The sequence below is a fragment of the Bacteroides sp. 1_1_30 genome (assembly GCF_020982715.1).
In the GTDB taxonomy this organism is placed as follows: Bacteria; Bacteroidota; Bacteroidia; order Bacteroidales; family Bacteroidaceae; genus Bacteroides; species Bacteroides xylanisolvens.
The window spans coordinates 1-41,920 of record NZ_JAJKHN010000059.1; the positions used below are offsets into that span (position 1 = coordinate 1).

At 41.9% G+C, this 41,920-nt stretch carries 42 protein-coding genes, 1 other RNA gene and 1 pseudogene; 23 read left to right on the forward strand and 21 right to left on the reverse strand.

Annotated features, from left to right (window positions below; all coding sequences use genetic code 11):
* Window positions 1-60: 60 nt before the first annotated feature.
* From LPH68_RS17030 to LPH68_RS17085, 12 genes and pseudogenes are all read left to right on the forward strand, one after another.
* The gene (locus LPH68_RS17030; protein WP_255344453.1) at window positions 61-504 is read left to right on the forward strand and encodes a conjugal transfer protein TraG; all 444 of its coding nucleotides are present in this window, start codon (window positions 61-63) and stop codon (window positions 502-504) included.
* Window positions 505-524: 20 nt separating this feature from the next.
* Window positions 525-1,157, forward strand: a complete 633-nt coding sequence (locus LPH68_RS17035; RefSeq protein ID WP_005680097.1) for a DUF4141 domain-containing protein — start codon at window positions 525-527, stop codon at window positions 1,155-1,157.
* 24 nt (window positions 1,158-1,181) lie between these two features.
* A complete protein-coding gene (traJ, locus tag LPH68_RS17040; protein ID WP_008644756.1) occupies window positions 1,182-2,201 on the forward strand; it encodes a conjugative transposon protein TraJ in 1,020 nt (339 codons plus the stop codon).
* A 21-nt stretch (window positions 2,202-2,222) separates the two neighbouring features.
* Window positions 2,223-2,846, forward strand: a pseudogene (gene traK, locus LPH68_RS17045) (conjugative transposon protein TraK).
* Between the two features lie 12 nt (window positions 2,847-2,858).
* On the forward strand, window positions 2,859-3,119 hold the full coding sequence (locus LPH68_RS17050; protein ID WP_005680094.1) for a hypothetical protein: 261 nt from the start codon (window positions 2,859-2,861) through the stop codon (window positions 3,117-3,119).
* Entirely contained in the window at window positions 3,119-3,307 is a 189-nt protein-coding gene (locus tag LPH68_RS17055; protein ID WP_005680093.1) for a hypothetical protein, read from the forward strand. Before LPH68_RS17050 ends, LPH68_RS17055 begins: the two co-directional genes overlap by 1 nt.
* Entirely contained in the window at window positions 3,308-4,423 is a 1,116-nt protein-coding gene (traM, locus tag LPH68_RS17060; RefSeq protein WP_083823420.1) for a conjugative transposon protein TraM, read from the forward strand. It begins immediately after the preceding gene.
* Between the two features lie 33 nt (window positions 4,424-4,456).
* Entirely contained in the window at window positions 4,457-5,356 is a 900-nt protein-coding gene (gene traN / locus LPH68_RS17065) for a conjugative transposon protein TraN (RefSeq protein ID WP_005680091.1), read from the forward strand.
* A 2-nt stretch (window positions 5,357-5,358) separates the two neighbouring features.
* Window positions 5,359-5,943 (forward strand): conjugal transfer protein TraO, encoded by a 585-nt coding sequence (locus tag LPH68_RS17070; RefSeq protein WP_008644754.1) that lies wholly within the window; start codon window positions 5,359-5,361, stop codon window positions 5,941-5,943.
* Between the two features lie 10 nt (window positions 5,944-5,953).
* Complete coding sequence (locus tag LPH68_RS17075; protein WP_151923739.1) at window positions 5,954-6,442, forward strand: hypothetical protein; 489 nt, start codon at window positions 5,954-5,956, stop codon at window positions 6,440-6,442.
* Between the two features lie 51 nt (window positions 6,443-6,493).
* Window positions 6,494-6,958: a TraQ conjugal transfer family protein gene (locus LPH68_RS17080; RefSeq protein ID WP_005680087.1), complete on the forward strand. Its 465-nt coding sequence runs from the start codon at window positions 6,494-6,496 to the stop codon at window positions 6,956-6,958.
* Between the two features lie 11 nt (window positions 6,959-6,969).
* The gene (locus tag LPH68_RS17085) at window positions 6,970-7,455 is read left to right on the forward strand and encodes a hypothetical protein (RefSeq protein ID WP_005680086.1); all 486 of its coding nucleotides are present in this window, start codon (window positions 6,970-6,972) and stop codon (window positions 7,453-7,455) included.
* A gap of 78 nt (window positions 7,456-7,533) precedes the next feature.
* Here LPH68_RS17085 and LPH68_RS17090 read toward each other — a convergent pair whose 3' ends face one another.
* From LPH68_RS17090 to LPH68_RS17110, 5 genes are all read right to left on the reverse strand, one after another.
* Window positions 7,534-8,307: a phage antirepressor KilAC domain-containing protein gene (locus LPH68_RS17090; protein ID WP_004308051.1), complete on the reverse strand. Its 774-nt coding sequence runs from the start codon at window positions 8,305-8,307 to the stop codon at window positions 7,534-7,536.
* Between the two features lie 97 nt (window positions 8,308-8,404).
* Window positions 8,405-8,845, reverse strand: coding sequence for a hypothetical protein (locus LPH68_RS17095; protein ID WP_225739787.1), 441 nt, complete (start codon window positions 8,843-8,845; stop codon window positions 8,405-8,407).
* Window positions 8,846-8,902: 57 nt separating this feature from the next.
* Window positions 8,903-9,475 carry a DNA cytosine methyltransferase gene (locus tag LPH68_RS17100; protein ID WP_225739788.1) on the reverse strand — a complete coding sequence of 191 codons (573 nt, stop codon included), beginning with the start codon at window positions 9,473-9,475 and terminating at the stop codon, window positions 8,903-8,905.
* A 99-nt stretch (window positions 9,476-9,574) separates the two neighbouring features.
* Complete coding sequence (locus LPH68_RS17105) at window positions 9,575-9,922, reverse strand: hypothetical protein (RefSeq protein WP_005680084.1); 348 nt, start codon at window positions 9,920-9,922, stop codon at window positions 9,575-9,577.
* A 12-nt stretch (window positions 9,923-9,934) separates the two neighbouring features.
* Window positions 9,935-10,255, reverse strand: coding sequence for a helix-turn-helix domain-containing protein (locus tag LPH68_RS17110; RefSeq protein WP_005680083.1), 321 nt, complete (start codon window positions 10,253-10,255; stop codon window positions 9,935-9,937).
* Between the two features lie 511 nt (window positions 10,256-10,766).
* Between LPH68_RS17110 and LPH68_RS17115 the strand changes: the two genes are divergently transcribed.
* The 6 genes from LPH68_RS17115 (at window position 10,767) to LPH68_RS17140 (ending at window position 18,746) form a co-directional block, all read left to right on the forward strand.
* Window positions 10,767-11,594, forward strand: coding sequence for a Hachiman antiphage defense system protein HamA (locus tag LPH68_RS17115; protein WP_008644752.1), 828 nt, complete (start codon window positions 10,767-10,769; stop codon window positions 11,592-11,594).
* On the forward strand, window positions 11,591-14,941 hold the full coding sequence (locus LPH68_RS17120; RefSeq protein WP_005680081.1) for a DEAD/DEAH box helicase: 3,351 nt from the start codon (window positions 11,591-11,593) through the stop codon (window positions 14,939-14,941). The genes LPH68_RS17115 and LPH68_RS17120 overlap by 4 nt, the downstream gene beginning before the upstream one ends.
* A gap of 712 nt (window positions 14,942-15,653) precedes the next feature.
* Window positions 15,654-15,968: a hypothetical protein gene (locus LPH68_RS17125; protein WP_004304743.1), complete on the forward strand. Its 315-nt coding sequence runs from the start codon at window positions 15,654-15,656 to the stop codon at window positions 15,966-15,968.
* A gap of 11 nt (window positions 15,969-15,979) precedes the next feature.
* Window positions 15,980-16,270 carry a cell division protein ZapA gene (locus LPH68_RS17130; RefSeq protein ID WP_004304741.1) on the forward strand — a complete coding sequence of 97 codons (291 nt, stop codon included), beginning with the start codon at window positions 15,980-15,982 and terminating at the stop codon, window positions 16,268-16,270.
* 123 nt (window positions 16,271-16,393) lie between these two features.
* On the forward strand, window positions 16,394-17,929 hold the full coding sequence (gene rny / locus LPH68_RS17135; protein WP_004313412.1) for a ribonuclease Y: 1,536 nt from the start codon (window positions 16,394-16,396) through the stop codon (window positions 17,927-17,929).
* A 64-nt stretch (window positions 17,930-17,993) separates the two neighbouring features.
* Window positions 17,994-18,746: a copper homeostasis protein CutC gene (locus LPH68_RS17140; protein WP_151923740.1), complete on the forward strand. Its 753-nt coding sequence runs from the start codon at window positions 17,994-17,996 to the stop codon at window positions 18,744-18,746.
* Window positions 18,747-18,892: 146 nt separating this feature from the next.
* Here the strand turns inward: LPH68_RS17140 and LPH68_RS17145 are convergent, their stop codons facing one another.
* The 4 genes from LPH68_RS17145 to LPH68_RS17160 form a co-directional block, all read right to left on the reverse strand.
* On the reverse strand, window positions 18,893-20,107 hold the full coding sequence (locus LPH68_RS17145) for a sodium ion-translocating decarboxylase subunit beta (protein WP_149939538.1): 1,215 nt from the start codon (window positions 20,105-20,107) through the stop codon (window positions 18,893-18,895).
* A 14-nt stretch (window positions 20,108-20,121) separates the two neighbouring features.
* Entirely contained in the window at window positions 20,122-20,553 is a 432-nt protein-coding gene (locus tag LPH68_RS17150) for a hypothetical protein (protein ID WP_008021027.1), read from the reverse strand.
* 263 nt (window positions 20,554-20,816) lie between these two features.
* Window positions 20,817-21,254 carry a hypothetical protein gene (locus tag LPH68_RS17155; RefSeq protein ID WP_008645296.1) on the reverse strand — a complete coding sequence of 146 codons (438 nt, stop codon included), beginning with the start codon at window positions 21,252-21,254 and terminating at the stop codon, window positions 20,817-20,819.
* Window positions 21,255-21,336: 82 nt separating this feature from the next.
* A complete protein-coding gene (locus LPH68_RS17160) occupies window positions 21,337-24,063 on the reverse strand; it encodes a transglutaminase domain-containing protein (protein WP_151923741.1) in 2,727 nt (908 codons plus the stop codon).
* A gap of 324 nt (window positions 24,064-24,387) precedes the next feature.
* Here LPH68_RS17160 and LPH68_RS17165 point away from each other — a divergent pair, with 324 nt between their 5' ends.
* Together LPH68_RS17165 and LPH68_RS17170 are read left to right on the forward strand one after the other, a co-directional pair.
* Window positions 24,388-24,525: a hypothetical protein gene (locus LPH68_RS17165; RefSeq protein ID WP_004301914.1), complete on the forward strand. Its 138-nt coding sequence runs from the start codon at window positions 24,388-24,390 to the stop codon at window positions 24,523-24,525.
* Window positions 24,526-24,618: 93 nt separating this feature from the next.
* On the forward strand, window positions 24,619-25,797 hold the full coding sequence (locus tag LPH68_RS17170; RefSeq protein WP_004301913.1) for a C1 family peptidase: 1,179 nt from the start codon (window positions 24,619-24,621) through the stop codon (window positions 25,795-25,797).
* Window positions 25,798-25,957: 160 nt separating this feature from the next.
* On the opposite strand, the gene LPH68_RS17175 is transcribed toward LPH68_RS17170, so the two are convergent.
* From LPH68_RS17175 to dinB, 3 genes are all read right to left on the reverse strand, one after another.
* The gene (locus tag LPH68_RS17175; protein ID WP_004301912.1) at window positions 25,958-26,659 is read right to left on the reverse strand and encodes a DUF4627 domain-containing protein; all 702 of its coding nucleotides are present in this window, start codon (window positions 26,657-26,659) and stop codon (window positions 25,958-25,960) included.
* A gap of 59 nt (window positions 26,660-26,718) precedes the next feature.
* Window positions 26,719-28,653 carry a heparinase II/III family protein gene (locus LPH68_RS17180; RefSeq protein ID WP_151923742.1) on the reverse strand — a complete coding sequence of 645 codons (1,935 nt, stop codon included), beginning with the start codon at window positions 28,651-28,653 and terminating at the stop codon, window positions 26,719-26,721.
* A 477-nt stretch (window positions 28,654-29,130) separates the two neighbouring features.
* Complete coding sequence (dinB, locus tag LPH68_RS17185) at window positions 29,131-30,222, reverse strand: DNA polymerase IV (RefSeq protein WP_004301910.1); 1,092 nt, start codon at window positions 30,220-30,222, stop codon at window positions 29,131-29,133.
* Between the two features lie 216 nt (window positions 30,223-30,438).
* Here dinB and LPH68_RS17190 point away from each other — a divergent pair, with 216 nt between their 5' ends.
* Window positions 30,439-31,866, forward strand: a complete 1,428-nt coding sequence (locus LPH68_RS17190; protein WP_004301909.1) for a DUF4419 domain-containing protein — start codon at window positions 30,439-30,441, stop codon at window positions 31,864-31,866.
* The gene (locus tag LPH68_RS17195; RefSeq protein ID WP_074726650.1) at window positions 31,851-32,993 is read left to right on the forward strand and encodes a YhcG family protein; all 1,143 of its coding nucleotides are present in this window, start codon (window positions 31,851-31,853) and stop codon (window positions 32,991-32,993) included. The genes LPH68_RS17190 and LPH68_RS17195 overlap by 16 nt, the downstream gene beginning before the upstream one ends.
* 198 nt (window positions 32,994-33,191) lie before the next feature.
* Here LPH68_RS17195 and ssrA read toward each other — a convergent pair.
* Window positions 33,192-33,588: a transfer-messenger RNA gene (gene ssrA / locus LPH68_RS17200) on the reverse strand.
* A gap of 183 nt (window positions 33,589-33,771) precedes the next feature.
* Between ssrA and LPH68_RS17205 the strand changes: the two genes are divergently transcribed.
* Entirely contained in the window at window positions 33,772-34,953 is a 1,182-nt protein-coding gene (locus tag LPH68_RS17205) for a lactonase family protein (RefSeq protein ID WP_052588018.1), read from the forward strand.
* A 43-nt stretch (window positions 34,954-34,996) separates the two neighbouring features.
* Here LPH68_RS17205 and LPH68_RS17210 read toward each other — a convergent pair whose 3' ends face one another.
* The 8 genes from LPH68_RS17210 to LPH68_RS17245 all read right to left on the reverse strand — a co-directional run bounded on the left by LPH68_RS17210 (window position 34,997) and on the right by LPH68_RS17245 (window position 41,623).
* Window positions 34,997-35,635, reverse strand: coding sequence for a M23 family metallopeptidase (locus LPH68_RS17210; protein WP_004301906.1), 639 nt, complete (start codon window positions 35,633-35,635; stop codon window positions 34,997-34,999).
* Between the two features lie 28 nt (window positions 35,636-35,663).
* The gene (locus LPH68_RS17215) at window positions 35,664-36,329 is read right to left on the reverse strand and encodes a B3/4 domain-containing protein (protein ID WP_049703270.1); all 666 of its coding nucleotides are present in this window, start codon (window positions 36,327-36,329) and stop codon (window positions 35,664-35,666) included.
* A gap of 50 nt (window positions 36,330-36,379) precedes the next feature.
* A complete protein-coding gene (gene pgeF, locus LPH68_RS17220) occupies window positions 36,380-37,192 on the reverse strand; it encodes a peptidoglycan editing factor PgeF (RefSeq protein WP_151923743.1) in 813 nt (270 codons plus the stop codon).
* A complete protein-coding gene (gene obgE, locus LPH68_RS17225; RefSeq protein WP_004315272.1) occupies window positions 37,189-38,352 on the reverse strand; it encodes a GTPase ObgE in 1,164 nt (387 codons plus the stop codon). The genes pgeF and obgE overlap by 4 nt, the downstream gene beginning before the upstream one ends.
* 89 nt (window positions 38,353-38,441) lie before the next feature.
* Complete coding sequence (locus LPH68_RS17230; RefSeq protein WP_004301902.1) at window positions 38,442-39,011, reverse strand: adenylate kinase; 570 nt, start codon at window positions 39,009-39,011, stop codon at window positions 38,442-38,444.
* Between the two features lie 59 nt (window positions 39,012-39,070).
* Entirely contained in the window at window positions 39,071-39,607 is a 537-nt protein-coding gene (hpt, locus tag LPH68_RS17235; protein ID WP_004308350.1) for a hypoxanthine phosphoribosyltransferase, read from the reverse strand.
* Window positions 39,608-39,647: 40 nt separating this feature from the next.
* Window positions 39,648-41,192: a peptide MFS transporter gene (locus LPH68_RS17240; RefSeq protein WP_004325025.1), complete on the reverse strand. Its 1,545-nt coding sequence runs from the start codon at window positions 41,190-41,192 to the stop codon at window positions 39,648-39,650.
* Between the two features lie 206 nt (window positions 41,193-41,398).
* Window positions 41,399-41,623, reverse strand: a complete 225-nt coding sequence (locus LPH68_RS17245) for a winged helix-turn-helix domain-containing protein (protein WP_004301899.1) — start codon at window positions 41,621-41,623, stop codon at window positions 41,399-41,401.
* Window positions 41,624-41,920: the final 297 nt, after the last annotated feature.

Sequence of the window (41,920 nt, forward strand, 5' to 3'; positions counted from 1 at the left end):
TAAGTCCGGTTCGGGGGCGAGCATTTGGAAACCTACCATAGAAATATGATAAGGCGCTGGGTGCTTAGCCTACACAAAACGGTTAGAAAGTACTTCGGTGAGGCTGTGGTTGTCACTCAAGAGTTGGATGATATCGTGTCAAGTCCCATTATCAAGGACACCATCATCAACAATGCCGATTGCAAGATTCTATTGGATCAGCGAAAGTATATCAACAAGTTTGACTCCGTACAGTCCCTGCTCGGACTGACCGACAAAGAAAAAGGACAAATCCTGTCTATCAATCAGGCTAACGATCCGGCAAGGAAGTATAAGGAAGTTTGGATTGGTCTGGGTGGTGTCCAGTCTGCTGTCTATGCAACAGAGACCTCTGTCGAGGAGTATCTCACCTATACCACAGAAGAAACCGAAAAGTTGGAAGTCACACAAATGACCGAGAAGCTGGGCGGTAATATGGAGCAGGCGATCCGCGTGTTGGCTAAAGAGAAGAAAAAGAAAAAATAAACGATTAAAATCAAGAAGCAATGAAAAAGAGAATTTTAAGCATGTTGTTTGTCCTGTCGCCCTTTATGGTACCGGCAAGCGTGCAGGCACAATGGGTGGTCAGCGATCCGGGCAACCTCGTCCAGGGTATCGTGAACAGTGTCAATGAAATGGTGGAAACATCTGAAACGGCTCAAAATGCACTTTCCACATGGAAAGAGACCTCAAAGATTTTCGAACAGGGGCGTGAGTATTATGATAAACTGCGTAAGGTGAATGACTTGATCAGCGGCAGTGAGAAAGTAAAAGAGTCCGTCCTGATGCTCAGTGACATTTCTGAAATTTATGTAAACAATTTCGGCAAGATGCTGACCGACAAGAATTTCAGCCAGCGGGAACTGAATGCGATAGCTGCCGGTTATAACACCATCATGAAGAAGAGCAGCCGCAGCATTGCAGAGCTGAAGAATATCATCAACCCCACCGGCATGTCCATGAACGACAAGGAACGCATCGACCTGGTGAACCGGGTATACAGGGAAATGACACATTACAAGGAATTGGCCAACTACTACACCCGCAAGAACCTGCATGTATCCTACCTGCGTGCCAAGGAGAAGAACGAGCAGCAACAGGTATTCGACCTGTACGGCAAGGATGAGCGTTATTGGTAGTCTACAATTTTAAAAGAATCAATTATGGTATTATTATCCATTTCATTTGAAAATATGCACCAGATTCTTCGGAATCTCTATGATACGATGACCAAACTCTGCCACCCGATGATGGACATGGCGATGGCACTCGCTGCATTAGGGGCTTTGTTCTATATCGCTTACCGTGTCTGGCAGTCTCTCTCCCGTGCGGAGCCCATCGATGTCTTTTCGATGTTACGGCCTTTTGTCCTGGGCATGTGTATCCTTTTCTTTGACGTGATGGTGCTGGGAACTCTCAACGGTATCTTTAGCCCCATCGTTCAGGGAACCGGAATGCTGCTCCGTGACCAGACCTTCGACTTGCAGAAGTACCAGCAGGAGAAGGACAAGCTCCGTGCGGACATGATGGCTAAGACGATGATGACCGGACGTGTCTTTGCTTACAATGAGGAGCTGGATGCGGAACTGGATAACATGGGCTGGAGTGAGGAGGAACATACGGCCTTGCAGACCATGTATGAGGTTTCGTATGCCTTCTCCCTGCAAGGTATTGTCCAGATGGTCATGCGCAAATTGCTGGAGATTCTCTTCCAGTCTGCCTCGCTGGTCATCGACACGATCCGTACCTTCTTTTTGATAGTCTTGAGCATTTTGGGGCCGATAGCCTTTGCCCTGAGTGTTTTTGACGGGCTGCAGAACACGCTCATCCAATGGCTGGCACGCTATATCAGTGTCTATCTCTGGCTGCCGGTATCAGACCTATTCGGGGCGATGCTTGCCAAGATACAGACGCTCATCCTGCAGGAAGAGATGAACCTGATGGCCGATCCGATGAGTATCATCGACGTAGACGGTTCCTCGGCCATCTATCTGATATTCATGGTCATCGGCATTATCGGATATTTTTGTGTGCCGACTGTTTCGAACTGGATTGTCCAGGCGGGAGGTATGAGTTCCTATAACCGGAATGTCAACAATACGGCATCCAAGGTGACCAATGTAGCCGGTGCTGCGGCGGGTGCTTCAACGGGAAACGTCGGTGCCGTATTATTGAAAAAGTAGAAATTGAAAAAACATAAAATTATGGAATTTAAAAGTTTAAAAAACATCGAATCCTCGTTCAGGCAGATCCGTCTGTTCACGTTGGTCTTTCTGGGCATTTGCGCCTCGCTGACTACGTATGCCATTTGAAGGTCCTATCTCTTTGCCAACCAGCAACGGGAGAAGGTATATGTATTGGATCAGGGCAAGTCACTCATAGTGGCGTTATCCCAGGATGCGGCATTGAACCGTCCGGTGGAGGCCCGCGAGCATGTGCGCCGCATGCATGAACTGTTCTTTACGCTGGCTCCCGATAAGGCCGCTATCGAATCCAATATCAACCGGGCCATGTATCTGGCGGACAAGAGTCTTTATAGTTATTACCGGGATTGGAACGAGAAAGGCTATTATAACCGTCTGATCAGCGGCAATATCAACCAGACTGTCCTGGTGGACAGCATGCAGTGTGATTTCGATAACTATCCGTACCGGATCACCACCTTTGCCCGGCAGATGATTATCCGAAACAGCAATATCACCGAGCGTTCCCTGGTCACCCGTTGCTTCCTGCAGAGTACGGTCAGGTCGGATAATAATCCGCAAGGCTTCATGGCGGAACGCTTTGAGATTTTGGAAAACAGGGATATAAGGACCGTTGAACGCTAATATAATAAGGTAATGAAAAGCAGGAAGATAAAGACAGAGATCAGCGAAAAGCTAAAGAACGTTTGCGAGGAGCTGTCCGAAAAAGAGCGTAAGGGAGTGCTTGTGGGCATGCTGGCTATCAGTACCGTTCTATGTGCTATCACCGTAACACGCGCTTTCGGGCGTTTTCTCTCCCACGGCACACAAAAGGAGTTGCCGTTTGTCCATCCGGCGGACTCCATCCACCGGGCGGATAAAGACAGTATAATGTATCACCCTAAAACCCACGAGTAATGGAAGATAAAGATTTGGAAAAGCCCGAAGCGGCAGAAGAAACGGCGGTACAGCCGGAAAACGTCAGAGCCTTGAAGGAAGAACCGGAAAAAGAGAAGAAGGTGCTCACACCGGAAGAGATGGAAAAAAGAAGGAAGTTCATTGTGATTCCGGCCTTTGTGCTGGTCTTCCTGGGAGTCATGTACTGAATATTTGCCCCCACCGGCAAGGAAAACGGGACGGAAGCTCCCGGAAATTCAGGATTCAATGTGAACGTGCCGGAGCCTACCACGGCCAAACTGGTTGATAAGAAGACCGCCGCCTATGAGAAGCAGCAGGCGGAAGTGGAGGAAGAAAGCCGGATGAAGTCGCTGGAGCAGCTTGTCGGGACATTGATGAATAATGGAAAATCATCCGATACCGGTGAAAAAGAAAAGGACGGAGACCGGTTGCAACAGTCTGTTAATACCTACGAGCAAATCTCCGGGCAGTTGGATGATTTCTATGAAACTCCCAAAGAGACGGCAAGCGGCGATCTGGAAAGAAAAGTGGACGAACTGAATAAAAAACTGGAAGAGGCGGAAAAGGAAAAGAGCAAGGCGGCTACCCGTGAAGAACTGATGGAGCGTTCCTACAGGATGGCGGCAAAGTATCTGAACCCTGACAAGGATACGGTTCGGGAGAAAGCTGTCGGAGAAGAACCCACGGAAGTTGTTCCGGTTCAGCGGGCGGAGTATCAGACGACTTCCGGCCTTTCACGACCTGTTACGGATTCCGCTTTTATCGCTTCGCTCACTGTCGAGAGGAATTACGGTTTTAATACTGCTGTCGGGAGCAGCTACCAAATGGGGACGAATACCATCGCCGCCTGCATTTCGGAGAACCAGACCATTGAGCAGGGAGGCAGGGTAAGACTCCGGTTGCTGCAACCTCTGCAGGCAGGAAGTATTACCGTTCCGGAGAACAGTCTGGTAACGGGTGCGGCGGTCATACAGGGAGAGCGTCTGGATATCCTGATCAGCAGCATCGAGTATGCCGGAAATATCATCCCCGTGCAGTTGGCGACTTACGATATAGACGGGCAAAAAGGGATTTTCGTTCCCGGATCGGAAACCCGCAATGCGGCAAAGGATGCGGCTGGGACGGTCAGCGAGAGCATGGGAAACAGCGTATCATTCGCACGTTCTGCCGGACAGCAGGTGGTCATGGACCTGACGCGCGGAGTCATGCAGGGCGGCACGCGGTTGATTGCCGGGCGGGTCCGTGCGGTCAAGGTGACGCTGAAAGCCGGATATAAGGTGCTGCTGGTCACAAAGAAACAATAACGGATTATTCACTTTAATAAAAAAGATAAGACAATGAAAATAGTAATAGCATTATTGATGGCTGTACTGGCCTCGGTATCCGGTTTCGCACAGGAAGAAAGACCGGCAAATCCCGTCAGGATTCTGACGGCGGGCCAGCATATCACTCCTTATAAGATAGAGGTCACTTTCGGAAAGACGGTGCATATCCTCTTTCCCACTGAAGTTCGTTACGTGGACCTGGGAAGTAACAATATCATCGCAGGTAAAGCTGACGGGGTCGAGAATGTGGTGCGTGTCAAGGCGGCGGTGAAGGAGTTTCCGGGCGAGACGAACTTCTCCGTGATTACGGGAGACGGTTCTTTCTTTTCTTTCAATGTGGTTTATAAGGAGGAGCCTTCCACGCTGAATATCAATATGGACCAGTGGATGAACCCGGACGAGGGAGAAAAGAAGGGAGGCAGTTCCATCCGTGTCACGGAACTGGGCGAGGAAGATCCGACGGTCATTGCCAGCGTGATGTACACCATCCACCGGCTGGACCGCAGGGACGTGAAGCATATCGGGTGCAGGCAGTTCGGGATGCAGGCTCTTTTGAAGGGCATTTATGTGCATAAGGACCTGATATTCTTCCATGTTTCCCTGACGAACAATTCCAATGTGCCTTTCGATGTGGATTTCGTGCGGTTTAAGATAGTGGATAAGAAGATAGCCAAAAGGACGGCCCGGCAGGAAACTTATATTGAACCGGTACGCACGCTCAATGCCCTGACACGCATCGTGGGAAAGAGCACGGGACGTATCGTGTATGCCTTCCCGAAGATTGTCATTCCTGACGACAAGTTGCTGGAAGTGGAAATTTACGAGAAAGGGGGAGGCCGTCACCAGCGGTTCTATATGGAGAACAGTGATCTGGTGGATGCGCGTATTGTGAATGAATTAATCGGTGAGTAATCATGAAAAGAGTTTTATTTATTATGTTATGCATTTGTCTGCCCTTTGCGGCAGGCGAATGCTTTGCCCAGCGTTACCTGCCGGGACAGAAAGGTATCCAGCTCATGTTAGGCGGTGTGGACGACTTCGGTTCGAATGTGAAGCATCTGCGTGGTAACTTTCAGCTCGGAGTGGCTCTGAGCCGGTATAACCGGAACCATTCCCGCTGGCTGTTCGGGGCGGATTATGTGAAGAAGCACTATTCCTACAAGGACATTGCGATTCCCAAAGCGCAGTTTACCGGAGAGGTAGGCTATTTCGTGCCGTTCTTCTCGGACCGTGGCAGGAACGTGTTCTTCTCTGCCGGTCTTTCCGCTCTGGCGGGTTATGAGACGACCAACTGGAACTGCAAGCTGCTCTATGACGGGGCGACTTTAAAGAATGACGGATGCTTCATTTATGGTTTTGCCCCGGCTTTCGAGATGGAGGCGTTCCTTTCCGACAGGCTGGTTTTTCTTTTCAATGTCCGCCAGAGGATATTCTTCGGATCATCCGTGGGGAATTTCCACACGGCGGTAGTTGTCGGTGTCAAGTACATTTTTAATTAGCGGCAATAGTATGGAACAAGGCAATTGGAACGTGGATGAGATGCTTCATTGGCTGGATATGAAAATAAACCGGGAAGACCGGGACATACGTGAACAAAGCAAGAAGATGAATGGGAATTTCCTGCACTTTTTCGAATGGAATGCGGAGAGCCTGTATAAGTCTCATTTTATGTCCGGGTGTTATAAGATACTCCGGCAGGCGGTGGACGGGGCAAAGGACATGGATACGGTTCGGAATATTGTTGAGGACAACATTGCTTACTGTGAGAGCAAACTGTTGAACGGTCAGGTGGATTGTAACAGTTCCAGCCGGACAACGAATGTTGCCTATTTCCTGAAGTTGGAGTGTATGCAGCAGTTGGTTAGGGATTACCGGGAATTCGCGAATATCCTTGCGCAAACGCCTCCCGAAGAGAATTTGCAACAGACGGCTAATAAAACAGAAAAGAAGAGAGAAGAGCCGCCTGAAAGAAAGATAAAAACGGGCATCAGGCGTTAGCCGACAACGGACTCAATCAAGTAAATTATTCATTTAGTAATACGTAAAATCATGAAGATGAAATTAATAATAAGTGGTATCATGCTCACATTGCTTTGCCTGCTGGGTGGCTGTGATGATAAATTGGAAGTACAGCAGGCTTATGATTTCTCGCTAACGTCCTGGTATCTCCAGAAGACCATTTCCCCGGATGAAACCGTGGAGATTCGTCTGACACTCAATCGTAGCGGAAACTATGAGGAAGCCGGCTATCAAATCGGTTATATACAGATGGAGGGCAGCGGCGAGGTGTACGACAAGAAGAAGGTCTATCTGGTGAACCGGGAGATGCAACCGTTGGATTCGATAGCGGAGTTGGATGACAGCGATCCCTGCCGCCAGGTATTCACGCTCTTCTATCATAACCGAAGCAGCAAGAATGCGGAGATTAAATTCGTGATAGCGGATAATTTCCATCAGGAAAGAGAACTGGATATATCCTTTCAGAGCAAAACTGAAACGGACATGGAACTATAAATCGGACAACAATGGATAAAAGTGATTTAAGGATCGAACAATTGCAGCAATATCTTGACAAGAAGAAAGGGGTTGTGGAAAGCGATATAAAAGAGTATAACCAGCAACTGGGAAAAAACTATCTTCATTTCTTTGACTGGCATGCCGATGACTTATATAAGGCCTGTTATATGGATAAGAATTATAAGGCCATTCAGGAGGCGATTGATGCCGCTGAAACGCCGAAGGATATTGAAGGGATTTTGAAGCGTTATACCCTGTATATAGAAGATGATCTCCTGAACGGTCCGCTTGTCAAGAAAAGTACCAGCCCGATGTCGAATATGGCCCATTCCCTGGAGATAGAATGCAAACAGAAATTGCTGAAGGACCTCCGGTATTTAAACAGGCTTCTTCAGAGTGAGACTGTAAGTGAAAGGATAAGGCCGCAAGAAGCACCCCGACAAGAGATTGTGCCTGTGAAAGAAAAGAAGAAAACGGGACCACGGTTGAGATAGTATCAATTGAAAGCAATAAAAAAGCTACTGAATTTTTGTTTCAGTAGCTTTTTTATTTATCCCAGTCTTATATTCCGGCTATACCAGATAAGCCTCAAAAAGATAATGTATGAATAACCGGCCCTTTTCCGTCCAGACCGTCAACATGGCCGTGCCTGTTTCTCCTGTGCGGCTTTCCCATACATGGGTCCGGGTTGCCGTATAGCCTTGATTCTGGTAAGGAGCTTTGAGTAGCCACTGACCGGATTGACGGAACTGGATGCCTGCCCATCGGAGCCGCTTGTTCAACATTCCGGCAGTCATTCCCAATTCTTTCGCTATCTGTGTGGTCGTGTAGGTGCTTTGGGATTGCAGGACTTTGTCGTAATACTGAACTTTTGGGGCCTGTAGCTTGAGTTTCAGGATAGCATAGTTGTTCTCCTTCTCCAATGCTGAAATACGGCTGTCTCGCTCTTTTATACGGTTCTGTGCGAGCAATATGGCACGCGCAAGCAGTTCATTATCCGTTTCGCCATTCTTCTTAAGAAGATAGCCACCGTTCTTTAGTGTTTCGGGAACCAGTTCATCAAATATCCAGCTTTCGAATTTCTCAGCGGAAGGCAGCTTGCTACCGGCAATCAGCCGGTATACGTTTCCTTCGCTGATGTACTTGATTTTCTGGACGGCACTGCGTGTAGGGGTGTCGTAAACCACGACACCCATTGGTTTACAATGTCTTACGACGGCATCTCTCGGATTGGAGTAGCCAAGTGCGGCGGCAACATCCGAGGCGCAGAACCATATTTTCCCGTCAATTTCCAGTGTCCGGATGCGTCCGAACTCGGGATGTTCAAATATCGATACTTTATTCATGACTGTTTAATTTATAGGTTTCTTCTATTGCTTTAAATATCTCGTAGACTACCTGGGGGACGATAGCGTTCCCGTATCCTTTAATGGATGCCTGTCTTCACCGAGAAAAGGAGATACCGTCCAGTCGGGGGGGAAGCCCATCATCTCGGCTACAAACAGGGGATTCAGCTGGAAACTCTTTCCAGTCCGGGCGAAGAAATCGGGCAGGCTGTTCTTTTCCGGTATCCGGCCTCTCTTCTCCAGACTTTCCGGGCTTGCCGCGCCCTTCCAGTCCCTCGCTGTCGGAGTGGGCAGAAGCTCCGCCATCCTCCCAAGCCCTACACTCCAGACATGGCCTTTCTGATTGATCTTTCTCACCTTTCCTTTCGGTGTCACTATGATCTTGTCGTTTTTCCCCATTACCGCACCCACACCGGCATCGCTGGCTACCGGGGTGGGCAGCAGCATCCCGTAAAAGTCCAGAAAGTCGCTCAATCCGTTGGGTTTCTTCTCCCCTTTGAGCTGGCTGTGCAGGGATGGAGCATGGGCCTGTTTCCATTTGTGAACCCTTTCCGGATGGTGTATCTCCGTAGCCAATGGAGTGGGAAGGAGTATTTCATGGATCATCTCCGGCAATCCCTGCTGGCGGCTGTTCGGTCCCCTGCGCTTGTAATCCTGGGCTGTCACGGTGGGCAATAAACCATACCCGGTCCCGGCGGTGGGGAGCTCCGACGGCACAAGCCGGTATAAGTACCGGCTGGACGGAATATCCTTCACGTTCAAGATCACGGCAAATGGTTTCAACAACATATTGCTGCCGTCTTTTAAATACAGGCTCACTCTCTCCGAATAGAGTGGACTGACTTCCCACTTCAGTCTCCTGGCCGGGCTGTACCATCGTGAGGATGCCAGCAACGTTCTCACCAATGACCCAATCGGGCCTGATCTCATGTATGGCCCTGAGCATATGAGGCCAGAGGTAACGGTTATCATCCGCTCCTTTTCTTTGGCCTGCGACAGAGAATGGTTGACAAGGAAAACCTCCTGTAAGGACATTGATTTTTCCTCTCCATTCTCTGAAATCTGTCGTTGCGACATCTGTATAACTTTTTGCATCTTTAAACCAGTAATTTAAAATGGTATTACAAAAATCGTCTATCTCACAATGGAAGGCATTCTGCCATCCCATTCATTCGGCAGCCAGGTCTGGGGCGCCGAATCCACTAAACAGAGAAGCGTGTACCAGACGCTTCCGCTGTTTCTTGTCTTGCTCTTCTTCTTTCATTGTTTATTCATTATTTAGAGGTTCGAGATTCATTACTTTTTTGTCGATCTTACGATAGACACTCCCCATCTCCAGCATATTCTCCAATCGGAGCAGGTCCGTGATTTCATAGACGGTCATCCCTTTCTGTGTCGTGAAGCGGATATATCCTTTCTGTCGCTGTATCTCCACTTCCTCGGGAGTCATGTGCAGGACTTCACAGATTTCCTGCAAGGTCAGGGTCAGGCTTACTTCCTTAACTGTGTAGATGTAGGTCAGGATGTTCAGCATCTGAAGACATTTGCGGTGTGATTTGACAAGTGATGCGAATTTGTTTCGTTCTATGACGATTACTTTAGCTTGATTTTCCATGTGAATTTTTATTTATGAGTTAATAGAATCGGATATGAAATCTTCGTTTAGACATTCTTCTCTCAGGAATTTATATACGTCAGAAGCCCAGAAGTAAATCTTGCCGCTGAGTTTGAAAAATGGGAGTTTGCCGGAATTACGCCAGCGGATCAGTGTCCGGTCGCATACTTTCAGCATCAGGCGCATATCCCGGCTGTCCAGCATTTGCTTGCCGTTGAAACTGGTTACTGCTTCCAGAGCCGTTTCCAGCTTGGCAATCAGTTTTCGTTGTTCCTCAAAGTTTTCCTTTATCATTGCTTTGAGTATCTCAATATCATTTCTGTTCTCTTCCATAAAATATTCCTTTGTTCCAATGGGTTATTTTTCTTTCTTCGGTTGCAAAGTTTTCAAAATTGGGCATGAAAAAATAGGGCTGACGGTAACCGCCAGCCCCATATTTTCTTTGTAACTTACTTAGTATCAATGTCGATTTACAGAATGCTTTTTTTCTTCCTTTAAGGTAGAAAGAAAAATAGCAGTAGTTACCATTCTTTTCAAAAAGATATTTATAGGTAAACAATATAATGAAGGGCACCCCAAAAATCAGATTTTATTCTTCTCAGAACTATCAGTAGAGGGGTAATTTTCTATAAAAAGTTTTTTAGTACCCTCCAATTAATACCAAGCCTTCTAATAAATTCAGATTAACTTGTAACCGTCAAAAACATTAATTACATTTGTGTTAGAGTAATACTTGAAATTGTACAGAGCAACAGAATATGTAGCTGGATTGCGCTACTACAATACTGTTTCTGCCAGTTTTAAAGCAGTAAAATGATTTTTCCTTTGTTTTAAACTAAAAATTATGACGAAACAAGAACTGTTAATTGGGAAGCATCCAGATAATTCACATCCTTATGGGAAATGGCTTGCTGCAAATGATTTGCCAGATTCCTATATGAAATGCCACAGGGAACTTACTGAAATTACAGCTGTAGATGATGAGTTAATAGAATGGATGGCAAAAAAAATAATTAATCACCATTATACTCAGTTTAGAATATCTAGGTTAAAAGAAAAATATAAAAGTTTAGGCTTTGCTAAATATGCAGAGCAGCATAGAAAATTACCTATTACGGATAAGGTGAAAAAAGGTAATGCTACGGAAATATTACTTACTGATTATATTCAAGCATCACAAAAAAAAGAATTTATCAAGGTATATAAATTGAAATATAATCCAAATGTTGATCAAGCCATTAAAGGAGATGACACTTTGATGGTTGATTTATTTGAAGAAAATGGTAATGAGAAAATCAAAATTTATTTGGGAGAATCGAAATTTCGCACTACTCCTCAAAAGAATGTAGTTGAAGATATTACCAAATCTTTAAACAAAGATACTTTGCCTTTATCGTACACTTTCTTAGTAGAAGAAATAGCAAAATCAGATGAATTACTTGCTCGAAAGCTGGATGATTATATAGTGCAAGATATAAAAGATAGAGGCGACCTTATTTATGTTGGTTTGTTACTAAGTAATACCAAGACTTCAGAAACAGTTGAAAAACATTTGAATAGTGATAATTCAAATTTGGTTTTCATTTCTATTGGAATTGGTCAGCCAGAAGAGTTTATTAAATCCATATTTGAAAAAGCAGAAGAACTAATATCTAACCCTGATTTATTATGAATATAGAGCATGTTGAAAAAAGCTACCAAGAATTAGAATCAGATTCTACTTTGCAAAACTTAATAGCTCAAGCTAACGCTAGATATATCCTATATAATACGGAAGAATCTAAAGAAAATTTTCCTCGATATACAATTAAAGATGAGCAGCTAAATATCTTAGCTTTCAAATATCTAAATATTGGATGTAATTATTTTAGTGAACATAATTATCTAAAAGCATCTCATTCTCTAGAAAAAGGAGCTTTAATACTTGAGTATATACACGGTTCTATTCATATTCAGACAAAAAATAAGAAACTATTTTGTCTAATCTCCGCTCTTTCTTATTACGTTTGTTTTCAATACTCTAAGGCATTTATACTTATAGGCAAACTTGAGAGTGATACAATGATTTCAAGTTTAGTATCTCTATTTCTTAATAGAAAATTTGATCAGTTATTAAGTGAAATCGATAAACTTATTACAAACTCCAGTTATGGGGATGAATATCTGGCTGAACATTTTGAAGAAGATAATGCTACAAAAATTTATGAGATAATTATAGCAAAATCATTAAATTATTATGTGCAATTTTATCAGACAGGAAACAAAGATTTTTTAGAAATTGCAAAAAAGGATCTTGTAAATCTTCAAGAAGTAGCCGCAATGAGAGGTGAACCTGATGTTTGGTGGGTTATTCGATTATTACTTCTCATTATAGATGGATTTAAAGAATCCTCATTATGGTATGTATTAGGAAATTATTTTAATACGGAAGATAAACTTCCGTTAAAGTATATACAATCATTAGTTTATAAAAATGGCAGTATAACAGAATTGTTTCTTACTCAAAGAAACTCTTTACCAAAGGTTTTGAATAATAAGCAGGGGAGTATTGTTAGCATTCCTACAAGTAGTGGAAAAACAAGAATTGGTGAAATTGCGATTTTAAACTGTCTATTAAATGAACCTAAAGCGAAAATTCTTTTTATAGCCCCTTATAGATCACTAGCTTACGAAATAGAAAATTCGTTTGATGAGATTTTTAGCAATCTTGATGTTTCAGTCTCACATCTATATGGTGGAAGTTTATTTAGTAAGCTTGATGAAAGAATTATAGACGAATCATCCGTAATTGTAGCAACACCAGAAAAGGCCAAAGCACTCTTTAGAAGCAATGAGGATATTTTATCATGTATCAAACTTGTAATTATAGATGAAGGACATTTATTGGGAACTGATAAAAGACTCATAGTTAATGAAATGTTTTATGAGGAATTAAAGTATCATGTAAAAGCTAATGGTGGAAGATTCTTGTTATTATCTGCCGTTTTACCCAATGCAGAAGATCTATCTGAATGGCTAACGGATTCTACTGATAATGTTTACAAAGAGAATTGGCGACCTTCTGATGAAAGAATCGGAATAATGGAATGGAATGGAGTTTCTGTGAATTTAAATTGGAAAAGCACTGATGCAGAAAGAAATTCATTTAATCCTAATTTTATTATGCGACAAAAGTTGCCTAAGAAGCCTAAAGAAAGGATAATGCATTACTTTCCTGAAAATAAGAACCAAGCCATAGCTTCTACTGCATATAAACTAAGGAAGTTTGGTCCTGTTTTAATATTCGTTGGAATCAAGAAATCTGTTTTTGCCATTGCAAGAGAGTATGAAAAATGTATTCAGCCTGAAGAACAGAAGTTTAGATTTAGAAACAAGGCCAATTGGAGAGCCTTTAAACTGGCTTGCATAGAATCTTATGGTGAAGATACGGAATGGGTTAAGTTTGCTAAACAAGGAATTTTCTGTCATAATGCAGATTTGATCTCAGATGTGCGAATTCCCTTAGAAAGATTAATGAGAAGTGAGAAGCCAAGAGTTATTATAGCGACTTCAACATTAGGACAAGGAGTTAATCTTGGAGTTTCTACTGTAATTTTCTCAACTTTGTATCAATCAGGTAATCCTATTACGAAAAGAGATTTTTGGAATATTGCTGGTAGAGCGGGGCGTGCTTTTGTAGATCATGAAGGCAAAATTTTAGTTGCTCATGATATAACCAAAAAAGACGAGAATAAAATAAATTGGGAAAGAAAAATGATTTCTGCATATCTTAATAAGAGTAATATAGATAGAGCAGAGAGTGGTTGTTTGGAACTAATAAGGACACTTAAAACAGTGGCTCAACTTAACGGAATAGCATTTGATAACTTAATTAATTTACTTGCTGAAAATCGTATTAATGAAATTGATGAGTCTTTAGATGAAGTTAATGATCTTCTTGATTTGATTGATGACGGATTATTATCATTGCATAATTCGAATAATTTTGAAGGAAACACATTGGAATGGATTGATAGTTATTTTACTAAATCCTTAGCCTATATACAAGCTCAATATTATGAAGATATTACTGGCGATGAAGTTCTCGATTTTATAAAGGCTAGAATTAAAGGTATAACAAAAAAGGTAGGGATAGAAAAAAGTATTTGGGAAAGTATTGTATCTTCTGGTATTCCAATCAATTCAGATTTGCAAATAGATGAGAAGCTTAGCGAGATTATTAGTATTGTTCAAAGCTATATAGTAAGTGATAAAACATTAGAAGAACGCATTTCACTTCTTGAAAATATAGAAGACGTCATTAGAGATGTGAATATATATAAAGAAAAATTTGAAGATAGTGTTGATATAAAAGAGATACGAAAAAAGTGGTTAAGTGGAATATCCATGTCAGATATCGTTCAACATGAAAATGCAGTTAATATAGTAACTCAACATTATTCTTTCAATATGCCTTGGGTTCTCAATGGTATTTCAAAGAAAATGAAGAAACAGAATTTAATTGAAGAAGCGGATACTATCGAAGAATTGGCTATTCTTGTAGAATTAGGATTACCTAACATAAAATCAGTTAAAATCTATCAAGCAGGAATTCGCTCAAGGATTTCTGCCTATGAAATTGCCAACTTATATGATGATGATCTTTGGGAAAAAAGCATTAGAACATATAAACAAGATTTAATAGACCATGCTGATTACTATAAAAACCAAGTATCAGAAAATGCAGCATTATGGATCGATTTATTAGTAAGATTTTCGAAGAGAAAATTTATAAAAATTAAAAAAGTTCCTAACTTCAGATATGGAAAAGTACATAAAAGAACAAAAAGGTTAATGGCAAGAATAATTAATGATAAGCAATATTTAGTTAGTCCGAATTTTAGTGTTATAAATGAAATAGGTGAATCAGATATTGACTTTTCTAAAGTCAGTAATATTAATGGAATTTACTTTGATTATGACGAAGATGATAAACTTTGGAAAATAACTTGCATGAATCCTTATGTGGTATTTACGTAATTACTATATACTTTTGGGAAGAGATGAGAATAAGTATTTAGACATTATTAGTTGTTAATTTATCGCTATAAGGCTTATTCTTGAAGCATTAAACAACCAATTACAAACTAAAATAAGTTTTGATTAACTTGTAACTATTAACAACATTGACTATCTTTGTCGTAGAGAGATATTTGAAATTATGCAGAGCAATGCAATGTGTAGCTGGACTTCCACTACTATATCGTTACTTGCATCTTTATAAAAACACTTTTAATCGCTGATTTATAAAAGATTAAAACGAACTACACTCTTTTAAGTAGCGAAACGAAGTGTTTCTCGGTGTGAAACAGATTGTTTCAAGCCTTGAAACTATTTTTGAAACTACTCGCTACAGGTGAAGAGATGGTGAAATTGTTACTCTTCACCCGCAAACTCCTTATTCATCGAAGAGACAGAGAAAAGGTGAAAGAAGAAATAGAAAGATTGAAAATAAATACCCAGTAGAAAAATTTAATCGATTTTGTAATGATTCAGAATCGTACAAAAATGAATGACAATTCATTTTCAATTACTAATTCGCATTAATTTAAAATATACCATAATATTATAAGCAGGCTGTATTTGCTTCCTATGCAATACTCTACTTTCCCCTCCGTTCATAGCTAATTTAGGCTAAAAAGAACATTTTCTCCCGAAAAGTTTTTGTAATATCAGAGTTAATCGTATTTTTGTGTACAATTTTGGTGTAGTGATGACAGAAGAAGAAAAAAAGTTATTGAATTCCTTTGAAACGCAACTACGGCATTTGATTTATTTGCACGATGAACTTAAGCGTGAAAATGCCGAGTTGAAGAAGCTTCTCGAAAATGAAAAGCTGAAAAACGAGAAGGTACAAGCTCAATACGATGAATTGGAAGTCAGCTATACAAACCTAAAAACAGCTACGGCAATCAGCCTTAACGGCAGCGACGTAAAAGAGACGAAGCTGCGATTGTCAAAATTAGTGCGTGAAGTCGATAAATGCATCGCTTTGTTGAATGAATAAGAAGAAGATGTATGAACGATAAAATAAAGATAAACCTGCAGATAGCAGACTCAAACTACCCGTTAACCATCAACCGCGAGGAAGAACAAATGGTACGGGAAGCCGCCAAGCAGGTAAATATCAGGCTTAATAAGTATCGGGAAGTCTATAAAAATCTGGAACCCGAAAAAATTATTGCCATGGTAGCCTATCAGTTCTCGTTAGAGAGACTGCAATTGATGCAACGTAATGATACCAGCCCCTATGTGGAGAAGGTAAAAGAACTGACAGAATTGCTGGAGGATTATTTTAAGGAAGAATAAATCCCGACTGGCTATTCGCTGATAAGAGATAAAACAACCACGCACTGCACAATATCCAAGCAAAAATAATTGCTTTGATATTTGGCGGTGCGTTTTTATTTATATACTTAAATTAAATGTAGAATGATAGCAATAATAGCAACAGCAATTGCTTGCTTCATCGTAGGAGGAGTCCTTTCATATATACTATTCCGGTATGTACTGAAATCCAAATACGATAATGTCCTGAAAGAAGCGGAGACGGAAGCGGAAGTAATTAAGAAAAACAAGCTGCTGGAAGTGAAGGAGAAATTCCTGAATAAAAAAGCAGACCTTGAAAAGGAGGTAGCATTGCGGAATCAGAAGATTCAGCAAGCGGAAAACAAGTTGAAGCAACGTGAAATGGTACTTAGCCAGCGTCAGGAAGAAATCCAACGTAAAAAGATGGAAGCCGAAGCGGTAAAAGAGAATCTGGAAGCGCAACTTGTGATTGTTGACAAGAAAAAAGAAGAACTCGATAAACTGCAACAGCAGGAAATCGATAAACTGGAAGCAATCTCCGGATTGTCTGCCGAAGAGGCCAAAGAACGCCTGGTAGAATCACTGAAAGAAGAAGCTAAAACGCAGGCACAATCATTCATCAACGACATTATGGATGATGCTAAATTAACTGCCAGCAAAGAAGCCAAACGTATCGTTATCCAGTCTATCCAACGGGTGGCTACGGAAACTGCCATTGAAAACTCTGTTACAGTATTCCATATCGAATCGGATGAAATCAAGGGACGTATTATCGGACGTGAAGGACGTAATATCCGTGCTCTGGAAGCTGCTACCGGTGTTGAAATCGTTGTAGACGATACTCCGGAAGCAATCGTTCTTTCTGCCTTCGACCCGGTTCGCCGTGAAATTGCCCGTTTGGCCCTGCATCAGCTTGTGACTGACGGACGTATCCATCCGGCCCGTATCGAAGAGGTGGTAGCTAAAGTACGCAAACAGGTGGAAGAAGAAATTATCGAAACGGGTAAACGTACGACCATCGACTTGGGTATCCACGGTCTGCATCCTGAATTGATCCGTATCATCGGTAAGATGAAATATCGTTCTTCATACGGTCAGAACTTGTTGCAGCATGCACGCGAAACAGCCAATCTTTGTGCTGTGATGGCATCAGAACTGGGACTGAACCCGAAGAAAGCAAAACGTGCAGGTTTGCTGCATGATATTGGTAAAGTGCCTGATGAAGAACCAGAATTGCCACACGCATTGCTGGGTATGAAACTTGCCGAGAAATACAAAGAAAAACCGGATATCTGCAACGCTATCGGTGCTCACCATGACGAAACAGAAATGACCAGTCTGCTGGCTCCTATCGTACAAGTATGTGATGCCATCTCCGGTGCACGTCCGGGGGCACGCCGCGAAATCGTAGAGGCTTATATCAAGCGTCTGAACGATCTCGAACAGCTAGCAATGGCTTATCCGGGTGTAACAAAGACGTATGCTATCCAGGCAGGACGCGAACTCCGCGTTATCGTTGGTGCAGATAAGATTGACGACAAGCAGACAGAAAGCCTGTCAGGTGAAATCGCCAAGAAGATCCAGGATGAAATGACTTACCCGGGACAAGTGAAGATTACCGTCATCCGTGAAACACGTGCGGTAAGTTTCGCTAAATAACGTAACGATTCAAAAGAAGATTCATATAAGGGCGAAGAAATTCGCCCTTTTTTAATACACGACTATGGGAAAGTATCAATTTGAGATTTGTACCAATTCAGTGGAAAGTTGCCTGGCCGCACAGAAAGGTGGTGCAGACCGTGTGGAACTGTGTGCCGGAATACCGGAAGGTGGAACAACGCCCTCCTATGGTGAGATCGCCATCGCAAGGGAAGTACTGACTCATACCCGCCTGCACGTTATTATCCGGCCTCGTGGAGGAGATTTTCTGTATTCGGATATCGAAATCCGGACAATGCTGAAAGATATTGAAATTGCACGGAAATTAGGGGCAGACGGAGTGGTATTCGGTTGCCTGACAGCAGAGGGTGAAGTAGACTTGCCAGCAATGCAGAAACTAATGGAAGCTGCTCAAGGGCTATCTGTGACTTTTCACCGGGCATTTGATGTATGCCGTAACCCGCAGAGAGCATTGGAACAGATCATCAAACTGGGATGTAACCGTATTCTGACTTCCGGCCAGCAATCTACGGCTGAACTGGGAATCCCCCTTTTAGAAGAGTTACAGAAACAGGCTGCCGGAAGAATCACATTACTCGCCGGATGCGGAGTAAATGAAAATAATATCGCACGCATTGCCGCAGAAACCGGAATCAACGAGTTTCATTTCTCGGCACGTGAAAGTATTCAGAGCGAAATGATATTCAAAAATGAAGCCGTCTCCATGGGAGGCACGGTACACATCAACGAATACGAACGAAACGTAACTTCCATACGAAGAGTAAAAGAAACGATTGATGCCGCTTTACATGGATAAATATGGCAGCAAGGGATGAGATATCGTCTCATAATAGTACTAATACAAGACAGAAATGGTGAACATACAGCCTTCAAGCCTTTTGTTCACCATTTCTTTTTTTACATCATTACCAACAGTATCTCAAGAAACTGTTATACTTTTATTTATAAATATGGAATTATCGTAATATAAATACCAGTAATAATAGCCGAAGTAATTACTCCCGAGATATTAGCTCCCAAAGCATCTCCCAGAACAAATGAGTCCGGATTATCTTTGCTTACAATCTTTTGTGCAACCTTCGCGGTAGTGGGTACACAGCTAACAGCTGCAATACCGATTACCGGATTGTAATTACCCCGTTTAATAATATACATGATATATCCTCCGATTATTCCTCCGATACCGGAAAGTAATAATGCTACAATACCTAATACTAGTAGTTTCAAGATCTTCGGATCGAGTAACAGATGTGCATCACAAAGTACACCGAGCAGTACGCCCAACATAAAAGTGGAACCATAAAGCAACGGACCACTCACAAAATCATAGATATGTTTCATACCCGACTCACGAACAGCAACACCCAGGAACAAAGAGAAAAACAAAGGAGAAGCTACCGGGAACAAGAAACAGAGAATAGTACAAAGAACAGCAGAGAAAGCCAGTTTCACTTTAGCATCGTAATTCTTCGGAGCTTTCTTTGTCACCATCTTAATAGCGCGGAAGCGTTTGGGAACCAAAAGTTTTACCAAGTAAGGATAGCCTCCATACGTTAAGCCCAAATAAAGATAAGCAACCACCGTAATAGGAACAAAGAGATGCTTTGCCAATGCCAACGAAGTAAACAACACCATTGGTCCGTCGGCTCCACCCACCATAGCCACAGATGCACTTTCTTTCAGAGTCAGACCAAGAGCAGAAGCAATAGGTACTGTCAGAAAAGTGCCCAGCTCTGCGCACAAAGCCAGGAATATACTTGCAAATGGTTTCTGAAGCAGGAAGCCGACATCTAGAAGCGTCCCGATACCCATAAAGACAAAACAAGCTATCAGCCCGTTACTAAACGTCAGGGTATAAACAGGTTGCAGGAAATCTATCTGCATAGTATTCATTAATTGATCTGTATCTGAAAGCATCGGATCGAGAAAGAGATTACCCAGTGTACCGTCAGGCATAATGAGGGTTCCGCAGTTGATAGCTACCATTCCCAGTCCCATCGGAATCATTACCATCGGTTCGAGTATACCTTTCCAGCCTAAATAGATCAGTAACAAACCGAGAAGTACTAAAAAAACTCTTGCAGAAGCAAGCACCCATCCGCTTGCCATCATTGTACCAATACCTTGAAACAAGGTAGCAAAATCTATATTTTCCATAAATTAGTTTTCTTTTATTGTTTGTTGTTAGTAAGTTTCTTTGAGTTCTTCTTATTGACATGTGCCTGCTCTTCTTCCCGAAGAAAGAATTCGCGGGTATCCTGTGAATAATAATAATTCATCAGATTATTTTCAGAAGCTCCCGGACTCACGCCATGATAATAGCCGGAATAGCCAGTAAAGTTTCTGTCGATCCCCTTACTGTAATCTTCACGGAAATCTCCCAAAGCATCTTCATCTGCAATGGGAATCTGTCGGACTAATCTCTCCACCTTTTGCCGATGCTGACGCCAGCGTCGCAAACGGAGTAGCTCCAAACGGTGGGAACTATAAAAATCAAATGAATCGGCCGCATAGGCAATCAACTTAATGACCGCAGCGACAAAAAAACCGATGAGGAACGTAAGCCCCATCATCGCAAGAGTAGATAGTAATAAATGAATCATAGTAATATAAAAAATTAGGTTGTATAATCTTATTCAAATATCCTTGCTTTTATACGACGTAACTCCCGTTTCACAACGGGAACACAATATTTTAATCCTTAAAGACAGGCACATCAATATCCGTCCTTTGTTCCAAGTCATAGGAAATACATTCTTTGTTTTCCATGTTAACATGAATAAAACTAAGATAATAAATAAAGGAAATGATGGTAGATGGAGGATCTGAATAGGCACCTCACCTTACCCAAAGATAAGAATATAGTCTAAATGAGAATATGCGCCAATGTATAGACGTAATACTTACACGAATATTTAGTGTAATTGACATCAAGGCCGGTATGCCCCAAACGATTCTCCGGAAGCATAACATTCAGAGAGCTCAATATCTGTATAATGACAGTATTGGTATTGAACTTCAGGTTCTTGAAAGGAACAATGCTTCTCGGAAAAGAGATATTATCAAAAATGCAGTCACTAACATTACAAGTGGATGTCTCGTCAACAAACTGCGAATGAGAATCTTTACCTGGCTTGTCGAAGCCGGCAGAAGAAACGCAACAGCATGACACTGCTTCATATCGCATGTCATTAGACGAGGTTTCAGTTTTTTTCTGAAATCCCTGCAATTCTTTATTGGAAACATTACTAAATCCCAATACCAGAAATGCACATGCTAATATGCAAAAAATGTACTTAGTCATAATTTGCTGCAAACGTAATCATTCTTTTCCGAAAAAACGCATTAAGGGCAAGAATTAACGATTATTGTATACCTCCTCTTTTCTATAACCCATGTACAACTTTCATCAATTGCTCACCCAAACCGATTGTATATCCTTGAGAAACAAAGACTACCCTATTAAATGTATCTGCAATGATAAATACCGGCAGAATAGAATTGTTCAAATTCATAGCCTGCACTATTTCTTTGCGGATGCTGTCATCGACATCAATACCGTAGGTGATGGTAGACGGAAGTCCTTTAAATTCGTCGGCATTAAATTTCTTGTATTGTTCTTCCGAAGGGAAAAGAAAGACCATCTTACGCCCCCATTGTTCGAAGTCATTGCCCAAAGCGGCTATATCTCTTAGCGCATGATTGGTAGGTTCCTGCCCTACTCCAAGCACAGCTACTACAAAATAACCACGTCCACAGGTTTGCAGAATACTCCGCTGTTCAGTGCTGTCAACCGGACGATAGGTCGCTTCCGAATTAAAATTGCCGATCACTTGCACCTGATCTTTGCTTTCACGCATCACAAGGTCAACGGTGGTTGTCTTACCGGGTTCTATAGTAAAAAATGTACTGTTGGAAAGCACCGCGCCACTTGCCAACCGAGTTCCGGTCACCATCATATAATAGCCTTCATCAAGCTCTCTCCCATATTTTAATAAATTACGCCAGGTAGTTCCATCCCCCATATCCGTCTCTCCCTCGTCATAATTAAGTAACTGGAATGTGCCGTTTTTAAACTTGGAAAGAGTGAAATGCGAATAATATTTAGGATCTTCCACAGAACGGATAGGCGTGTAAGTCGCTTGTAACACTCCCTTTCGAGACTGTGCAGCTTCTGCCGTATCGAAGTTGACATCTTCCTTTGCAAATTCTTCATTTAGAATCTGCACCTTTCCGGTCACTTCATCAATCCAGGCAGCGGACGCCCATCCCATGCTCCGGTAAGCTGCCACAAAAAATATATCACGCGACTTTTCATCAGCCACCCGTGCTTTCCATACTCCCATCGGAGAGATAGGAATCTGTTGAGAATTCAGTTCATTATTGATTTTAATCTCTTTTCTGCACCATTCTATTAATACTTTGGGATCACGTTTCATGCTATCGGGCACAGACTGGTACACTGTTTTTTCAATGGCTTCACGAAGTACCTTTTTATAAGGAGTCAACATTTCATTGGCTATACGAGGAGGATTGAGGTACATTCTTTTAAATAAATCAGTCTCTATCTTCTCCCAATCCGAGATATTAGTCAGCAGATGATCATTCAATACATCCAGAGTTACATCGCGGAGATCTTTAGCCGAAAGACTCTCTAATATCCATATAGCCCGTATTTCTTCCCATGAAACAGCGTCTTTCTCTTTTCGGATAGGCGAAAGGAAGTCTTTCAAGGTTTGGTGGTTTCCTCGCGAAGCAACCAGGAAGTTTACTAATTTTTCTTTCTTTTCCGATTGTAAGGTATTTCCATATAGTTTATCTATCCACTCTTTGGCCTGTTTTTCCGTCATCATTGTTGCTACATACGCATTGCGGATTGAATCTTCCTGCGCCATCCGCCGATCATTTTCCGCCCGTTGTTCGGGAGTGACTTCGGGAATATTCGCTCCTTCCACCGGAGGTACAAGATCCATTGGCAAGGAATAGGCTTCACCTTCTTTCCTATTTAAAGAGAGTTGCAATGCATCATCTTTTCCAAATGAGATTTTGGCATAACCAAATTGTCCGTTGCGGGATGCCCAAACCAACATATCTCCTTTACCGGCAGTCAGGCTGGCTTTCCCCTCTGCATCTGTATATTTCGTGGCTACTGTATAGAACTCCGCATAATTGTATATCTTAAATTCGACTTTGGCATCTGCTACCGGTTGACCGTCGGCATCCGTCACCGTTACGATAGCTTTGGCAGTAGGGGCATAATTATCAATCACATTGATTTCCGTATAATTCGGTGTTTCAAGCATAATCTCTTCCGGACCATTGTAACGTCCGAAAACCTTAGTATGCATCAACATTCCCCGACTGGCAGGGGAATTAAACCATCCTAGGTTCAAAACCGGTTCCGGTTCACAAGCTCCAAAGAAGTACCAATGTCCATCCGCCCATGCTTCCACCCAAGCATGATTGTCATCCGTATGCGCCCAGCGGGGCGTATACACTTGCCGTGCCGGAATACCGACTGCCCGGAGCGCAGCCACCGTAAATGTAGACTCTTCGCCACAACGTCCATACGCTGTTTTGACAGATGCCAATGGTGAGCTAGTGCGCGCATCACTCGGACGATAGACCACTTTCTCGTGACACCAGTGGTTCACTTCCAATATCGCGTCTTTCATCGGCAGTCCCTTCACCCTGTCTTTTAGTTCACCATAAAACACACGACGGGAATCATCCAGATTCTCGTTATTCACTCGGATCGGCAGAACAAAATGACGGAACACTTCATCGGGAATCTCTTTGCCCCAAGGCATCTCGTCACGTGTCTGCTTCGACAGCCGGACATTCTCCAAGTAATAATCTCCCGGATAATCCGTCACATCCCCTATCGGCATATAAGCGTAGAGAAACATCAATGCTTCGCGCTCGTAGACTGACAAAATAGAATCGGCAAAGATCGCAAATAAATCTCCATGAGGAAGTGCCTGTTTTTTCTGCTCAAAGTCTTGAGCTACTTGATTCCGATAGGATTCTTCTTTGAGGAAGTGAGCATTGTTACAAGCAAACAGTACAATCGACAAAATCAGGACGCACAAAAGATGGATGAATGTTTTCATATAAGTGTTTGGTTTATTCTATTAATAAGGTTGCTGACTGACAAAAATAAAAGAATATTTTCTGAATACCTAGATAAGTACATAAAAATGTGATAGATAAGAATAATATTGTCATTGATGGGAAAATCCGGGAATTTTGTAACAGGTTTGTAATATAGACCGTGTTCGAACCCTTATAAAAAGAAAATTCAAAAGAAAAAGAAGATTTTTATGTTTTACAGCATATAATTCGAAAACAATTTGTATCTTTGCAGTGTTATTAGAGAAAACAAGATGTAAAACCGCTCTTCAAAACGTGGAGGGCAAAAAAAGAGGAAACAAATTATGAAAAAGAATGCAAATGAAAAAATTATGATGTTACAGTACCGTATTAAACGCTATCAAGCAATGGGAAATGGTGCCATGTGCCAAACATTAAACGGTAAACTTCAAAAACTGCTGTCACAGCAGGTTGCCATGTAAATAAACACACTAATTATAATAAATAGAGCGAGGAACTTTCGAGTATCTTCGCTTTTTTTATACATTTGCAGAAGAAAGATAATAAAACACATTATGAAAAAGCTATTTATGTCGGTTGCGCTCCTCTTATTGGTCGTAACCTCTTTTGCACAAACACCTGGTTATGAGTTCACAACCGTTGTGTCCCACCAAGCAACGCCTGTTAAAGATCAGGGTTCCACAGGAACCTGTTGGTGCTTTGCCACCGCTTCTTTCATGGAGTCGGAACTGCTCCGAATGGGAAAAGGAGAATATGATCTCTCGGAAATGTTTATCGTCCGCCAAAAGTACATGAATCAGATGGAGGACAATTATCTCCGTCGTGGTAAAGGAAGTATCGGTGAAGGAAGTTTGGCACACACTTTCAAAAACGCATATAAGAAAGCGGGAATCGTTCCGGAAGAAGTGTACACCGGATTGCTGGGCGATAACAAAGACCACAATCACGGAGCATTGTCACGCTATCTCAAAGCATTGGTAGACGCAAATATTGAATCTAAAAAGCGTACTCCGCAATTTGATGCGCTTATTAATAATCTGTTCGATATTTATCTGGGCAAGCTTCCTGAAAAATTTACTTATAAAGGAAAAGAATATACTCCTCAATCTTTCACAGAAAGTCTGGGATTGAATATGGATGATTATGTTGAACTGACCAGCTTCACTCACAAGCCTTATTATGAGACATTCTCACCTGAAGTTCCCGACAACTGGGAAAACCAGCCAATGTATAATCTTCCGTTGGACGAACTGATCGGGGCTATCGACTATGCACTGAACAAAGGATATACCGTATGTTGGGACGGTGACGTAAGCGAACAGGGTTTCTCTTTCAAGAACGGAATCGCCATTAATCCGCAAGTGGAGGATGTGAAAGATTACTCGACTACCGACCGTGCCCGTTTTGAGAAAATGCCAAAATATCAACGAATGGACGAAGTGTTCAAGTTTGAGCATCCTTATCCGGAAATCAACGTAACACCGGAAATCCGTCAGGATGGTTACGAGAAGTTTGTGACAACTGACGACCACCTGATGCACATCACCGGTATTGTGAAAGATCAGAATGGTACTAAATATTATATCACCAAGAATTCCTGGGGAGCGGAAAGCAACAAATCCGGAGGTAATCTGAATATGTCTGAAAGCTATGTACGTGCTAAAACAATCTGTGTGATGGTACACAAAGATTCTCTGCCTAAGGAACTGAAGAAGAAACTCGGTATTCAATAAATCGCATGAAATCAGTCCCGAAGGGAGATTGACAGTTTCATACATTTATTTATTCGGAACTCTCCATTATATTCATATAACAAAAGAAATAGGGCAACGAAGTATCACTACTTCACTGCCCTATTTTTTTGTTAACCTACTATATTAAATCCTTTGCTCTTTATTTCTTTTTCAATGTTACGTCGCTGATTTCTACAACGCCGCCTTTGTTCTGGGAAAGAATAGCCACATAACAATCTTTCAGAATGGCAGCATCATCGTCTGTATCAGATACTTCCAAGTTAGCATTTGCTTTCTTGCTACTAATTGCATTAACCACTTGTCCCATATCATAGTAAACCACTACTTTAGTCCATTTACCGGCATCTTTAATTTTAAAATTGTATTGTGCGCCCGAAGCATTTGGTTGAGCATCTGCGTCATAGTCTCTACGCATGAAGAAAGTAGTATTGTACTTACCATTATCATTCTTTTCCTCATTGGTCTGTTTGATGTATACACTGACCGGAGTTCCTGCTTCTTTAGCTTTTGCATAGAAAGTAAGAACATAGATACCTTTGTCCAAACCATCGGTAATACGTTGTCCCAGGAAAGCTTTATACCAAGAGAGAGTCTTTTCAGCACCGGAGTTATCCAATTTCATTGCATTCGGATATTTGGCATCTCCTGTTTCTTCCCAGGCAATAGTAGTTACACCGTCAGCTTCATTATTCATGATAAACCACTCTCCTGCGGTAGCTTTATTGGCATTAGTCACTTTAGTCTTTACTTCAGTGGCGAATTTTTCGTTTTTTATCAGGTTCTGCGCACTTACGCTTACTCCTGCAAGGACCAAAAGCCCGGCAAATAATACTTTTTTCATCTTACTGTGATTTAATTGTTTATACTTTATTTTTTCTAGCTTTAAAAATCTATTTCATCCTACTTCACTTGTTGAATAACAAATCCATATTTACCAGTCACTTTCTTTTCTTCAGTCTTTAGTGTGATGCGGTAAATCTCTTTGCCCCATACGTTAGACAGGCGCGGATCATCCAGTTTGATTGTTTCCAGTTCGGCCTTAAACTGTGATGGATAGTTCATTTCCACCTTTTGTCCCTTTACTTCGATGCGGATTTTTCCGGCTGACGGGAAAGTCACATTGCCCCAAGTTAAAAAGTTCATTTGATTAGGAACAATAGCCTCATCCAACATATAAATATCACCAATAATAAGTTTTTTATCATCAAGAGCATAAGAGCGAACCCAGCTTTTCACTTTCGCTTCTGCCGGATAAGCAGTAGCTATATCCGTAGAGAACATCCGTTTCTTCTCATTGCAAACGGTATTGGTAGCTTTATACTCCTGCCCGAATTTCTGCGGTACTCCGTTAATCATCGGCAAGTTATGATAGTTGCTCTGCATGGTCCAGATGGTATAGCGGTCCTTGCCGAACGTCTGTTTGGTATATGTACCTACACCGGCATCAATAATCACAGGAATTGTATTTACATATAAAGAAAAGGTTCCTACATCGTTGTGGTTATGGCTTTCGTTATTAAATCCGCCTTTAGCGGCAACAAACATACCGTTTTTGTTCTTCATATAGCAGAATTCCGTCTCGGGATACCAGGTTACATCCGGCATATCATGTTTCGGAGTTGCTTTTGCCAGCTCATTACAGCAAAGTAGAGATTGAAGCGAACGAAAAGCGTCGTTGCCCATGGTAGCATACGGTTTTCTTCCTTTCAACAGGTATGCGGCAAAATGCATCATTTCATCGCTGTTTACAGCTTTACCGAAGCGATAGATTAACAAAGGATCGCCCCCGCCTTGTGCCGATGCATCAGCAAAATTCACCACCCAGCCATTGCCCACGTATGAGCGGGACATATATTCTCCCATCCGGCGAATCATCGGTTCATTGAACAGAGACAGTTTACCGCCTGTGCCATCAGAGAGTATCTGCAAATAGTCATAGAGCTTTCCGGCGGCATGTCCCCAGTAAGAGGTTCCCTCCTCACAGGCACCATCGGATTTCACGAAGTTGATAAACTTATCGACTGACTGCATGGAGCGATAAACAGCTTTCGCTAACTTATTCTTATTGTTCTCCATCAGTAAGAAACATTGCAGGGCATTGGAGTTACACCAAGGATTCCAGTTGTTGATGATTTCTCCCGGTTTCCAGTTAAAAGCCATCCACCACATTTCGTCGTCGTTCATATACGGATCGAGAATACGTTCTTTGATTGCTTTACGCATTTGCAAGGATACCACAGGATTGATTTTGTCGAATGGTTTGCGGAAGAAATAGTGTACCCAAGCCATTAAAGCTCCGTATCCGCCTGAACCGAGGTCGATAATCTGTTCGCGGAAGTCGGGAAGTGAACGTTTGCTACTCTGGCGGGGCAAGTGTGCGGATAGAACCCATGAATTCATTTCACAGCTCATATATGCTCCGTTCAGTAATTGGTCGATAAAACGTCCTTTCCCTTCGGCCAGTTCGGCGAGCATCAAGGCGTTAAGTGCCTGGCGGTTGGCGTCATAAGGAACTTCCATTATTTTACGGTTACCGCTACGTTCATATTCCAGATAAGCAGTGGCAGGTATCAGTTGCCATTTATAGTCGAGGAGTTTTTCACCGGCTTCGATGAGGCGTTGCTTATTGGGACCCATCAAAGAATCCCAGGCGGCACGATCTGTATAAGCAGGATAAGGCACCCATGCTTGTTTCATTACCAACACGTTTTTCAACGTAGTTTCGTCTGCCGCTTTTTGCAGCATATTGCGTTCGGTGTAAGCGCTTGCCTTGAAAGAAAAACTTCCTAAAGCTGCTAGTAAAAGAACACAAAATAAATGTTTCATTCGATTCATGGTATTTTCATTCATTTAAGTATTGCAAAGATAACGTATCTGATAAAAAATGAGGTGAGTAAATCATACGAACCTGATGACAAAAAAGTACATACTTCAAAAATAGTACTCTTAATTGCTATATTTTAGGCTTTTAAGTCATTATAAAAGCAATTTAAGTCATTGTAGAAACAATTTAAGTCACTATAAAAACAATTTAAGTCACACGGAAACCGGGTTTTCATTTCGGAAAAACAAAGATGCAGTTTTAGAAAATAGAGGCTCCCTTTGGAGAAAATAAAGGTTCTATTTATTCCAAACAGAGGCTCTGTTTAGGGCAAATAAAGGCTCTATTTTATTTCAAATAGAGTATCTGTTTTACTTCAGACAAAGTATCTGTTTGGATATTCAATCCTCTTTCTTTTTTCATTCTTTGATTCTCTTCTTTTTCATCCCCTATTCTTTCCTCTTCATTCCTCTATTTCTTCCTCTTCGCCTTCAATCCCAATCGCTAAATTCAAAGCTCAACTGTTCCCAAACACCGTGTTGTTCATCGGCTTCCTCTTTTGGATTGGAGACGGAAAGACCGATGAGCCGGATTGGATGTTGCTCAAATTCGACACTTTTAAGCAATTCTTTTGCAAGTGGGAGTACCCGGTCTAAGGTGGTGAGTTCCTGCGATTGAGTAAGGCTTCGGGTTATCTGGCTAAAATCATGAAACTTGATTTTCAGGGTAAGCGTGTTGCCTTTGAAGTCTTTTCGCTGAAGACGTTCAATCAGCTCTACCGCCACATGGTATAGTTCGATAATGACCGATGAACGGGCTGAAATATCACGTTCCAATGTACGTTCGCAGCCAATGGATTTACGGATACGAATTGCTTCGACAGGGCGTTCGTCAATTCCTCGTGAGCACTCATAATACAGTGCGCCGGCTTTCCCGAAATGGGCTGTCAGCATTTCAAGAGAGCATTTCCGTAGTTGAAGTCCATTGTGGATGCCAAGTAAATGCATCTTCTTTGCAGTCACCGGACCCACTCCCCAAAAAGATTCGATAGGAAGACGGGCTATAAAATCAAGGGCTTGTTCCGGATGAATGGTGCATAAGCCATCCGGTTTGCGATAGTCCGAAGCTATTTTAGCCAGAAACTTATTATAAGAAACTCCGGCAGACGCAACAAGGTTGAGTTGTTCCCGTATCTTCTGCTTTATTTCCTTTGCTATATCCACAGCCAGGGAAATATCTTTCTTGTTTTCAGTGACATCCAAGAAAGCTTCATCCAGAGACAGAGGTTCGATGATATCCGTATATTCGTGGAAAATCTCATGTATCTGACGGGAAACGGATTTATAAACATCCATCCTGCCAGGTACAAAAATGAGTTGGGGACAAAGACGTTTCGCCTTTTGCGAAGCCATAGCGGAACGGACACCGTAACGCCGGGCTTCATAGCTAGCAGCAGCCACGACTCCCCTCTCTTCTGCATGACCTACCGCTAAAGGCTTGCCACGAAGTTCTGGATTATCACGCTGTTCTACAGAGGCATAGAAGGCATCCATGTCGATATGTATAATCTTTCTCTGCGTCATTGTTTAGGATTAGCAGAGCAAACTTACTATAAATTCCTGAATAAATCCTGCTTATCGGTTCAAGAAATAATATGCTTATGATTTTTATAGATATAAGTCAAAAAAACATTCAATATCTTGTCAAAGACAGTTCTTATAATATTATATTTGCATATCGTCTATTCAAAATATAGAGGTAGTTAATAAGTTTGTGCCACCATACAACTCTTTAAGATTATGAAAAACACATTATTTTGCTTATTCATATTTTGCAGTGTTTCCACATTCGCTCAAAATGGAATCACTTTTAAGGTCGAAAAGCTTTCAAAGCCTGAAGAATTACTTCATCTAGACTCCCCGAATGAAATTTACGAAAGTCTTATATTATCAGATATGAACATAGAGCCTTATGAGATAAAAGAGAAGAATATCAAGGTTCCTTATCATATCATTGCAAAGAGCGAATCTCCCGACAGTCTCGTTTCTTTTGGCCCTAATTCTTTTTTCAACGGTATGTATCAGGCTTATGCGGATCACAGGCCATTTGTATTGTCCCCGGACATGATTTGGCTATTAATCAGCCAGGGATTTGCACGCCATATCAATGCCAATCAGGAATCTATGAGAAATGAGCTTGTTGATTTCTCCGGCAAACTATCCTTAATTATAAGAGAAGACAAAAAATTGGAGGACCCTACTCTTTCATGGGAGGAAATCTTCCCGCAATTTACAGAACAAATATCCCAATACACCGGTAATCATCTGACCGAACTGCTCACCTGCAATTTTTCAACGACTACCTCTTTAGAGAAAGTTGCTTCCGAAATAACAATCATGGAGGCTGTAAAACCTTATTTTGAGTTTATAATCATACGCATTGTCTGTGGAATACCTGAAATAACTCTCGAAGGAACACCAGAGGACTGGGAAAAACTACTGCACAAAGCCAGAGGCTTGAAAGAATACAAACTCGATTGGTGGATTTCAGAATTGGAACCTCTTTTGGAAGAATTTGTCAAAGCATCCAAAGGAGAAGTTAATAAGAACTTTTGGCGCAACATGTTTAAATATCATTCACAGAAACGATACGGAGCCCCAAACATTATTGATGGATGGATCGTGAAGTTTTTCCCTTATGATAAGGAAGGGAAAAGAAATTATCTGAAACAGCTTGAAGGCAAAAATTGTCTCCCTGATGAGATAGTGAAGGTAGATGTAAAGTATCAGGAAGTATATGGCGACGCTGTCAAAGAAACTCCATTAGAATTTTGGGCAGGTTTCATCGGGTTAGAACAAAACAGCAAGACTTTTGCTCTGCGACCGCAAATTGGTTGGATGGTCAGGAAGAAAGATGTTAACAAGGAAGGATTAAAAAGTAAATTAAGTGCTGATGCTCAAAAGGATGGCTGGGGAAGCGGCATCAATATCAGAGTAAAAGAATTTCCGGCTGTACTGTTGGAGCTCAAAGAAATAAAAAGGTTGGATATCCAATTTATCGATACAATTGATATACCGGACGAAATATCAAAAATAAAAATCGGATCGTTGAGTTTATATGGAAAGATTACTAAAGAGGAAATAGAGCGTATTAAAAGATTATTGCCTGATACGGATATAAAAATAAATGGTTCGCGAAGTGGGAGTGCTTCATTTATGACTCCATAATAAAAAGAGGCTATCCAAAAGCCATAAGTCAGATTTCAAAGGCTATCAAGATGCACTATCCCGAAAAGAAAGGATATTCAGCGAGAAGCCTTACCTATATGTGTCAGTTTGCCCGAACATACCCACTAGAGATATTACAAAGAATGCTTTCTTGTGACAAGGTGTTGAGAACGCCAACAATCCCCAATATGCTATCCTTGACTGATGAACTGAACTGTTTACCAATTACGCAAGAACCTCTTGCGCAATTTCAGACAAATATATTTCAATCAAAAGAATTTACGCAAGAGCCTCTTGCGCAAATTCAAAAGATAGACAAGACAATCTCCGCAATGCTGCAAACATCCATTGATGATATTGAAAAGGATTTTGTTTGTTCCCCCATTTCAAAAATAAACTGGACCAGTCATGTGATACTATTGGATAGCTCATTACCCTTAGGAAACAAATATTGGTACATGAAACAGTCCGTTGAAAACGGATGGAGCAGCAACGTATTAAAGATACAGATTGAGACTAATCTGTTCAAACGGCAGATAGAAACACAGAAAGTCAACAATTTCACAAAGACCTTGCCCACCCCTCAAAGTGACTTAGCCAACTATTTGCTGAAAGACCCGTATATATTCGATGTAGCAGGTACAAAAGAACTGGCAGATGAAAGGGATATTGAAAAACAGCTTGTAGAACACGTCACAAGGTATCTATTGGAAATGGGGAACGGCTTCGCCTTTGTAGCCAAACAGAAACATTTCCAAGTCGGGGACAGCGATTTTTATGCAGACCTTATCCTATACTCCATAAAACTTCACTCCTATATAGTCGTAGAATTAAAGGCTACTCCATTCAAGCCAGAATATGCAGGGCAATTGAATTTCTACATCAACATCGTAGACGACCAGTTGAGAGGTGAAAACGACAACAAGACAATAGGATTGTTGCTCTGCAAAGGTAAAGATGAAGTAGTGGCACAATATGCCCTAACGGGCTATGCACAGCCCATAGGAGTAAGCGACTACCAGCTAAGCAAAGCCATTCCCGAAAATCTGAAATCCGCCTTGCCAAGTATCGAGGAAGTGGAGGAAGAATTATCACAGCTACTCGATAACAAGAAAGACGAAAAGTAATCCGATCAGTCCCGTTGTGACAGTCTTGACATTTAAGCCGTCTGCCACCTATACAACGACCGATTCGACCCGAGCATTGACGAACAGATGAATATCACAGAAAATAGAAATATTAAATAAAACAAAAACACCCCGCTTTACATTATTAGGATGTAAAGCGGGGTGCAAATCTCATAAAACACTAGAAATCAGCATTTAAAGTGGAGCTGCGGGGGATCGAACCCCGGTCCAAACGAGGAAATCATAAGCTTTCTACATGCTTATCTTTGCCTAAATTTTCGTGCAGGAACAGAACCAAAGCCATCAATTCCTGCCTTATCCTCTAAAGTTTCATCAAAAGTGCGAGGCCGCCTTTGACTATCCCCGATGTAACTGCACCACTGAACCGGAATGCTTCGGAGCAACAGCTTCCGAGTGATGTCTCGTCCTGGCACCTAGTGCCTGGATTAAGCTAATCTACTGTGATTCGATTAAGCAGCAAGAGCGTAATTAGTTTCGCCAGATAAAATTTTGATAACTGATATTTAAGTGGAAATTACCGACCCACTGCATGCTTACCTACCATTTCTGCCCGCTGTCAAATCCAGTCAACCCCAAATTTTTATTCGTACAGAATAGCGATTGTTTAGAACGCTTTCCAAGAGTGCAAAGATAGGAAATGTTTTCTAATTTACGAGAAGACGTTAGCAAATATTATATCAAAGCACTATCTTTACGGAGCTATTTTATATTTAAGATGAAAAAGCATCATGAAAAATCAACCAATAATAAGCTACTTATGATTAAGACATATCTATCTAAAACATATATATTCAAAGCATTTGCCGCTGTTTGCATATTCGGAATCAGTATCAGTGGCTGTACTTCTAAAAAAAAGACTCCTATGGAAACAACCGATACAACGGAAAACGAACTAACCATGTTGGTGGGTACTTACACATCAGGAACCAGTAAAGGGATATATAGCTACCGCTTCAATGAAGAAAACGGGACTGCCACTCCCTTAAGTGAAACGGAAATTGAAAATCCTTCTTATCTTGTTCCATCTGCCGACGGAAAATTCGTCTATGCAGTCAGTGAATTCAATAGTACGCAAGCTGCCGCCAATGCATTTGCCTTCAATAAAGAAAAAGGTACTTTGCAACTATTAAATTCACAGCAAACGGGAGGTGAAGATCCCTGCTATATCATCGCCAGTGGAAATAATGTGATAACCGCCAACTACAGTGGCGGCAGCATTTCCGTTTTCCCTATCGCAAAAGATGGCTCGCTCCTACCCGCTTCCGATATTATACAATTCAAAGGTACGGGAGTAGACAAGGAACGACAAGAGAAACCGCATCTGCATTGTGTCCGTATCACTCCGGATGGTAAATACTTGTTTGCCGATGACTTGGGTACAGATCAAATACATAAGTTTATCATTAACCCAGCTGCAAATGCAGAAAATAAGGAAGCATTTCTGAAAGAAGGATCGCCTGCTGCCTCTAAAGTGAAAGCCGGTTCGGGTCCCCGTCATCTGACTTTCTCGCCAAATGGCCATTACGCCTATCTGATTAATGAGTTATCGGGCACAGTAATCGCTTTTGAATATAAAGACGGAGATTTAAAAGAGATCCAGACAATCGCTGCCGATACGGTAAACGCACAAGGAAGTGCTGATATTCATATCAGCCCGGATGGTAAATTCCTGTATGCCAGCAATCGTTTGAAAGCAGATGGTATTGCCATATTCAGTATTCACCCGGATAACGGAATGTTGGCGAAAGCAGGCTACCAACTGACAGGGATTCATCCACGCAATTTCATCATCACGCCTAATGGCAAATACTTGTTGGTTGCTTGCAGAGATAGCAATGTGATACAAGTTTATGAAAGAGATGCAGATACAGGACTATTAACAGATGTACAGCAGGATATTAAAGTAGACAAGCCGGTCTGTATAAAATTTGTGCCATAATTTGTCATAATCTCCCGGCTATTCATCAACTACTGATAGCCCTTTACTTTTTATTTTGAGCAATCCGATTGTCAGGAATTTGAGTCTTCACAACGATTTTACTCCCGTTCTTGGTACACTTGATACATTCTTTCCGCAATGTTCTCTCTTTTAAGTCAAAAATGAGATTCGGATTAAAATGTTGCCCGTTAATACGGGTTTCGAAGTGTACATGTTCGGTAGTGGCACGACCGGTACGTCCTGTCAGCCCGATAGGTTGTCCGGCTTTTACGACATCACCAGTTTTAACCAGATTCTTGAAATTGTGGCTATAAAGTGTTTCCAATCCGTTAGCGTGGCGGATTACAACGATATTTCCATAGGCATAATAGGGTTTCGACATACGCACCACTCCATCAAAAGCAGCACGAATCGTATCTTTTGCACAGGTCTTAATGTCTGTTCCTGAATGTCCTCCGCGAGTTCCATAGGCAGAGATTACTTTTCCTCCGGGTAATGGGAAAGCATATTCGTGATCTTTCAGAGAATCCAAATGCAGATAGATATGATTGCTTTTAGCAAATAATCCGGGAGTAGCTACCCGTACATCAGCCATTTCGCGGGCAGAGAAGGAGGATTTATCCTGCCCGGCGGCAGTCAGTGGCAATAATAAAACTGTCAGTAAGATAAGTATGTTTTTCATGTCTTTTTTCTTAGAGCACTCATTCTAATTATTCGAAGAATACGATTTCGCCTCCATCCGATTCTGTATAGTTTCTTAATAAGGTCTGTATCATTTCAACAGCTTCTTGCAAACCTTCTTTTCCGTTATAACCGTTGACTATGGCTAGGATATGAGTAGTTTCGAGGTCCATCTTCGTACGTTCATGGTCGCTTGTCGGGGTTCCGATTCCGCCGAAAGAATCACGATATACAGGTAATCCTTCGATATTCAATACCCCGCGTCCGATACCTTCAAACGGTTCTCCTGCTTTGCCGATACCGAGTTCAAGATGCGTACCTTGTATTTTGTCCGCGTCAAAACCACCGATCGAATGTCCCGTACGAAGAGACACAAGGTTGATAAGGTCTACCAACGTATCAATCTGATATAAAGGAATTCCACGCATCAGGCGGCGGCGTAGAGCTTCGGCTGACGGGCGGTAACGTCCGGGGTCTTTGCCACAACGTTTATAAGCCTCACGGGTAGCAAAGATAACGGGTTGATGTTTGATGTCTTCCATCTGTGTTGTGGAAGTCAGTTGCTTGGTAAAAGCGTCGATTTCCTGCCAAAGCCCTTCGCTGTAAGCTGTATTTTTCACAACAGCATACACAGCGGCTCCGGCAAAAACCGGACATGCGTCTTTTATTTCTTTAGATACTTTTATTTCAAACATAACTTATCATAAACCAATCATCAGCGTCCTGCAATAACAGACACCAATTATTACTTTCTAATCATTATTCCCGACAATGTACGACCGGAATCTATTCCCAGTCTACGTGCAGAGAAGAATTCATCATGATGAATATAGGTACAGATTCCGGCCACTTCTATCTGTTCTGCAGGCACTCCGAGATTCAGTAATTCAATCCGGTTGGCTTCCCACAAATCAATATGATATTTGCCTGTTTCTTTCTTCTTCATAGAAATGAGAGACATATCGAAGCCGCTTTCTTCAAAAGCATCATACACCTCATCACCTACTTCAAATGATTCGAGCGAAATGCTCGGCCCGATGCAAGCTATCACATCTTCGCCTTGCGTCCCGAACATCTTATTCAAGTGGTCCATCACATGACTGACAATATGCTTCACCGTTCCCTTCCATCCGGCATGAACGGCAGCCACAACGTGTTGTTTTTTGTCGTACAGCAATACAGGAACACAATCCGCTGTCGTGACACAAACGCAATATCCCGGCACATTAGTTATCAAGGCATCCATTCCTCGCAGAAGTAGCCGTCTCATTTCCAATGATTCTTTAAAAAATGATTCATTGATAATCAGACTGGCACAGCCATGATTCTGTTCAGGAATAAATAATTCCTTTATCTGATGATTCATGCACTGAAACAACCAGCTCTGATTACGATTGACGTTCATGCATGAGTCGTTGGTATAAGGCGAACAGTTGAAAGAGCCGTAAGCTCCGGTGCTTATACCTTCGTGGCGCGTAGTTACGAAATGAGCTATTTCGGGATATGCCTCCAGTAACTTATATCCCTTCAACTCGTTATGTTTTGTAAGTGAAATCATTTTTCTTCCCAATCTTCTTCTTCGTATTCATAATCGATATCATCGTCATCGTCGACATCTTCCTCATATTCATAAACGATGTCTTCATCTTCGCCCATGTCTTTGAGTTCCTGTTGCAGACGGGTCACGTCTTTCGGACGGTGAACGATGTCCTCTATCTTATTGCTTTCCTTGTTCAGTTCTTCCCAAAGGATGTCTTTCAACACCGAGATGCCCAAACCGGAAACAGAAGATATGAATACATGTGGAATGCCTTCCGGCAATGTAGGTTCAATCTCGTCCATCAACTCCTGATCGAGCATATCACTTTTGGTGACAGCCAACACACGTTGCTTGTCCAACATTTCAGGATTGAAGGTACGCAGTTCGTTCAGCAAGACTTCGTATTCTTTACGAATGTCGTCGCTGTCTGCCGGAACCATAAACAGCAGTAATGAATTACGCTCGATATGACGCAAGAAACGCAGTCCCAAACCTTTTCCCTGACTGGCACCTTCGATAATACCCGGTATGTCCGCCATCACAAAGGATTTTCCACCGTGATAGGAAACGATACCCAAGTTGGGCTCGAGCGTAGTAAACGGATAATCGGCAATTTTCGGTTTGGCAGCCGAAATGGAAGAAAGCAAAGTTGACTTTCCCGCATTCGGGAAACCTACCAGACCGACATCGGCAAGCAGTTTCAGCTCCATGATAACGGTCATTTCCTGCATCGGCTCTCCCGGCTGCGCAAAACGCGGAGCCTGACGGGTGGCCGTCTTGAAATGCCAGTTACCCTGACCGCCGCGACCGCCTTTGAGCAAAATAACTTCCTGTCCGTCTTCTGTTACGTCACAAAGATACTCCCCTGTTTCGGCATTATAAACTACCGTTCCGCAGGGTACTTCTATTATTTTATCCGCACCGTCTTTTCCGAAGCTACGTCCTTTGCTCCCCGATTCACCATGACCGGCCATTGCGTGACGGTCATACTTCAAGTGCAGCAATGTCCAGTAATTACGGTTACCGCGCAAGATGATATGACCTCCTCTTCCACCATCGCCCCCGTCGGGACCTCCGTTAGGACAATATTTCTCGCGCCTCATGTGCGTAGAGCCTCTTCCGCCCTTGCCCGAGCGACAGTATATCTTTACGTAATCAACAAAATTCGATTCAGCCATATTTTTTTAAAGAGTTAAAGTAGTCAGTAGTTAGAGCAGTTAATTAGAACACTCCGGCTACTGACTTATTTATTTATAATATTGTATTATTACAATTTATCTACTGCTTCGCAGATTTCAGCGAAGATACCTTCCATAGTACCCAAGCCGTTGATGTGTTGGTATTTCTTTTCGTTCTTGTACCAGTCGATCAGTGGAGCAGTCTGTGAATGATATACATGCAGACGTTTCTTGATTGTTTCTTCGTTATCATCAGCACGACCGGAATCCTTGCCACGTTTAATGAGACGTACCATCAGTTCTTCTTCCGGAACATCCAGATCAACCATTACAGAAACGTCCTGTCCTCTTTCTGCCAACATTTTCTTTAATGCTTCTGCCTGTGCAATTGTTCTTGGGAAACCGTCGAAAATTACACCTTTGCTATCTTTGAAGCTGTCGAATACGCTTGCCAGAATATCAATCATTAATTCATCAGGAATCAATTGACCTTGGTCGATGTAACCTTTAGCTGTTTTACCCAGTTCTGTGCCATTCTTGATTTCAGCACGCAATACATCTCCTGTCGAGATGTGATTGATTCCATACTTTTCTACGATACGTTCGCTCTGTGTTCCTTTTCCTGAACCCGGAGCACCGAAAATTACGATGTTCAACATTTTGTTATTTACAATTTAACGATTTACTATTTACCATTTAAACTGGTACCTATTTAATATTAATCTACTACTGTATAAATATCGGGATAATTACGTCCGAAACCATCATAATCCAGTCCGTAACCTACGATAAAGTCGTTCGGGATTTCCATCGCTACATATTCAATGTTGAGGTTTACCTTGAGCTTTTCAGGTTTCACCAACAGAGAAGCGATATGAATAGCTTCGGGATTGCGTGTACCTAATGTTTCGAGCAGTCGCTGCATCGTCAGTCCTGTGTCTACGATATCTTCTACGATCACAATGGTACGTCCGGCAATGTCTTCATTCAGGCCGATTACCTCTTTAATCACTCCGGTGGAAGTGATGCCCTGATAAGAAGCCAACTTCACAAATGAGATTTCACAAGGGATGGTGATGTGCTTCAGTAAATCAGCGGTAAACATGAACGAACCGTTCAACACACTAAGGAAAAGCGGATTCTTACCTGCTAAATCGCGGTTAATTTCGTTCGCTACGCGAATCACTTCTTTCTGAATTTCTTGTTCCTTAATAGAAACGGTAAACAATTTGTCTTTTATCTGAATGGTATCCATAACCGGTAATTTAAAAATAACCTTGCAAAAATACGATTTTTTATTCTACCCCGTGCATCATCTTCTGTAATTTCTTCGAGAGAAGGAACAGAATCAACGAAGCAACACCGGACATTACGACGAATACCATAAAGAAATCATACATGGTAGCAATCTGATAACCAAAGATTGACTTCACTTTTCCGGCTTCCGGATAGAGTCCGCTCAACATTCCCGCAAATTTATTGGCTGTGGCAGTAGACAGATACCAGATTCCCATCATCAGGGAAGCGAAACGCAGCGGACTCAATTTATTTACCATTGAAAGTCCGATAGGCGACAAAGCTATTTCACCCATGGTATGAATAAAGTAAAGTCCTGTCAGCCAAATCATGCTCACTTTCACTCCGGGAACAGCATCTTTCACTCCGAAACAGATGAAAAGATAACCTAAAGAAAGGAGTAACAAACCAATCGCTTGTTTGGTAGGAGAAGCGGGTTCCATCTTTCGTTTGTTCAGGAAACCCCATACACCCGGCATGATATATGCCAGGACAACTACAAACAGGGGATTGAAGGATTGAAACCATGAAGCCGGCATTTCCCAACCGAAAATGTCACGATTCGTCTGTTCGGACGCAAAAAGAGTTAAAGAAGCTCCCGCCTGTTCGTAGGCTGCCCAGAAGAAGATGACAAAGAAGGCTACTATATAGATAACGAAAATACGGCTGCGTTCTATTTTGGTCAATGAACCGTCTAACAGGATCAGAACAGGGAAAACAATGCAGGCGGTAAAAATGCCGATACTCACCCAATCGCCTTCAAATGCATAGTTAAAGAAGGCTATTAAAGCAATGGTAAGAATTGTGATTACAAGGGTATTACGTACTTTGGTACGTTTGTCCATCTTCGGGTGTGAGATATGGTCGGCCTTGTCTTCTTTCTTTTCACGTTTAGCATCGGGGATAATACCAATCGGTTCTCCGGAAGGAGAAAAAAGATATTTATTCTTTTGAGTCTCGAAAAGAACAACGGTGAACAGTGTCATGATTCCGGCTGCAAGAAATCCCCATTTAAAGTCATGCGGATCACCGGTATCACCCAGATAACCACAAATCAAAGGAGCAGCAAAAGAGCCTACATTCACTCCCATATAAAAAATGGTGTATGCAGCATCCAGCCGCCTGTCTCCGGGTTCGTAGAGCTGACCTACCAGAGAAGAGACAGTGGGTTTGAAGCAACCATTGCCCAGAATCAAGAAGCCTAGTCCGCCATACATCATCCAGTGGGCAAGGTTTGTATTATCTAAAGTGGAGGCACTCATAAACATCAGGAATTGTCCGACTGCCATCATCACCGCTCCCCAAAACACGGAACGACGGATTCCCCAATATTTATCGGCAATGTATCCGCCAATCAACGGGGTTAAATAAACTAGTCCGGTATAGCTGCCGTAGATGGATGCTGCCGCTTCTTTGTCAAACAATAATGCCTGCGTCAGGAAAAGAATAAAGATCGCACGCATACCGTAGTAACTGAAACGTTCTGCCGTGCTTGTCGCGAAAATCAGATAAAGGCCTTTCGGATGCCCTTTCAATGCACTCATGAATTTATGTGTTTAGTAGTTTATGGGGTGCAAAGGTACAGAAAAAGTAGATTAGATGCTTCAAAAAAAGAAAGTTCTTATCAAACAGGGTAATAGGGGGAATAGTAAAAACGAGCATAAAAAATCCTACTGATCCACTTCATTACTTTTTTAGCAGTGTAAATAATAAAGTGGAGATCCATCTTAAATGTAGGTTAGCTACCACCTTAGCCAAAAGTAAATTCGACATTTTCGATACTGGCAAAAAGCATTCCTTCTCTTTTCCTCAAAAAGATTTTGTCTTCTCGGGCCAGCCAACCAATAGCGAGAGCTACGTCTTCAAACGTCAAACTTAATTCACGGCACAAATCGAACATTGAAAGTTCACCTTTTTCATTTAAGATGCGCCATACTTTCCCGGCATTCAAGCCAATTTTTGTCTTTTCCATCATGCAAACTTTAGAAGATTAAACAATCCGTTATTTAGATTCTAATTCATTGTGAGCACAGGAAATTAATGTGATGCACATTATCTATCTCCAAAGATAACATTTTTATCGGAAACGGCAAATAATCAAAGGCTTAATCAGGGGAACCGCATTAAAAATTTGTTTAAGAAGGTATGGCGATAAACTAAACACAATTTCCATCCGCGCCTCTACAGAAAAAGATTTGGTTCTTAATCAAATTCCGTGCTACTTATTTATGTTCAATAACCTTATTCATGGCTATTCCGGGGTACTTTAAGA

Excerpts from the sequence above, each read along its gene's own strand:
- LPH68_RS17035 (WP_005680097.1), top strand. The coding sequence starts at position 525 with ATGAAAAAGAGAATTTTAAGCATGTTGTTTGTCCTGTCGCCCTTTATG.
- traJ (WP_008644756.1), top strand. The coding sequence starts at position 1,182 with ATGGTATTATTATCCATTTCATTTGAAAATATGCACCAGATTCTTCGG.
- LPH68_RS17050 (WP_005680094.1), top strand. The coding sequence starts at position 2,859 with ATGAAAAGCAGGAAGATAAAGACAGAGATCAGCGAAAAGCTAAAGAAC.
- LPH68_RS17055 (WP_005680093.1), top strand. The coding sequence starts at position 3,119 with ATGGAAGATAAAGATTTGGAAAAGCCCGAAGCGGCAGAAGAAACGGCG.
- traN (WP_005680091.1), top strand. The coding sequence starts at position 4,457 with ATGAAAATAGTAATAGCATTATTGATGGCTGTACTGGCCTCGGTATCC.
- LPH68_RS17070 (WP_008644754.1), top strand. The coding sequence starts at position 5,359 with ATGAAAAGAGTTTTATTTATTATGTTATGCATTTGTCTGCCCTTTGCG.
- LPH68_RS17075 (WP_151923739.1), top strand. The coding sequence starts at position 5,954 with ATGGAACAAGGCAATTGGAACGTGGATGAGATGCTTCATTGGCTGGAT.
- LPH68_RS17080 (WP_005680087.1), top strand. The coding sequence starts at position 6,494 with ATGAAGATGAAATTAATAATAAGTGGTATCATGCTCACATTGCTTTGC.
- LPH68_RS17085 (WP_005680086.1), top strand. The coding sequence starts at position 6,970 with ATGGATAAAAGTGATTTAAGGATCGAACAATTGCAGCAATATCTTGAC.
- LPH68_RS17090 (WP_004308051.1), bottom strand. The coding sequence starts at position 8,307 with ATGAATAAAGTATCGATATTTGAACATCCCGAGTTCGGACGCATCCGG.
- LPH68_RS17095 (WP_225739787.1), bottom strand. The coding sequence starts at position 8,845 with ATGGAAACAGGCCCATGCTCCATCCCTGCACAGCCAGCTCAAAGGGGA.
- LPH68_RS17100 (WP_225739788.1), bottom strand. The coding sequence starts at position 9,475 with ATGGGATGGCAGAATGCCTTCCATTGTGAGATAGACGATTTTTGTAAT.
- LPH68_RS17105 (WP_005680084.1), bottom strand. The coding sequence starts at position 9,922 with ATGGAAAATCAAGCTAAAGTAATCGTCATAGAACGAAACAAATTCGCA.
- LPH68_RS17110 (WP_005680083.1), bottom strand. The coding sequence starts at position 10,255 with ATGGAAGAGAACAGAAATGATATTGAGATACTCAAAGCAATGATAAAG.
- LPH68_RS17115 (WP_008644752.1), top strand. The coding sequence starts at position 10,767 with ATGACGAAACAAGAACTGTTAATTGGGAAGCATCCAGATAATTCACAT.
- LPH68_RS17120 (WP_005680081.1), top strand. The coding sequence starts at position 11,591 with ATGAATATAGAGCATGTTGAAAAAAGCTACCAAGAATTAGAATCAGAT.
- LPH68_RS17130 (WP_004304741.1), top strand. The coding sequence starts at position 15,980 with ATGAACGATAAAATAAAGATAAACCTGCAGATAGCAGACTCAAACTAC.
- rny (WP_004313412.1), top strand. The coding sequence starts at position 16,394 with ATGATAGCAATAATAGCAACAGCAATTGCTTGCTTCATCGTAGGAGGA.
- LPH68_RS17140 (WP_151923740.1), top strand. The coding sequence starts at position 17,994 with ATGGGAAAGTATCAATTTGAGATTTGTACCAATTCAGTGGAAAGTTGC.
- LPH68_RS17145 (WP_149939538.1), bottom strand. The coding sequence starts at position 20,107 with ATGGAAAATATAGATTTTGCTACCTTGTTTCAAGGTATTGGTACAATG.
- LPH68_RS17150 (WP_008021027.1), bottom strand. The coding sequence starts at position 20,553 with ATGATTCATTTATTACTATCTACTCTTGCGATGATGGGGCTTACGTTC.
- LPH68_RS17155 (WP_008645296.1), bottom strand. The coding sequence starts at position 21,254 with ATGACTAAGTACATTTTTTGCATATTAGCATGTGCATTTCTGGTATTG.
- LPH68_RS17160 (WP_151923741.1), bottom strand. The coding sequence starts at position 24,063 with ATGAAAACATTCATCCATCTTTTGTGCGTCCTGATTTTGTCGATTGTA.
- LPH68_RS17165 (WP_004301914.1), top strand. The coding sequence starts at position 24,388 with ATGAAAAAGAATGCAAATGAAAAAATTATGATGTTACAGTACCGTATT.
- LPH68_RS17170 (WP_004301913.1), top strand. The coding sequence starts at position 24,619 with ATGAAAAAGCTATTTATGTCGGTTGCGCTCCTCTTATTGGTCGTAACC.
- LPH68_RS17175 (WP_004301912.1), bottom strand. The coding sequence starts at position 26,659 with ATGAAAAAAGTATTATTTGCCGGGCTTTTGGTCCTTGCAGGAGTAAGC.
- LPH68_RS17180 (WP_151923742.1), bottom strand. The coding sequence starts at position 28,653 with ATGAATCGAATGAAACATTTATTTTGTGTTCTTTTACTAGCAGCTTTA.
- dinB (WP_004301910.1), bottom strand. The coding sequence starts at position 30,222 with ATGACGCAGAGAAAGATTATACATATCGACATGGATGCCTTCTATGCC.
- LPH68_RS17190 (WP_004301909.1), top strand. The coding sequence starts at position 30,439 with ATGAAAAACACATTATTTTGCTTATTCATATTTTGCAGTGTTTCCACA.
- LPH68_RS17205 (WP_052588018.1), top strand. The coding sequence starts at position 33,772 with ATGATTAAGACATATCTATCTAAAACATATATATTCAAAGCATTTGCC.
- LPH68_RS17210 (WP_004301906.1), bottom strand. The coding sequence starts at position 35,635 with ATGAAAAACATACTTATCTTACTGACAGTTTTATTATTGCCACTGACT.
- LPH68_RS17215 (WP_049703270.1), bottom strand. The coding sequence starts at position 36,329 with ATGTTTGAAATAAAAGTATCTAAAGAAATAAAAGACGCATGTCCGGTT.
- pgeF (WP_151923743.1), bottom strand. The coding sequence starts at position 37,192 with ATGATTTCACTTACAAAACATAACGAGTTGAAGGGATATAAGTTACTG.
- obgE (WP_004315272.1), bottom strand. The coding sequence starts at position 38,352 with ATGGCTGAATCGAATTTTGTTGATTACGTAAAGATATACTGTCGCTCG.
- LPH68_RS17230 (WP_004301902.1), bottom strand. The coding sequence starts at position 39,011 with ATGTTGAACATCGTAATTTTCGGTGCTCCGGGTTCAGGAAAAGGAACA.
- hpt (WP_004308350.1), bottom strand. The coding sequence starts at position 39,607 with ATGGATACCATTCAGATAAAAGACAAATTGTTTACCGTTTCTATTAAG.
- LPH68_RS17240 (WP_004325025.1), bottom strand. The coding sequence starts at position 41,192 with ATGAGTGCATTGAAAGGGCATCCGAAAGGCCTTTATCTGATTTTCGCG.
- LPH68_RS17245 (WP_004301899.1), bottom strand. The coding sequence starts at position 41,623 with ATGATGGAAAAGACAAAAATTGGCTTGAATGCCGGGAAAGTATGGCGC.